We start from the raw sequence: 57,671 nt of genomic DNA, 5'->3' as shown, positions 1-57,671 counted from the left end.
ATCATCGATATAAGGACTTGAACCACCAGTTGCAAATGAGGCCGTCACTACTTCATTGGTGTAGCATTGTGCTTGCAACCTGGTAGAGGTTACAAGCATTGCTAATCCTATGCTCAATATGAAAGAATATGTTTTAAAGCACATAATTATTTAAGGTTTTACAGAGAATACTATGTTCATAAAGGAAGCCATTGTAACATCTGCGTTAGATTTGATTGAATAGGTTAGGATTCCAGCATTGGTCACCGCTACATTTTCAAAAACACTCTCATCAAACCAAGTGACAAAGTAATCCAACTCATTTGCTGGCAGTACTGGTAAACTAGTCGTAGCTCCAGGATTTACCGTAGCTGGAGAACCGAACTGAGCCTGATATTTGGCATATAGATCAATTGTTCCAAAAGTTTCCCCTGACGGCACTTGATCTGCCGCAGTATAAACAACAACAGAAGGCATATAGAAGAACGTAGGCATCGCAGCTTTTAACTGCTTTAAAACGCCAGATGTTCTATCTACAACAACAATGTTATCTGTATAATTGCCGGTTTGCAGTCCAGTAACTGCCAAAGTATTGGTAGCACCAGTATTGATTGTTGTTGGCCTGATTAAGCTCCCTCCTAATTGAATGGCATCTGCTGCAGAATCAACGTTTAAACCGTTATTGGCACGAACATCCAAAGCATTTGTACTTGTGTTCTTCACCAGGCCAAGACCCGCAACATCTGCATTAACTTTTATAGCTGTTACTGCCCCATTCGCTAATTTTGTGGTTGTGATTCCAGCATTCGTAACTCTTATATTGGCATCTACAAGGGTCGCACCCGTACCATTTGTGACTGTAATGGATGTGTCACCCGCTGTCAAATCTTTAGGATCAACAACCCCATGCGGTCCTTGAGGACCTACAGGTCCAGTTGGGCCTGCTACTCCTTGAGCTCCTCTTGGCCCTGCAGGTCCGATTGGTCCCTGGGCTCCATCTGCACCGTCTGCACCATCTGCTCCTGCTGGTCCTTGAGGTCCTGCTGGACCGGCTACTCCTTGAATACCCTGTGGACCAACATCCCCCTGATCTCCTTTCTCTCCTTGTAGACCCCGTGGTCCTATAGGGCCCTGTAAACCTTGTGGTCCCTGGGCACCATCGGCACCATCAGCACCATCAGCACCATCAGCACCATCGGCACCATCGGCTCCTGCTGGTCCTTGAAGTCCTTGAGGTCCTGCTGGACCGGTCTCTCCTTGAATACCTTGTGGACCAACATCTCCCTGATCTCCTTTCTCTCCTTGTAGACCCTGTGGTCCTATTGGGCCCTGCTCACCTTGTGGTCCCTGAGCACCATCGGCACCATCGGCACCATCAGCACCATCGGCTCCTGCTGGTCCTTGAAGTCCTTGAGGTCCTGCCGGACCGGTCTCTCCTTGAATACCTTGTGGACCAACATCTCCCTGATCTCCTTTTTCTCCTTGTAGACCCTGTGGTCCTATTGGGCCCGGTTCACCTTGTGGTCCTTGGACTCCATCGGCACCATCAGCACCATCAGCACCATCGGCTCCTGCTGGTCCTTGAAGTCCTTGAGGTCCTGCTGGACCGGTCTCTCCTTGAATACCTTGTGGACCAACATCACCCTGATCTCCTTTCTCTCCTTGTAGACCCTGTGGTCCTATTGGGCCCTGCTCACCTTGTGGTCCCTGAGCACCATCGGCACCATCAGCACCATCAGCACCATCAGCACCATCAGCACCATCGACTCCTGCTGGTCCTTGAAGTCCTTGAGGTCCTTGAGGTCCTGCCGGACCGGTCTCTCCTTGAATACCTTGTGGACCAACATCTCCCTGATCGCCTTTCTCTCCTTGTAGACCCTGTGGTCCTATTGGGCCCTGCTCACCTTGTGGTCCCTGAGCACCATCGGCACCATCAGCACCATCAGCACCATCAGCACCATCGGCTCCTGCTGGTCCTTGAAGTCCTTGAAGTCCTTGAGGTCCTGCTGGACCGGTCTCTCCTTGAATACCTTGTGGACCAACATCTCCCTGATCTCCTTTCTCTCCTTGTAGACCCTGTGGTCCTATTGGGCCCTGCTCACCTTGTGGTCCCTGAGCACCATCGGCACCATCAGCACCATCAGCACCATCGGCTCCTGCTGGTCCTTGAAGTCCTTGAGGTCCTGCTGGACCGGTCTCTCCTTGAATACCCTGTGGACCAACATCACCCTGATCGCCTTTCTCTCCTTGTAGACCCTGTGGTCCTATTGGGCCCTGTAAACCTTGTGGTCCTTGGGCTCCATCGGCACCATCAGTACCATCGGCTCCTGCTGGTCCTTGAGGTCCTTGAGGTCCTGCCGGACCGGTCTCTCCTTGAATACCTTGTGGACCAACATCACCCTGATCTCCTTTCTCTCCTTGTAGACCCTGTGGTCCTATTGGGCCCGGCTCACCTTGTGGTCCCTGAGCACCATCAGCACCGGCTGGTCCCTGAGGTCCTGCTGGTCCCTGTGCCGCGAGTCCTGTGTCTACCCCTCCAATTTCCCAATTTCCATTGGTTCCGATCGTCGGTGTATCGCCATCCGCACCATCAACACCCTTAGATATAATGACACTATTTGAACCATCACTAATTGTTACAGTATCGTCACCATTATCAGTGACAGTGACAGACGCGCCTGCATCACCGGTATCGCCTTTTGGACCTGTTAAATTAGGAGAAATATAAGTTGTGTTATCTGTATAAGTAATCGTAAAAACTCCATCTCCATTTTCGGTAATCGAAGCAATACCAACACCGTCATCACCTTTATCACCAGCAATTCCTTGTGCCGAGACTCCTGTATCAACTCCATCAATCTCCCAGTTACCGTTCGCGCCAATCAAAGGAGTATTTCCATCTACGCCATCATTACCTGCTGGACCCTGTGCCGCAATTCCGGTATCAACACCGCCGATTTCCCAATTTCCACCGGCTCCGATAACCGGAGTATTTCCGTCGGCTCCATCTGCTCCATCAGCACCTGCTGGACCGGCCTCTCCTTGAACACCTTGTGGACCTATAGGACCTGGTGCTCCCGGTGCTCCATCCTGTCCGTCAACACCGTCATTGCCAGGAATTCCCTGTGGGCCCTGAGGACCTACCGCGCCGTCTTCGCCTTTATCTCCCTTTTCGCCTTGGGGACCTGCTGGGCCAACCTCACCTTGTGGACCAGTTTCTCCCTGGATACCTTGTGGACCCTGCAAACCATCCTGTCCGTCAACGCCATCAGCACCTGCTGGACCTTGTGGACCCTGGGGTCCTTGTGGACCTTGTTCGCCCTGCGGACCTATAGGACCTGCTGCTCCCGGTGCCCCATCCTGTCCGTCAACACCGTCATTGCCAGGAATTCCCTGTGGGCCCTGAGGACCTACCGCTCCGTCATCGCCTTTATCTCCCTTTTCGCCTTGGGGACCTGCTGGACCTTGAGGTCCTGCTGGACCGGCCTCTCCTTGAACACCTTGTGGACCTATAGGACCTGCTGCTCCCGGTGCCCCATCCTGTCCGTCAACACCGTCATTGCCAGGAATTCCCTGTGGGCCTTGAGGACCTACCGCTCCGTCATCGCCTTTATCTCCCTTTTCGCCTTGGGGACCTGCTGGACCAACCTCACCTTGTGGACCAGTTTCTCCCTGGATACCTTGTGGACCTTGTAAACCATCCTGTCCGTCAACGCCATCAGCACCTGCTGGACCTTGTGGGCCTGGGGCACCATCTTGCCCATCTGCACCAGCTGGACCTGTCTCACCTTGAATGCCTTGTTCGCCTTTTAAAGAAGCAATAAAATCCAATTCGGTTCCAGTGTTTCCCTGACCCAACCAAACTTGATATGCAGAATCCCCATCGTCACCTTTTGGGCCATTAGCTAAATTAATTACGGTTTCAATATTGTTTTCATCGGTATAGGTCATTGTACCGTCACCATTATCAACAAGGGTAGTGATGGTTTCAAGGTTTCTTATATTTATAATTGTAGCATTACCAGCTTCATCGGTAAATGTGAACGTACCATCGTTATTTTCGACAATCGTTGTGAGGGTCTCCAAATTCTTGACGATCTGGGTCAGGTCCAATTGAGTGACTACACCCTCTTCATCCGTATAATCAATGTTCACATTGTCAGGATTGAGTGCGATTGTTGTCAAGGTCTCGAGATTGCTTATATCTACAATGGTCGCAACTCCGGCCTCATCCGTAAAGGTGAACGTACCATCGTTATTTTCAACAATTGTTGTAAGTGTCTCCAAATTCTTGACGATCTGGGTCAAGTCCAATTGGGTGACCACGCCGTTTTCATCAGTGTAATCGATATTCACGTTGTCCAGATTGAGTGAGATCGTAGTCAAGGTTTCAAGATTACTCACATTTATTGTAGTTGCAACTCCGGCCTCATCGGTGAAGGTAATCGTACCGTCGTTGTTTTCAACAATCGTTGTGAGGGTCTCCAAATTCTTGACGATCTGGGTCAGGTCCAATTGAGTGACTACACCCTCTTCATCCGTATAATCAATGTTCACATTGTCTGGATTGAGTGCGATTGTTGTCAAGGTCTCGAGATTGCTTATATCTACAATGGTCGCAACTCCGGCCTCATCCGTAAAGGTGAACGTACCATCGTTATTTTCAACAATCGTTGTGAGGGTTTCCAAATTCTTGACGATTTGGGTCAAGTCCAATTGGGTGACCACGCCGTTTTCATCTGTGTAATCGATATTCACGTTGTCCAGATTGAGTGCGATCGTAGTCAAGGTTTCAAGATTACTCACATTTATTGTAGTTGCAACTCCGGCCTCATCGGTGAAGGTAATCGTACCGTCGTTGTTTTCAACAATCGTTGTGAGGGTCTCCAAATTCTTGACGATCTGGGTCAGGTCCAATTGGGTGACTACACCCTCTTCATCCGTATAATCAATGTTCACATTGTCAGGATTGAGTGCGATTGTTGTCAAGGTTTCAAGATTGCTTATATCTACAATGGTCGCAACTCCGGCCTCATCCGTAAAGGTGAACGTACCATCGTTATTTTCAACAATCGTTGTGAGGGTCTCCAAATTCTTGACGATCTGGGTCAAGTCCAATTGGGTGACCACGCCGTTTTCATCTGTATAATCGATATTCACGTTGTCCAGATTGAGTGCGATTGTAGTCAAGGTTTCAAGATTACTCACATTTATTGTAGTTGCAACTCCGGCCTCATCCGTGAAGGTAATCGTACCGTCGTTGTTTTCAACAATCGTTGTGAGGGTCTCCAAATTCTTGACGATCTGGGTCAGGTCCAATTGGGTGACCACCCCGTTTTCAGCCGTATAATCAATATTGACATTATCTGGATTAAGAGCAATTGCAGTCAGCGTTTCAAGATTGCCCATATCTATAATGGTCGCTACTCCAACCTCATCCGTGAAAGTGAAGGTGCCATCGTTGTTCTCAACAATGGATGTCAATGTCTCCAAGTTCTTAACGATCTGTGTGAGATCCAATTGAGTGATGATGCCGTCTTCATCTGTATAATCAATGTTGACGTTATCTGGATTAAGAGCGATAGATGTTAGCGTTTCAAGATCTCCAATATCAACAATAGTAGTAACTCCAGCTTCATCCGTAAAGGTGAATGAGCCATCACTGTTTGCCACTATGCTAGTCAGTGTTTCAAAATTTTTGATAACCGTTTGAAGATCAATACTAGTATTATCTCCATTTTCGTCCACATAGTCCAAGGTATGCCCATCTGGATTGAGTCTAAGGGAAGTTAATGTTTGAAAATCTGTCGGATCAATGGCTTGGATGTCTCCATTTTGATCTATAAAAGTAAACTGATTGTTTACAAGATCCCACAACACAATATGTTCTGGCAGATCACTCTCCGTTGTCAGTCTATTCCAAACACCTTGGTGCCAATAGTAATATCCAGGACTCAAGGTAGCATTGGTATTGGTGTTGTAGACCAATAAACTTTCTATGTTTCCTGCGTTAATGGTATTTTGATCAGTAGTACCATTAAGAGGCACCTGAGGTATTAAAATACCTCTATTTGAGGATTTTATTTCCAATTGTGTAGAAGGGCTTGGCATATCCGTGCCAATCCCTACTTGTGCAAAAATGGAATTACCTACTATTAAGATAAGTAACAGTAATAATTTTTTCATAGTGATTGATTGTTGTTATGAAATTTTGAAATTGCATTTTTAGATTTTATATACTTGCCAGGTTTATATTTCATCCCTTAAAACCTAGTTAAGCCGTATTACCAATAATTAGTCAACTTGTCAATTTGTTAAATATTTTCACAATCTAAGGATGAAAAACACCATTCGATAAAAGGTCAATATTATCGACAAGATGCACAAATATAAAAATTATTTTTAAATATCATCGATAAAAAGCATATTTCTTCGACAATTAGTCTAAAATTGATATTTTTTTAAATGTGACTGCGGAAAAATAGATCTGAAAATCAAAAAATGTTGACCTTATTTTACATAATATTAACAAATTGCAAGGTCGTTTGAGAGATGTATGTATTAAGGTTTCTGAAACCCAGGATCACCATACATATTGATGTGATTAAGTAATAAGAATGGTAATGCCTTTGCACATCCATTGTACAAATGGCGACAAACCTTTAATGGTTCTTAAAAATGAAAGCCAATTTCAATTAGAGATTCCGGAACAATACGGAGGGTCAACTTCAACAGGTTCAGTTGTCTGCATGTGATTCGAAGAAATATTTGAAGTCATCTGGAAAAACAATTGGAAAGCAAGCCGATCCTAGTCCATTTTATTTCCATACACCACTAAAGAATGTTCATTTCGAAAATAAAATACTTTTGTTTTAACCTTTGGATGTATGAATTGTCATCAATTCCGAAATATAAATCAAGTGATCTCTCTTTCCACACGTTCATGGAATTTAAGATTCTCACGAGGAATTATTCCTTTAAAAAAATCCTATCCTAAAAACTCAATGCATATTGATTTTAATTTCGGGACTAACAAAAAACAACGTGATGCCATGGATTTAAGTGAATTTAAGTAACTTTATTACTGTTTAACAATCTTTTTTGTGAACGAACCATGCGATGTATCAACTTGCAGTAAATAAACCCCGGGACTCAAATTATCTGTCTCTACTATCTCATTCCTATATTGTACATGCAAATTCTTTCCCAACGCATCAAACATGTTCACATTAATTACTTCTAATCCCGAAGGAGCCTTTAACATAACTCTTGCACTAGTAGGATTCGGATAGATAGCAAATTTTTCAATTTGACTATTACTTAAAGAAAGTGTTTCGTCAACGACTACCAGATTAATCATATGTCGTGCATCAGGATATCCAATAGTAGCTACCGGCAGCGGTTCGCCTTCAATCCCGCAGTGGATGGAGCTTATAAATCCTCCTTTAGTTTCTCCAGGCGTTGCACCTAAAAACAATTGATTTCCAGATGAAGTTGGCTGCACCACACTAACCACAATACTTGAGCTTGCAGAAACTAAAGCTGGGCTATCGAAGTCAACTCTAATTATGGTATCAATATCATCCAAACCAACGGTTACCCTTCCAGATGCAATAGGAGTCGGTGGATTGGCAGCATTAAAACCAGCGGGAAAACCTTCAAAATTATAAGCATAAACTTCCAATACTTCGTCAGATTGAATGCCCTGTAATCCAAATTCGACACCCACAAGTTTGACGTCAGTTGTTATACCTTCATCCGAAAGCATATATTCTCGATACCATGAATTATCACCTCCGTCGCACGATACCCCATTAGCAATAAATATTTCACCGGTAGATTGGGTCAAAACAATCTCCGTGTTTTGAGCCTGAATATTAAAAGTTACCATTGCCATAAAAGCAATAGCCGATAAAGTAGTTTTAGTCATGGTTGGTTTTATATAAATGATTTACAAATTTAAAATAATCATTAACATAAGCAACTTCTATTGAAATTCATTACTCGTCGAAGCATTTAAAATTTCAAGTATATGATGATAACAGCGGGATGATTAACATAGATTAAGATCTCAACCACTAAACCAAAAACATGGCTCTTTACAAGGCCACAATCAGATCCAAAACCTTGATTTTCAAAGTATATAATAGAAAAAAAATAAAGAGGAAACCCACCATTGGTAAATTTCCTCTTTTCTAGGGAATATGATGCATTTTTCATCCCTCTTCACAAATTCGGAATTTATGACTCCTCATTTTCCTCTGCATTCGTCTGCACTATAGTTTGTTTCTCACTACTTCAAGCCATGCCATTCCATTTTTCAGAAATGTCTGTTTTTCTATAAACGTGCTCTTCATATGCGACGTTTATGTCAACATAATTTAGTTGTTAATGTAAATAGATACCAAGGTTCGAAATCATATCATTGACCAGAAAATGGCCACCACGACCATTTCACGAAAGTCAATATCCTATACAACGGGACCTCGTTCGAGCCAATGAATAGATATGTTACCATTAGAGAATTTAACAAATTGAGAGGTAATTAATTTGGGTCAAAGTCCTCACTTTACTTGTTCATCGCTTTTAGCACATCCCTACTCTTTTGTAAAAACTGAGTAATGTTATCCTGTTGTTTATCCATACTAATATAGCCATCCATCTCTGAAGTCACTTGTTTTAAATCTGCAATTTGCGACTGCAATTCAGGGTAACTCTTAATTTGGATATCTTCCAATACCTTTGCCACCTTATCACTGGCTGTTTTAAAGTTCTTAGCCGATTCCGCGCTACTCAGTGGACTGGAAACCTTAGTGATCAACATTGAAAAGTTTCTTAAATCAATTAAAGCCTGTGATTCTTCCACGTTGTGTTCATCAGCCTTTTTCGCTACCGCTTTGCTCAAATTGTAGTAGGCTTTTTTGGTGTAGGATGAATCTATTGCAATACGCGTAGAATCACGAATTGACCCCTCAAAAGCAGTGTATTGGTCATAAGCTGTTCCGGCCCTATAGGCGCCTGTTGTACCTGATTGTCCACCATCAGAATCTATCACATGTTCATTGGTAACATCATCATCAATGTCATCAATATGGTCATCACGTTCTGGACTGTCATAAACTAAATACGCAATGATTCCCAATACGACCAGAATTAAGAGAATCCAAGGCCAAACTGGTTTTTTCCTGTCAATTTTAATCTCTGCCATAATTATACTTTTTAGTTAATTGGAATTTGAATTAAAGCACACCGTAGTGCTCTCTAAAGTTAATATTAGTAATTCCTAAATTTAGGCTCTTTCAATCAAAATTTTAACCCGAAAAAGCTGTTTAAGAACGGTTTAATATTTATGAATTCCATTAAATTTAAGCATTTTTTGTTTAATTCCTTGAGATTTCAATCGATATACCAGAGGATGGCCTCTTATTTAATTTCCAAATTCTCATTTGGGTAAAGATTAATTCAAATATAGAATCTTTATGAATGGTCAGTCATTAACTACTTTTAGTTGGATAAAATGCCTCTGAGCTGTTCATAGTTTATAAAAAACAGAGAAATTTCGATTGAAGCACATGAAATTAAACAAGCTTCGGTATTGGCAAAAATTAGGATCTATAAAGATGTTCTATTTTCCCAAATGATAGTTCATAGACCATTCTTTGTAAAGCCTGTACTGCGAGTCATCCAGGATTGCTTTCAAAATGCGTTCTTCTTCTTTTATTTTAGCATTGGCAGAAAGCAAAATAAAAGCGTCGTCATTTTCAGATTCTTTCCATGCTTGTAAGGCATTTTCATAACTCTGAATCTGATCTTCCGTCATGTCAAAAGCTACAAACAAATTCTCCTTTCTTTTTGGATGGTCTAAATTCCAATGTTCACTCATTCCATCATCAACCCAATCAGTACGAACGGTAGTTCCAATTTCCCCATCAAGATTATTATTTTCTTCATAAACAGTTGCTTTGGATAGTTCTATTTTTTCAGGAATCAAAATCTCGGAATCATTATGAGCCGGAGAATTATTTTTGTCAAGATCACATGACAACATTGCAATGATTATAAAAATGGTCAAAAATTTATTAAAAGCTCCCATACCCATAGCAGTTCAATTTTACATTCATAAACTTACAGATAACCAATGCGATATCTTTTCTCATATAAGTAAAAGATTATCTGTAAAGAAATTTATCGATTTTCAATTTTGGACACCATTCGCAAGTTCTAATAAATTAAAAGCAAATGATTTATGGGTTAAATCGCCGATATGGCCAAAACGGATTGTCAACCTCCATTCAGCTCACTTTTTTGAACAGCCAAGCTTTATTCACATTATAATGATCTCATTCGAAAAGTAAATTGAAAATAACGTAATTAAATTATTTGATTTTTTATATTTGCACCGCTAAAGTTCATTTGGATTTAGTTTTGCATACCAAACAAAACACCGAAAGCAGAGCAGTTGCTCAACATTCAAATCCATTGATTATTATTTTTGCGCACGTGGCGGAATTGGTAGACGCGCCAGCTTGAGGGGCTGGTGATCGCTTAGATCGTGGAAGTTCGAGTCTTCTCGTGCGCACAATTTACCATCCATTCTAATAAAATCTTCCTTTAAAACACATTCCTTTTCCGTCATGTCATAATTTAGTTTAATTTTGTTCTATATTTTTCATAAAAGAATGAACAACATTAAAACAATCTTTAGCATTAAGGACTTAGAAAACCTTACAGGAATAAAGGCACATACCATCCGTATTTGGGAAAAACGTTATGAGCTACTCGAACCTGAACGCACGGATACCAATATTAGATTTTATAATTTAGGACATCTTCAAAAGCTACTAAATATTAGTTTTCTAAATAATAATGGACTGAAAATTTCAAAAATTGCATCTCTTAAAACGTCGGAAATACACGATCAAGTTAGAGAATTGGCGAGCGAAGGCCATGTGAAAAATCACGCTATCAATACGTTAAAGTTAGCAATGCTGGATTTTGATCAGGAACTTTTTTATGAAACCTATAATGGACTCATTAAAACCAAATCGTTTCGTCAACTCTTTTATGAAGTCTTTATTCCTTTCCTTTCAGAAATAGGCATGTTGTGGCAAACGGACACCATCACCCCAGCGCATGAGCATTTCATTTCATCACTTATTAAACAAAAGCTTTTGGTTAACACCGAGCTTTTACAATCCAAAATCAAAATAGAACACAACAATGCCTTCGTTCTTTTTCTCCCAGATCATGAGATCCATGAGATTGGCCTCATGTTTGTAAATTATGAACTTGTAGCGAAGGGACAACGATCCATCTTTTTAGGCTCTAGTGTTCCCATAGTGAGTTTAACAGATGTTCTGGCCTATTATGAAAACGTCACCTTTATTTCCTATTTTACGGTCAACCCACCAAAAGCGGAGCTCTCCAATTATCTCAACGAATTTTATACGCAACTTTTAAAAGATAACAACCATGAATTATGGATTCTTGGTCAGATGGCACAACATATTGATACTAAGGGTTTACCAAATCAGATCAAAACATTTAAAACAATTGACAGTTTAATTGCAAGAATTTAACGTTTTAGAATTGTTTTTTGTTTAACTTTTATTTACTTTTGTTAAACAATGAAATTAAATATTGCTATTATCGGTTCTGGGTTTTCTGCATTATCTGCAGCGTGCTATCTTGCAAAAGAAGGCCATAAAGTCACCATTTTTGAAAAAAACAAGACTATTGGGGGCAGAGCCAGACAGCTCCAGAAAAATGGTTTTACCTTTGATATTGGTCCAACCTGGTATTGGATGCCTGATGTGTTTGAACGATTTTTTGCCGATTTTGGAAAACACCCTTCTGATTTCTATCAACTGGAAAAACTAAATCCTGCCTACAGCGTTTATTTTGCGAAGGACGATTTCATTACTATTGAAGACAGCTTGGATAAAATTTGTGAGACTTTTGAAAAAGAAGAACCTGGGAGTTCCCAAAAATTGAAAAAATTCATTGCCAACGCCCAACACAATTATGAGGTTGCCATTAAGGACTTAGTATATCGACCAGGTATCACACCGTTTGAGCTCATGACCCCAGTGACCATCAAGAAATTAGATCAATTTTTTAGCACCATAAAAAAAGATGTTCGTAAAGAATTTAAAAACGATCGTCTGGCTAAAATTCTCGAATTTCCAGTGTTGTTTCTTGGTGCAAAACCTGATAATACACCATCCTTCTATAGTTTTATGAATTATGCCGATTTTGGAATCGGTACTTTTCATCCGAAAAAGGGCATGTATGAAGTCATTTTGGCCATGGAGCAGCTCGCTAAAAGTTTAGGGGTGACTATTGAAACAGAAAGTTCGGTCGATAAGATTATGGTTTCCGATGGTGAAGCAACCAACATTATATCCAATGGCGAAATCTATAATTGCGATGTTGTTTTGAGCGGAGCAGATTACCATCATGCGGAGACCTTACTGGAGAAAAAATACCGCCAATACTCCGAAGCCTATTGGGAGAAGAAGGTATTCGCGCCATCGTCTCTCCTATTTTACGTGGCATTTGATAAAAAAATTAAAAACGTTAATCATCATACTTTATTCTTTGATGTGGATTTTGAGGCACATGCCAAAGAGATCTATGACACCCCAAAATGGCCAGAAAACCCCCTGTTTTACGCAAGTTTCCCATCTTTAACGGATAGAAGCGTGGCTCCCGCAGGTCAGGAAGCGGGTATATTTTTAATTCCGTTGGCACCTGGTTTAGAGGACACAGCCGAATTAAGGTCGCTTTATTTCAGCAAAATCATGGAGCGTTTTGAAAATTTAACCTCGCAAAACGTCGTAAATAATATTATATTTAAGGAATCCTTTTGCGTTAAGGACTTTATAAACGATTATAACTCGTACAAAGGCAATGCCTATGGCATGGCAAACACGCTCATGCAAACGGCTTTTTTAAGACCAAAATTAAAGAGTAAAAAAGTGAACAACTTATACTTTACGGGGCAACTTACAGTTCCTGGTCCTGGAGTACCACCATCTTTGATTTCTGGAAAACTCGTATCAGAACTTATAAAAAAACATCATACTCTCAAAGCCCATGAAAGCGTTATTTGATACTGTCTCACATCAATGCAGTAAGGCCGTTACAAACTCGTACAGCACGTCATTTTCTTTGGCCACCAAAATGTTGGCCAAAAGTATCAGACAGGATATTTACAATATTTACGGCTTTGTACGCTTTGCTGATGAGATTGTAGATTCTTTTCACAATTATAATAAAGAAGCCCTTTTCAATCGTTTTGAAGAAGATCTGGAACTGGCACTCGAGCAAAGAATCAGTTTAAACCCCATTTTGAACGCCTTCCAAGAAACCTATTACAAATATAGTATTGACAAGCATTTGGTGATGTCTTTTATGAATAGCATGCGATTGGATCTACATAAAAACGATTATTTGACGGACGCGGAGTATAAAATGTACATTTATGGTTCTGCCGATGTGGTGGGATTGATGTGCCTGAAAGTCTTTGTGAAGGGTGACAGAGAAAAGTACAATCATCTAAAGGACAGTGCCATGAGTTTAGGTTCTGCATTTCAGAAAGTCAATTTCTTAAGGGATTTAAAAGCGGATTACGAGGACTTGAGTCGGACCTATTTTCCGAACACCAACTTGAATCACTTGGATGAAACCTCCAAACGACGTATTATCGAGGAAATTGAAAATGATTTTGCGATGGGTTTTGAAGGTATAAAAGAACTTCCAATCGAAGCGAAATTTGGAGTATTCATGGCCTATCGTTACTATAATCAACTCCTCAAAAAACTAAAAAGCACACCAGCACTTGATATTAAGTCAACTCGCATTCGGGTACCAAATTACAAGAAATTTGAACTTTTGACCCGAAGTTATGTCAAATATCAACTCAATTTAATGTAAGTTTGATCATGCAAATTTTTCTTTGGATACTTATATTTTTCGGCACTTTTGCCATTATGGAATTCAATGCCTGGTTTACCCATAAGTACATTATGCATGGTTTTTTATGGAGTCTTCATAAGGACCACCATAAAAAAGACCATAAAAGTTGGTTTGAACGGAATGATGCCTTCTTTCTCTTTTATGCCGTGGTCAGTATGACTTTGTTCTATCTCTGGAGCTATGAAGATCTATGGTACTGCCTTCCTATTGCCCTTGGAATTTTAGCCTACGGAATTGCCTATTTCACCGTCCATGATATTTTCATCCACCAACGTTTTAAAATCTTTAGAAATGCCAATAACAGGTATGCCAAAGGCCTGAGACGCGCCCATAAGATGCACCACAAGCATTTGGGAAAAGATGATGGAGAATGTTTTGGTATGCTCATCGTTCCTTTTAAATATTTCAAAAAATAATCGATAGGTCAGATATGCAGAGCGACACCCATTTTGATTATATCATCATTGGAAATGGACTTGCCGGTTTGCAATTAGCATTAGAAATATCCAAAGACTCCTATTTTGACACTTACCGCATTGGTCTGATTGATCCCTCCGATAAATCTGAAAATGATAAAACTTGGAGCTTTTGGGAACAGGGCCAAGGAAAATTTGACTCCATTGTTGAAAAAGTTTGGCATACTGCAAAATTTGAATCTTCCGAGGTGTCTCTTATACTTCCACTGAAGGAATATAACTACAAAACCATCAGATCCCTTGAGTTTTACAATTGGGCCAAAAAGAAGCTTTTATCAAAAGATAATTTCAAGTTCATTTTGGATACCGTTCAAGAAATTGAAGATTCGGTCGATTTAAAAGTCATTGGCAATACCCAAACCTATTCGGCAAAACATGTGTTCGACAGTAGAGTTCCTAGAGAGTTTTATCTAAAACAATCTCATTACACTTTAATCCATCAACATTTTCAAGGCTGGGTCATTGAAACCGAATCGCCTTGCTTTCAGCCTGGGGCCTTTACCATGATGGACTATAGGTTTCAATATAAAGATTCGACAAGTTTCATCTATGTCCTGCCTATCTCTGAAACCAAGGCATTGGTGGAATACACCTTTTTCACACCATTTCTGGTTGAAGCCGAGGTTTATGAAGAGGCACTGAAAAAGTATCTCGAAACCGAATACCATTTAACCAATTTTAAAATTCTGGAAACTGAAGTTGGCAATATTCCGATGACCGATTTCCCTTTTTGGAACGATCACACAGAAAACATCACTAAAATTGGTACCGGAGGTGGATGGGTCAAGGGCTCAACCGGCTATTCTTTTAAACATACAGAAAAGAATGTGTCCAAAGTGATCGAAAATATCAAAGCAGGAAAAAGACCCTCACACCAATTATTCAAAAAGAAATTTAAATTTTACGACAAGATTTTCCTAAAAGTACTTCACGATGAAAACGAAAAAGGCGTGTGGATTTTTGAAAGCTTTTATTCAAAAAATGACATAAAGACCATGTTTCGGTTTTTGGACGAAGAGACTACTTTCCCTGAAGACCTCGCTATTATGAAGTCTCTTTTTTCAATGGCTTTCATAAAGGCTTTTTTCAAAGTGTTATTCAAGTTGTAACAGATCATCCAATAATCTCCTAACCGTTTTACTGTTCCAATCTGCCGCACCCGTTTTGTCAATAACAATATTCCCATCTCTATCTAAAACGAAGGTCCGCGGAATGGAGGAAGTTTCCAATTGCACCGGATTTGGGGTTACAGAAGCATGTACCCTAAACTCATAGTCATGCTTCTTCTTGAACTTGGAAATGACCTCTTGGGTTTCATTAGAAACAAAAAGAAAATCGACATCCTCCTTATAGTCTTGATACAGTTTTTCCATACTTGGCATTTCGGCAATGCATGGTGGACACCAGGTTGCCCAGAAATTGATAAAGACTACTCTTCCTTTGGCGTCGTTAAAGTTATAGGTAAAGCCGTTCTCATCTACAAGTTGCCAGTCATAATCTGTTAAAACAACACGGTCCTCTTCGTCAATCACCGATGGACTGAACATGGCCAACCCTTTTTGTAAAAAAACTTGAATCGGCTGTCGCGTTTGCGGGATAATGATCAGCAAAATGATCACAAGAAAGATAATATTATTACGTTGGTTTTTTGAGATTTTCATGGTTATAAAAATAGATATTTTTGTGACAATCCCTTGCTGTAATGATAGATTAAAACTTAAATCGGCGAATCCTGATTCATTGAGAGAGGGTATCGCGACAGCAATCGAAACAGCAAAACCCAATGCGCTTCGCTTTTGAGTTTTGCCTGCCTGTCGGCAGATAGGGGTTTAGATCCCGCCCAAAAGCGGGATTAGTTCAACCATCAAAACCCAATGTACTTCGCTTTTGAGTTTTGGGTTTAGATCCCGCCCAAAAGCGGGATTAGTTCAGCCATCAAAACCCAATGCGCTTCGCTTTTGAGTTTTGGGTTTCACTAAAAAATAAAACTCCCAAGATTATTGGGAGTTTTATTAATATAAAAAGGCTAAATGCTTAAGAAAGGTTTTGCTTCTTAATCAAGTTTAAAGCCGAACCTTCATTATACCAATCAATTTGTTGTTGATTATAAGTATGGTTTACTTTGATAACATCTTTACTGCCATCGGCATGAACAAACTCTAAGTGAAGCGGTTTATCTGGTGCAAATTGATCTAAATCCAAGAAATTGATGGTATCATCTTCCTGAATCAAATCGTAATCATTTTCATTGGCGAAAGTCAAGCCTAACATGCCTTGTTTTTTAAGGTTTGTTTCGTGGATTCGTGCAAAAGATTTCACTAATACTGCAGCCACACCCAAGTGTCTTGGTTCCATGGCAGCATGTTCACGAGAAGAACCTTCACCGTAGTTGTGGTCGCCCACAACAATAGAGTGAACGTCTTTTGCTTTATAGTATCTTGCAACATCAGGAACGCCTCCATACTCACCAGTCAATTGATTTTTGACAAAATTTGTTTTCTTACCAAAAGCATTTACCGCACCAATAAGCATATTGTTGGAGATATTGTCCAGATGTCCTCTGTAACGCAGCCATGGTCCAGCCATTGAAATATGGTCTGTTGTACATTTTCCAAAAGCTTTAATCAATAGTTTTGCACCAACTATCTTATTTCCTATAGGTTTAAATGGTTCCAATAATTGTAAACGCTCAGAAGTTGGACTAACCGACACATCTACCTTGCTACCATCTTTAACTGGCTCAACGTATCCTGCATCTTCTACATCAAAACCTCTTGGTGGCAATTCAATACCTTGTGGCGGGTCCAATCTCACTTCTTCCCCATCTTCATTGATCAAGACGTCATTCATCGGATCGAAATCCAAACGTCCCGAAATAGCAATAGCAGCCACCATTTCTGGAGACCCTACAAAGGCATGTGTGTTTGGATTGCCATCTGCCCGTTTTGAGAAGTTACGATTAAACGAATGTACAATCGTATTTTTCTCATCACCTTTTAAATCACTTCTATCCCATTGACCAATACAAGGACCACAAGCATTAGTGAAAATGGTGGCATCCAAATCTTCAAATATTTTCAAAATACCGTCACGTTCTGCAGTGTAACGGATCTGCTCAGAACCTGGATTGATTCCGAAGTCTGATTTTGCTTTGATATTTTTATCCACGGCCTGTTTCGCAATGGAAGCCGCACGTGTTAAATCTTCATAAGATGAGTTGGTACATGATCCGATCAAGCCCCATTCTACTTTAATTGGCCATCCTTTTTCTTTGGCAAGTTTACCAAGTTGTCCAACTGGTGTTGCCAAGTCAGGTGTAAACGGACCATTAAGGTGTGGACGTAAGGTATCCAAATCAATTTCGATCACTTGATCAAAATATTTTTCAGGATCTTCGTAAACTTCCGGATCACCAGTCAAATACTCACGGATTTTATTAGCTTCATCAGCCACTTCATTTCGGTCGGTCGCTCTTAAAAAACGCTCCATTGAGTCGTCATAACCAAATGTAGAGGTTGTAGCTCCAATTTCAGCACCCATATTGCAAATAGTGCCTTTTCCTGTACAGGACAAGTTCTTTGCACCAGGTCCGAAATATTCAACAATGGCACCGGTACCACCTTTTACGGTCAATATACCGGCCACTTTTAGGATCACGTCTTTAGAGGCCGTCCAGCCGTTCAAGTTTCCTGTCAATTTTACTCCAATCAGCTTAGGAAATCTCAATTCCCACGCCATCCCGGCCATCACGTCAACAGCATCTGCACCACCAACACCAATAGCCACCATTCCCAATCCACCCGCGTTAACCGTATGCGAATCGGTACCTATCATCATTCCTCCTGGAAATGCATAATTCTCTAAAACGACTTGGTGAATAATACCTGCACCAGGTTTCCAAAAACCTATTCCATATTTATTAGATACTGACGCCAAAAATTCAAAAACCTCACTACTGGTTTCATTGGCACGTTTCAAGTCGGGAGCTGCGCCCTGTTTTGCTTGAATCAAGTGATCGCAATGGGTTGTAGTAGGTACTGCAACTTTCGGCTTTCCTGCTTGCATAAACTGTAACAGTGCCATTTGTGCTGTAGCATCCTGCAACGCAATGCGGTCAGGTGCAAAGTCTACATAATCTTTACCTCTTTTAAAAGCGGTTGTTGGATTGCCATCCCACAGGTGGGCGTATAAAATCTTCTCAGATAAAGTTAAAGGCTTACCAACAATCTGACGCGCTTTGTCCACACGTTCAGGCATAGTTTTGTAAACTTTTTTAATCATGTCAATATCAAATGCCATAGAGTATATTTTAAGGGTTGATGTTTATTTTTTTCCGAGGACTCGGAGTGCAAATTTACAAAATTAAAGAGACTTTTAAAAATCTCTAATGATATCTAAGATGTATTGAATTATATTTGACAAATAACACTTTTAAGTGTTTTATATCGCGATATTCATAATTTTTGAAGCGTTAAAATATCATATCCGAAATTTCTATTGTATGACATTTTTGTGAACGGGAAGTTTACTTCCATTGCCCATGATTGGTTTCTCATAAAAAGTATAGGATTGGTAAAATTAAATCAGTGGCAACAGAAACTAAACACTTTCCTGAAAAGTACTTCAAGCAGTCAGCAATCACAATTTAATCAGAGCTTATAAAGATAGTTAGCCATCGGAATAGGCTGAAGTATATTCAACAATAGATTTTTTATTTTGGGTGAAGATGAAAATATATTAATGTTAAACTGGTGCGCTGAAAAACTCAACTACTTTTTCAATCTATAAATCTTGATAAGCTTTAGTATGATCATAACCAAAGAAATAACTTCAAGAGCCATTCCGGCAATTAACAATTCTACCGCAAGCTGCCAGTGCATTATTTTGAACAGACTCCCCAAAAGGATCAACACAAAACCAGATAGCAGGAAAATAAGTGGTAAGATAAAAATTTTTAAATTCATTAAAACAAACTTTTTATAATTTGTTCATCTGTAATTCCCTCAGCTTCTGCCTTATAGTTTTTAATGATTCTATGTCTGAGAATCCCGTTGGCCACCGCTTGGACATTTTCGATATCTGGAGAAAACTTACCGTTAATAGCGGCATGTGTTTTGGCTGCCAAAATTAGATTCTGAGAAGCTCTTGGTCCCGCGCCCCAATCGACAAACTCTTTTACCAATCCTGTAGCTGAAGAATCCTTTGGACGAGTTTTAGCAACCATGGATACGGCATATTCAATAACATTGTCTGCTACTGGAATACGACGGATCAAATTTTGGAAATCACTGATTTCCTGGGCCGAATATAACGAATTGACCGTCGATTTTATATCAGTAGTTGTTGATTTGACGACTTGAACCTCTTCATCAAAAGAAGGATATTCTAAGTAGATAGCAAACATAAAACGATCCAACTGTGCCTCTGGCAAAGGATAGGTTCCCTCTTGTTCAATTGGATTTTGAGTTGCCAATACAAAATAAGGCAAACTTAGCTGGTAATGGTGACCCGCCACAGTAACCGAGCGTTCCTGCATAGCTTCCAGCAAGGCAGCTTGCGTTTTGGGTGGAGTTCTATTGATCTCATCCGCTAAAATAATATTGGCAAAGATGGGACCTTTGATAAACTTAAACTGTCTGTTCTCGTCTAAAATTTCACTACCAAGAATATCACTTGGCATTAAGTCTGGTGTAAATTGGATACGCTTGAAATCAAGCCCTAAAGCTTGGGCAATAGTATTGACCATTAATGTTTTTGCCAACCCCGGAACGCCAATCAGCAGGGCATGGCCGCCAGAAAATATTGAAATCAGGATTTGGTTGACCACCTCATCCTGCCCTACAATTACTTTGGCAATTTCAATCTTTAAAGCTTTATATTTTTTTACAAACTGTTCTACCGCAGCAACGTCAGACATACTATTCCTTTTTTAACCAATTACTTTCAAACTCACAATTTCTGTATTCGCCATTAATATTGATATAGGTGTCCATCACTTTCTCATTGACCCATTTTTCAATGGCCTTGAATTGTTTATCTTGCTCTGTCAAGTTTTTAATTTTCAGATAATCTTTGGCAAAATCGGCTTCATGGCCATCTACTCTGTCCGTAACGGTCAAAAGTTTAAATTTAATCGGATTGATTCGGTCTTCATCCTGAAGCACCAAACTGACTTCATTATCCTTCAGACTTTCAATTTGTGTATAAAGTTCTGGATCCATCTTGGTCAATTCAAAACTGTAATCCTGTGTACGAGGATTTATCAACTGTCCGCCGTCATTTCGAGTTTCTTCTTCGTCACTAAACTCTCTTGCCGCCTGTGCAAACGAAATTTCGCCATCCACTATACGCTTACGGATCAGATCGATCTTTTCCTTAGCTTCCTTTATGGCTGTCGGAGTGACCTCTGGACGCATTAAGATGTGCCGAACATCATACTCCTGTCCCCTTATTTTTTCCAAATAAATAATATGAAATCCAAAGTCTGTTTCAAATGGGTCAGAGACTTCACCTTCCTGCAGAGAAAATGCAACATCTCTAAATTCCTTCACCATTTGCGGGCGCTTTCTGTTCAGAGTATATAAACCTCCCGTTCTACGTGAGGCCACATCATCAGAATACAAAACAACTTTAGAGGTAAAACTCGCGCCTCTTTCAACCACATCTTCCTTAAACTCCTTCAGTTTATCAATAACCTTCTGCTTTTCAGCATCAGAAATTTTAGGAATGACTACAATTTGAGCGACTTTTAATTCCGTTCCAAAAAACGGACGCTCATCTTTAGGAATGTCGTTAAAGTACTGTCGTACTTCTTCTGGAGTTACCTCAATATCAGCAACGATTTTCTCTTTCATCCGACCTGCAAGTTGCTGGCTTTTGTTGATTTCAAACATCTCTTCACGCAAACTTTCTTCGGTATCTTTGTTATAGAATTTGAGCATTCTTGGCAAACTGCCATCCATTTGCTCCAATATATAATCAAACTGTTGATCAACCTGAGAACGAATCTCCAAATCATTGACCACAATACTATCTTGAACAGCATGGTGTGCATATAATTTGTCTTCGAGTAATTTTCCAAACAATTGGCAACGGGTAGGCATATCAGATTTAGATACTCCTGAAGCCTCCAACTGTGCAAATTGCTTATCAAGATCTGAATCCAAAACAATATAATCACCTACGACAGCGACTACACCATCTACTTTGATCCGCTTTTGTGCCGTCGTGTCTTTAACTATTTCCTTTTCTACAACACCTTCTTCAATGACTTCCTGTGCGGAAGCAAAGGCATAGGAGAATAGAACAATTAAGCTTAGTGAAAGCTTAAGATTAGTTGTAAATTTCAAATTGATTGTTTTTAATAGCATCTTTTGTAATATCTTTTTCAAATTGCTTGATGAGTTCCAGTTTTCTACGATTGAGTATGATCTGATTGACCGTAGGTCTTACATATTCTAACGGCGCGTAATCATTTTGCTGTAGGACGTCATTAATTTGGATCAAATATAGTCCTAATGAATCTTTGAGTTGTATATAATTAGATTTTTTTAACAGTTCTTTTTTGTTATCAGCATTCACAACTGGAATTTTCTGAGCGACTTGGGCAGCCCTGATCCAGATGGAGTCATTTAAAAAATATGACCTGAATTGAATCCCTAATGAGTCAAGGTATTGTTGATCGTCTTGCTCAAATCTCTTAAATCGTTTTTCAACCTCCTCCTTATTGAGCGCGTTTTGAGAGATGTTGATATATCTTAACTTCACCAGCTCTTCATTAAGTTTAAAGGACTCCTTGTTATTTTCGTAAACCTTTAGTGCCTCAGATAAGGAAACGGCAGTATCTATATTTCTTTTGACCAAGGTTTCCACGTAGGCTTTAGTGTACAAATCATTCCGATATTGATTGACCAATTTATTGTATTCGTTCTGTATGTTTTCAGGCAAGTTTCTTTTGGCACCATCAACCAACAATAACTGTGTCGCCCATCGGGTTATATAACCATTGACCAATAGCGTGCTGTCTTCCACTGAAGTTCCTTCAGCCACCAAATTTTCAATATCTTCTTTATAGAGATAAGATTCGCCAACTCTTGCAATAGGTGTCCGATCATCAGTCTGCTTGAAAAATTGGCAAGAGACCAAAAAACTACAATTGACCAGTATAAGGACTATTTTTTTAATCAATTTTGGGTTGGATTTGAGATTTTACTTTTTGTAAAATGTCAGCATTTACCTCAACTTCATAACGCTCATTGAGCGCCTCCAACCAATTGGCTTCCAGCGTGTTTTGATAATCACTAATAATTTTACCTTTCGCCTCGTCAAAGGTCTTATTTGTTTTTGGGAGCAAGGCATTGACTTTTACTACATGATACGCCCCGTTATGACGATAAACTCTAGAAACTCCTGTCCTTAAAATCCCATCTTGAGGCAAGCTTGGATCATTTGAAAGCCTGATTCCTGTGGTAAACATAACTTTTTGCTCCTTATCTGTGTTCATTTCTTTGCTGATATCTTCTGGCGATTGGCCTCTCCTCAAAAGTCTGGCCACGGTTTTGATATCATTTTCCTTAGCTCCGGAAGCGATGACCACATCGACCCGATCTTCCCAAAAATAATTGTCTTTATGCTTCGTATAATATTTCTGCAAACCGATAGTATCGGACGCCGCGGCATTCCACACTTCCTTTTCCATAAGATCGAACAAGAGCAGGCCGTCTCTGTATTCCTTTAATATTTGTGCAAAGTCTTCGTTAACAAATTCTAAATTATCTTTATGGTACTTTAAAATCTCATCCTCTTCAAAGTTTTTATATTCTTTATCAATAACTGTTCTAAAAGGCATCTTTTGGCCTGCATATACTTTTTGAATGTTCATTAAGCGCTTCCCAAAATCTTCGTATCTTAAAGTGTCCTCTTCAATGGTCAATATCACCTGATCTTTTTCAAAGTTTTTTGGCAAGGTCCAGGCAGATGAGAAAAAATCAGAATTCAAAATAGATTCAAAATAACCCCTAGCGTTAGGATTTACAACAATTCTATAATCTTCCTTTAAATCATTTGCCAGAGTGGCATTGATCAGACTGGAACGCGAATCGCGCAAAATTTTATTTTCAATATCGTACTTTACGTCTTCGAAAGGTGGCACACCTTTTTTATCCAATAGTTTGACAATATGCCAACCGTAGTTGGTTTTAAACGGTTCTGAAACATCACCAATAGCATTCATAGTAAAGGCCACCTTCTCAAATTCAGGAGCGCTTAATTGCCCGCCTGTAAACGGCGCTAATATCCCTCCATTGTTTGCCGAACTCTTATCGTCAGAGAATTGTTTGGCCAAGGACTCAAAGTCCTCTCCCTGTTTTAATTTCTTATAGATTTCATGAATTCGTTTTTCGGGATCAGATAAACTGTCCTTATCGTTGGCCGTAACCATAATGTGGGCTACAGTCACCTCACCTAGTGACCGTCTTTTATCTTCCACGTTGACAATATGGTAACCGAAACGTGTTCTAAATGGCATTGAAACATCGCCAGGCTTTGTCTTATATGCTGCATTCTCAAACTCATAGACCATTTTAAAAGCGGTAAAATAACCTAACTCTTCAGCAAAAACAGTTTTCCCATCGTGCACCTCAGTTTTGACCTTTTCAAAACCTTCCTTGATGATTCGATCACGTAATTTTAATAATTTTTCGTAAACCTTTAAGGTATCTATTTCGTTTTCATCAAGACGGACTAAAACATGAGAAGCCTTTACATCATAGCCCATGCGGTCATAAGCTTCCTTCACCAAGCCCTCTGTAACCTTTGAATCCGAGAGATAGTTTTTCACCAACTGATCCTTATAGGATGAAAACTCCCTGATATATTTAATGTCCTGATCCAATCCCATTCGCTTGGCTTCTTTGACCTTTAATTGATAATTCACAAAAAGATTGAGATAACCATCAATATCCTTCTGGCTTTCATCTTTTACCAAATCGAGGTTTTTATTATAAACCCTTATAAACTCCTCTGCCTTAATGGGTTCGTCATCAATGGTAAACAATACGTCTTCAGGAGACACTTGTGCATTTGCAAAGGCAGTTAGCCAAAGCAATAGTAAACTGATATTTAACTTCATTATGCTAATTTGATATCTTCATTTTAAAATACGGCTGTTCCATCGACTTTTGAAAGGGCAGCCACATCTTTTTGTTAAAAAACGGAATGACAATGTTGCAAAAATAATACAATTAGTGCATTAAACAAGTTGCTTTTTTCAAACGAAACACAACCTAGTTTAGTATAACCATAGGCATATAATAAAAATCAATTCAAGAATTGACAATACAGATTTATCATAAAAAAAAACTTTTAGAGCAAATAAATAACATCTCAGCAGTTTTTTTAACCGTTAAACATAAGGACACATATTTTTTTTAGAAACCAATGTATCTTTATTATAACTTTTTCATCCCTTTAATCAATGAAATATACGCTAAACATCCTAATTGAAGCTCCTTTAGAGGTTTGTGCCAAAAAGTTTAGCATAACAGAAAACATGATCCATTGGCATCGCGGTCTGGTTTCAGTAGAGCACTTATCTGGCACCCCAAGTCATCTTGGTGCAAAAATGAAATTGCATTACGAGATTGGAGAATTCAAGCTAGAACAGGTTGAAACCATCACTCATGTCAACTTCCCCAATGAGATCCATTGCTCCTACGCCACACAAGACATGGAGCATCTCCAAGACAACTTTTTTACGGCCACTTCACAAAACCAAACGCAATGGGTAAGTGTAAATGAGTGTATGCCACTAAATTTTAACATGCGCATGAAACTATGGTTAACACCCAAAATATTTAAGAAACAATCATTGCTGGCCATGAAAGATTTTAAGAACTTTGTGGAAAAGGGAATTTCCGTTGCAGATGCGTAAACTAAAATTAATATGGGACTTTAAAGGTCCAGAAGGTATTAAGATTGCAGAACACCATGCTATCCATTTAAATGAGTATATCGAAGCCGAAAACTACAAGAACCTTACTACCGGTTTTGAAGCGCTCAATGAGTTTCATGCGATAGCATTTATAATCACTCCAGAGGAACAGATGAGGCCACTAAGAGATGCCTTAAAACCGCATCGTGGACAGGTTGCAGAGTAAGGTTTTAGACTCCATAACCCTTAAATTAATGTTTATGGACAATTGAGTTTTAAAATTCCGTAACCTTAAATCAATTGATCAAAAACCAACATCGCAAACATCTATTCTTTTAGCTATGAGCTTATCTTATTGGGATTCAAATTAAGAGACTTTTAGCAAAAAGCATAAATTTTCAACCTAATCCTCAAGTCGATTGAGTGAAGACAAAACAAAAAAGTCCCATTAAAAAACGAGACTTTTTTATCTTAAACTTTGACTTAAGCGTTATTAATTATCGGCCATGTGATGTCTTAACTGTATTTTTTAGTTCCAAAATTAAATTCAAAACAAAAACATCTGTCGCTATTCAGTAATGAGCAGTATAAACGATTCACAGAAATTTTTGAGAAAAAAGCTGGTTCTTTGAGACACTTCGATCATAACTCAGTATAAGCGATTCACACAACTTTTAAAAAAAAGTTGGTTCTCTGAGATACTTCGACCAAAGCTCAGTATAAGCGATTCACACAACTTTTAAAAAAAAGTTGGTTCACTGCTTACTTTACATCCATTAACTCCACATCAAAAACCAAGATAGCATTTGGAGGAATCACGCCACCCGCACCTTGTGCTCCATAACCTAAATCACTTGGAATGACCAATCGTGCCTTATCACCTACCTGCAACAAGCAAATACCTTCATCCCATCCAGAAATCACCTGACCAACGCCCACTTGAAAATCTAAAGGTTGGTTCCGTTTGTATGAAGAGTCAAAAACGGTTCCATCGGCCAACTGCCCTTTGTAGTGAACAGAAACCATTTTGCCTTTTTTAGCTGCTTTTCCGTTGCCTTTGTTAATTATTTTATATCGCAATCCACTATTTGTCTGCTCAAACCCAGCGGCTAATTTATCAAGCTCAGCTGCTTTTGCTTTGCGTTCTTCTGCAATGCGTTTTTCTCTCGATCCTTCAAATGTTCTAAACGCTTCAACAGCGTTAAAATCTTGGGCATCTTTACCTTGTCTGACGATCTCCAATTTCTCAATGACATCACCTTGCACAATGGCATCAACCACATCCTGACCCTCAACAACGTTTCCAAAAACCGTATGCTTGTCATCCAACCAAGGGGTGGCAATATGCGTAATAAAGAATTGGCTTCCGTTAGACCCTGGTCCAGAATTGGCCATAGACAAAACACCTGGCGCATCATGTCTTAAATCCTGATGAAACTCATCGTCAAACTTGTAACCTGGATTTCCTGTTCCAGTACCTTGTGGACAACCGCCCTGAATCATAAAATCAGGAATCACACGATGAAATTTCAATCCATCATAAAAAGGTTGCCCTTGTGCCTTTACAGAATTTTCTAAATCTCCCTCTGCCAAGGCTACAAAATTACCTACCGTCCCTGGTGTTTTTTTGTATTCTAAATTCACTAAAATATCACCTTTGTTAGTGATGAACTTCGCATATAAACCGTCTTGCATTATTTCTTGTTTTTATTTAAGGCTGCAAAGATACAAATTGATTTGGAAATTTTGAGAAATGAGTTCGGAGTTCTAAGTTCTAAGTTCGGAGTTCGGAGTTCGGAGTTCTAAGTTTCGAAACAATAACCGAAGACATTCCAATTCACCCGTTTTTGACAATGCTTTTAAAAAAATGACTCGAATGATTTTGCTATCCTATAAATAGCAGTTAATTTTGCAATAAATAAATTTAAATTCTAAATAACAATGAAAAAGTTAATCTTAGTATTTTTAGTAGCCCTTGCATTTAGCTGTGGCGACAAGAAAAAAGAAACACCTGTTACAACAACTGATACAAAAGTTGAGAAGAAAGCACCAGCTGAAGATCCGAATGTTGCTGTTTTAACCATTGAGGGTAATGATCAAATGCAATTTAACAAAAAAGAACTTAAAGTTAAAGCAGGTCAAAAAGTGAAACTTACTTTAAAGCACGTTGGTAAAATGGATATACAAGTCATGGGGCATAACTGGGCATTACTTACCCAAGATGCTGATGTTGCTACTGTAGGAAACGCTGCTGCATTGGCAAAAGACAACGATTATATCCCAGCTGATATGACAGACAAATTTATTGTACACACAAAAATGATAGGTGGTGGTGAAAGCACTACTATAGAGTTTGACGCTCCAGCCCCAGGAACATACACTTATATGTGTACTTTCCCAGGCCACTACGCCTTGATGCAAGGAAAACTTATCGTGGAATAATAAAACACGAGCCAACCTAAGTGAGTATTTTATTATGAAGACTTAGGAATCATTTAAATTTAAAGTGCGCATATTGCACTTCTATGGAAAAGGCCGCAGACAATTGCGGCTTTTTTTATTCCTCTTCAATCCTCATAATTTTTGTAGAGCCTAATTGTGTCGGAAGCCACTCTTGGAAGAATCCCGTATTTACATGGTACGACTCATTTTTAAAATATTTGATATTTGATTATTTTAATAATACATTTACCACTCTTAAAAACTCATCCATAAAAATGTCTCAAACTGTTTTAGAATTAAAAGATGTCTCCATATTTCAGGGAGATAGCATGGTGTTGTCTGAAGTTAACGTTGAAATGAAAAAAGGCGATTTCGTATATCTCATTGGTAAAACAGGTAGTGGTAAAAGTAGTTTTATGAAAACGCTTTATGGAGACCTTGAACTGAGCAAAGGTGAAGGCCATGTTGTAGATTTCGATTTGCGCACTTTAAAAGAGAAAGACATTCCGTTTTTAAGACGAAAGTTGGGAATTGTTTTCCAGGATTTTAAATTGTTGCCGGACAGAACCGTGAATGGCAATTTGGAATTTGTATTGAAAGCTACCGGTTGGAAAGACAAAAACAAAATCAAGGAACGTGTTGAAAAAGTTCTCGATAAGGTAGCCATGAAAACCAAAGGCTTTAAATTTCCACATGAGCTTTCGGGCGGCGAACAACAGCGTATTGCCATTGCAAGAGCATTATTGAATGACCCCGAACTTATTTTGGCCGATGAACCTACCGGAAATCTAGATCCGCAAACCAGTATTGAAGTCATGGAGGTCCTACGTGAAATCAACAAAAATGGCAATACCATTTTAATGGCCACCCATGATTATGCACTTCTGTTACGTTACCCGAGCAAAACCCTGAAATGTGACGAAAATAAGGTTTTTGAAGTGGTCCAACGTAAAGGCAATTAAGATGTATCATGGTTTAAAAAAAATCGCAAAAGCCTTCATTCCTCAAAAATTTCTCTTTAAGTACGAATTTCTTTTCAGATGGTTTATTGCCATCAAATACTTGGGAAATAACCACCACTGCAACATCTGCAAAACAAAGCTCAACCGATTCATAAAACTGGAGTCCGATGATTTACTTTGTCCAGCCTGTGGAAGTAGAAGCAGGACGCGAAGATTATATAATTTACTTTTAAAGGACAACGCTTTTAAAGGCAATGTGCTACACTTTTCGCCATCGAGAAGCTTATACAGAGTTTTAAAAAAAATAAAATCCATGAACTATTTCAGCACGGATTTTGAAAATGAATTTTTGGCTGATTATTCCATCGACATTAGAAAAATCGACTTTGAGGATTCATATTTTAACACCATTATTTCCTATCATATCCTTGAACATATAGAAGAAGATATTGTAGCAATGGAAGAATTGATTCGAGTTTTGAAACCAAATGGAATCTGTTATATACAAACTCCATTTAAGGATGGCGCTATATACGAAGATGCATCAAAAACTTCAGAGTCACAGCGTATAGAAGCTTTTGGCCAGAAAGATCATGTTCGTATTTATTCCGTCAAAGGATTAAAAGAACGCTTGGAGCAGGTTGGTTTTGAAGTGTCGGTGACAACGTTTACACCACAAAAAGAGGACGTATTTGTAGGCTACCAATCTCCAGAAACAATTTTAATTGCCTCAAAACCCTAACCAACCAATCAAGCGTTTGAAAAAAGTCCGTGTGCCAGTAGAAGCTTCTCCACTTTGAAATTCAATAATAAACACCCCAAAATTCGTAGGAGTTTTTTGTGCAACGTCATTGTGCAAAGGATATTCCAACTCTGTCAATCCAAGTGGAAAGTTAATTTGACCAGACTCATTTAACGATCCTGAAAGTATAACTTTATTCGGATTTTCCGCATCATAAATTTTATAAGCCATTCCCTTTTTAAGTAAGTATCTCGAAAAATCAACAGCTACTTCAATCGTATTTTTATTCATCAAGACAACTTTATAGGTCCCTTGTCGATTGTCGTACGCAACAATATTTTCATAGGGCTTAAAGTCGGCATTTTTGATAAGGCTCCACGTACTGTTAGCATCCAACTGAAAGTTCTTTTGCCAATCGGCCATTCTGTAATCTTTATGCTTGAGGACTCTAAAACCATCCGAGCGTCGAGTGTAGTAAGTGTTGTAATCAAAGTTCCAGTTTTTATGGTTTTCCAAGGCGTAAGGATACAAATGCACATTCCCTGTGTATATGATATTATTTTTAAAAGTCAGAGATTCAGCAAACAAGATGTTCAACCCATTATTTTTGCCAACAATCAGATTATTTTCAATAACAACATTCTTTACTGGTGCATTTCTATTCCAACCCAAATTCAGAGACGTGCCATCTCCAAAATTATTTTTATCTTCAAAATCAATATTATGATAGAGCACATTATTTTTTAAGGTGATATTTTTTGCAACATTGATTCCCTCATTATCATCGGATGCAATGATCACATTCCCTTTAAACGTCTTAGACGGCGAGCCATTGTTAAAAACGGCATTATCTGCCATTTGCACGTTTTTTACAAATTCAAATTTGGATCCTGAGGTTGCCGACCAAATTTCGACCCCCTTGTAGTAGTTGTTAAAAATAATATTATTGGTGATCTCTCTAATCTTTTCAGTTTGATTTTGAACATACAAACCTACCCCACTACCCCTAGATTTAGACATATAACCATTGTTATAAATCATGCACCCTTCTATTTTTGATCCTCCGGTCAATTTCCACGAACCCATGCCGGAACCAGGCATGTTATGGATTTTAAGATTAATAAACTGGCAGTCTTCACCAGAAATATGGTTGATACCGGTAATTCCCTTAAAATTTCCATCAGTGCTATCCCTTGAAAAATCACCCAAGCAGGTCACCTCAAAATCCTTGAAAATCACTTGTTTCCCTCTAACCTCCAACACATAACCTTTATTATTTGGGATATTTCCATTTAAAACCACCTTATCTGAATTAAAAGCGGATACAGTCACAAAAGACTTGGTCACGGTGCTTTCCAATGTACTCACAAATTGCCCCGTATAAACACCTTCATGCAACCAAATTGTGTCGCCACCATTAACCTGATCGGCTTTTTGACTCAACGCAGTTTGCAAATCCCACGGATTGGAGACACTCCCATCGCCTGATGGTTTTCCATTTGGAAATACGTGAAATTCCCTTTGGGCATTGACAATTGAAACACAGAGAAGCCCGAAAAGTAAGAGGTAAATATTTTTCATAAAACAAAAAAATACAATTATTATACCATTTAAGAAGATTAGTATTTAATTTACCAATTACTTCGTTTTCTACTTATATATATTGAAGATTCTTACCTATGCCTTTCTTAAAATATTCTGAGCAACATTCGGAAATGCGCATCAAGGACTAAAATGACGTTTGCAACAGCATCTTCTGGCTGCGCCCTGAATTTGTTCGCATAAAACTTATAGCTATGTTTTAACGGCGAGTCACTAAAATAATAGGTATCCACAAAAAAACATGCAATTTTAGATCAGGCATTTTTATAAACGATTGTTTGTGCTTTTTACCCTTTTTTTATTTTTCTCATAGATATGTTATAAACTCCCATTTAACCCGAGAATTTTCATAGATTTACTCCAGCTAGGAATTGATACAATATTAAGTTTTGGTGCTAAAGACCTTCTCAAAGCCTTCAAAAAAATGTATTTTTAAATCTCTTATTCATTTTAAATGATTTCGGTATTAATTCCTGTATACAATTATAACATCATCCCTTTGGTTAAAGATCTCCATCGGCAACTTACAGAAGCTGGAATTGTCTTTGAGATTTTAGCTCATGATGATGGCTCTACCAACCAAGCCATTATTGAGTCCAACCAATCTATTAATAATTTAGAATACACCTCTTACCATATTTTAAATCAGAACATAGGCCGAAGTGCGGTTCGAAATCTATTGGCGAAGGATGCAAGTTTTGAGTGGTTGTTATTTCTAGATGCTGATGTCTTACCAAAAAACAGAAATTTCATCCCCAAATACCTACGATCAATTAAGGTAAACTCAGAAGTTATTTATGGTGGCATTTTATATTCTGAAGAAAAACCAGACCAAACTAATTTACTGCGCTGGATATATGGCAACAAACGTGAGGTGCTTTCTTCAGAAGAGCGAAATAAGAATACGTATATAGCGTTTTTAACCTTAAATTTTCTAATTCATAAAAGTGTGTTTTCCAAAGTATCTTTTAATGAGAACATACCCAATTTAAGACATGAGGACACCCTCTTTTCTTATAACTTGAAGTTAAAAAACATAAACGTAGAACATATTGAAAACCCAACATACCATTTAGGCCTGGAAGACAGCAAGCAATTTCTCAAGAAATCCATGGAGTCGGTTGATGCCTTGTTCTTGCTTTTAAAACAAGGGCTTATTCCAGAGGATTACACCAAAATATCACGAATCTTTTTCAAGCTCAAAAGACTCGGACTTCATTATGTATTAGCTATAATTTATAAGTTATTCAGAAACAATTTTAAGAGGAATTTACTTTCTAGCAAACCCTCATTATTCATTTTTGATTTCTGCAGATTAGGTTACCTTTGCACTCTTTACATACAATAAATGTCGTTTTTCTCCATAATCATTTCGCTTTACAATAAAGAAAAGCATATCAAGGCCACAATAGAAAGTGTGTTGGCACAAACTTTCGAGGACTTTGAAGTTATTGTAGTCAATGACGGTTCAACTGATGGAAGTGAGGCTGTGGTAAATTCAATTTCAGACCCTAGAATCAAGTATTTTAAACAAGACAATAGAGGCGCCTCCTCAGCTAGAAACGCGGCCATCTCAAAAGCAAGTGGACCGTATCTAGCACTTTTGGATGCCGACGACATTTGGCAAGAAAACTATCTTGAAACCATAAAGCAGCTTATTAAATCCCATCCTGACCATCATGTATTTGCCACCGCAGTAAATATAGAAACATCAAATGGTGTTATCCGTTCAGTTTACTCTATCAAAGATATCAGAGACAAAGACATCTATATCGTTGATTATTTTGAATCAAGTTATATCAATACAGTGTTGACTAGCTCTAGCACTGTTGTCCACCAGAGTGTTTTCGACAGAGTTGGCACTTACGATACTTCCCTAAAAAGTGGACAGGACACAGATTTGTGGATACGTATTGGATTAGACTACAAAATTGTTTTTATTAATAAAGTGCTTGTCACCTATCGCTATGCTAAAAGGAGTCTTTCCAATAGAACCAAGCGTGCGGATAAGCCTAGGTTTGATAATTATGTACAATTTGAATCCGTCAATCCAGGTTTGAAAAAATTTATAGACTTGAATCGATTTTCGATGGCCATTTTATCGAAATTGGAAAATGATCCCACTAGTTTTAAAAGATTTGAAAAAGAGATCGATTATAACAATTTGAATAAAAAACAGCAGTTTTTATTAAAACAACCAACCAGTGTGATTCGGTGTTTACATTTTTTCAAAAAACGAATGCAGCATTTAGGGATTCATTTAAGTGCTTTTAAATAGTTTGAATTCCTTATAATCCCTTATATAATCTGCTTCATCAAACGTATCAGAGGCCAATACCAAACAAACGGCCCCGGAGGAAAAGTTATCGAGTTCACGCCACATCATCGTAGGAACGAGCAAGCCCTTATTGGGCTGGTTCAACATGATTCTTCGAGTTTCAAAACCATCGTCCAAAACCACTTCAAAACTACCGCTCAAGGCAATCAATAACTCGCTCTGTTCTTTGTGGGCATGTGCTCCCCGATAGGCCCCGGTTGGCACATCGTATAAATAATACACTCTTTTTATTTCGAACGGAATACACTCTTTTTCTATAACGGCGAGATTCCCTCTTGTATCTTCAATTTTGGGGATGGTTATAAGTTCTACTCTTTTCATGACTTTAAGATATTTGACCATTGCTCTCCAATGATTTTTTGATTAAGATGGGCTACGCTTTGTTTGCTGTTTGACTTACATGTGTTGTAGATATCCGTATCCAACAAAAACCGGTCAAAAGCTTGGGCTAATGCTTTAGGGTTATGATTTTCCACTAATAGTCCGTTTTTTTCGTGATCAACGATTTCTGATGGTCCACTTTTACACTTTACTGAAATGACGGGGGTTCCCACAGAAAGCGCTTCTATCAAAACCATCGGAAATCCTTCATATCGACTGGTCAATACCAAAAATAAGCTGTCTTTTAACATGAAATAAATGTTGGCCGTAAAAGGAAGTATTTTGATCTGATTTTGGAGCTTATACGAATTGATTTTTTGCTGCACTAAATCCTTGTCATCCCCATCTCCTACTATATAAAGTCGAACCCCGTTATTAGGCAATTGTGATTGATTATACGCCGCAATCAACAACGACAAATTCTTCACCTTTTCATCTATTCGGCCCAAGAAAAGGATATAAGGCTGCTGAATTTCATTTCCATTTTGTTGTTTCTTGAAACTCTCAACTGAATTATAAATGGTCAGTGCATTTTGTGTCTTGAATTCTGAATTGATCCTTTCAGAAATGGCCTTAGATACTCCAATAATTTTATGGGATCTCTTAATCATTGATTTTGCCATCCAATTGTTCTTGGTTAGGTAATTTTCAAGTTTCCAACTGTGAACGATATAAATGAACTTTAGGTTTAGATATACATAATTCAAATAAATCCATTCTATCACTACTGAACGTCTCGCTCGGGTATCGATGATATAATCGAAATTTTCCTTTATTAGATATTTTCTTAATTTTTGGGTGCGACGAAGCCGTTTCCATGGCGTATCAGAACCTGTTTTATCCACTCCTAAATTAAAAAGTTTTCCTTTGAATTCATAGTCGATGACATCATTGAGCAACACAATATGCACGTCAAAACCCTCGTCATGGAGCATCTTGGTTAAAATAGCAGTCGAACGCTCAGCTCCTCCTTTAGCCAAAGAAATAGACACCAAACATATTTTTAATTTAGGTTCTGCCAAAGAATCCATTGCTATCAACTACTTTTATTTTGATTAAGTTTACAAAATCAAATATACAATTAATGAACATTCTTTTAATTGGTGAATACAGCCGTTTGCACAATTCCTTAAAAGAAGGATTGATCAAACTAGGACATAACGTTATACTAGTTGGTACAGAGGATGGATTCAAACAGTTTCCTGTGGATTACAATTACGGCGCATCAATTTTCTCTCGACCTAAATTAAAATTATTCTCAATACTGATCAACCGACTGACAGGTTTAAATTTACAACAAATTGAGTCCGCTATTAGGTTTTACAGACTCTTACCAAAACTAAAGGAATTTGACACCGTACAACTGATTAACGAAAACAGCATTAAAACAAATGCGACGCTCGAAATTTGGCTACTTAAAAAGATAATTAAAAACAATAAAAAAATGTTCTTGCTTTCGTGCGGAATAGATCATTTAAGTGTCAAATATGCCTATGATAAGAAGTTCAAATATTCAATCTTAACACCATATCATGAAAACCCAAATTTAAAAGAATACTATAAATTCATTTTTTTGAAACTTCAGAGACCTGCTATCAAACTACATGATTTTATTTTTAAACATGTAAACGGCGTTCTTGCTTCAGATATTGATTACCATTTACCCTTACTCAACCATCCAAAATACCTGGGACTCGTTCCAAATCCAATAAATTACAACAAAATAGAATTCATCCCTTTGTCTATGACCAATAAAATCATCATTTTTCATGGGGTCAATTCACAAAACTACATTAAAAAAGGAAATGTGTTCTTTGACGAGGCCATTGAGATAATTAAGAATAAATTCCCAGATAAAGTCAAAGTGATAAGAACCGAGGATATCCCATATAATGATTATATAAAGGTTTATGATGCTTGTCATATTCTCTTAGATCAGGTTTATGCTTACGACCAAGGTTATAATGCATTAGAGGCAATGGCAAAGGGCAAAGTGGTATTTACTGGTGCTGAACAAGAATGGTTAGACTATTACAATATAGAAGCTGATACTGTTGCAATCAATGCATTGCCAGACGCAAATAAAATTTCAGCAAAATTGGAGTGGCTGATTTTAAATCCTGAAAACATATTGAAAATATCAAAAAATGCTCGCGCATTTATCGAAAAGGAACATGATTATATTACTATTGCCCAAAAGTATCTTGAAGTTTGGAAACCTAATTAAAAATCAAAATGAAACATTTTTTAATAACACGTTTCAATCTTAAAAATGAACATTGGAAACACACCAAAAGTGGTCAACAGGTCATTACAGAAGAATGGCTCCATGAGCGGTTCAGATTATTTGAAACCTACTGCTTTCCCTCTGTAGAAAACCAAACCAATCAAAAATTTTATTGGTGCATTCTTTTCGATACTCAAACACCTTCCGTCTATAAAGAAAAAATTGAGCACATTGCGACTAAAGGCACTAATATATATCCTTTATTTATTGATGGATTTAAGTCTTTACAAAGCGCATTGATTGAATTTATAACCTCACAGCTAAACAAAAACGATAAGTACATCATTACCACACGATTGGACAATGACGACATCATCCTTAAGGATTTTATTGATACGATCCAATCCTTGTCAGTGGAAAAGGATAAAACTATTATCGATTTAATTGAAGGGTATCAAGTCAGTATTAACAATAAAGAGACAGATTTGAGAGCTTACAGGTCACAATATAATCCGTTTATAAGCTTAGTGGAATCCGTTCGAGATTTTAAAACTGTGATTTCAAAAGATCATAATGATTGGAAATCACTTGATAACATCATAACGTATGATTCTAAGCCTATGTGGATTCAATTAATCCATAAGGGGAATCTCACCAATGATAAAATAAAAGCTCTAAAAAAAGTTTCCAACCTACACATAGAAGAATTTGGATTAGATAAATTGACGTTTGACAACCCTAACAGCTCCATAGTACTTTACAATACCTTGATGATCCCTTATCGATTTTATTATCGAACTAAAATCTATTTAAAAGAGAGGTTGCTCGGTAAATAATTTTATACCATAAGTTATTTATCTCTTAGAGTCATATCTTCTTGTACAGAAAAAAATTACAATAATCACTTAACATAAGAGTTGACTACTAACCTGATCCAATAAGTGTTCATCATGGACATCAGACATAACAGCACTATAAACCAATTCCAACTTCACCCACCAACATCGCCATTGCATCTGAAAAACTATTTTTGTTGATTGAACATCCTGAAAAGATTTTATGATTTCCAAAAATACAAGAACGCTTTTTGGTCGGAATCATGAATATAAAAATATTGCAAAACAGTATCTTGACTCCTGGAGCAAAAACTAAGTGAGGTCTTTTAGTATTTTTGCAGGAGAACCACCAATGACCACATTGGCTGGAAAGCTTTGTAAGACCATTGCTCCTGCGGCTACCACACTATTTTCACCAATGGTGACTCCTTTTAAAATGGTCACGTTGTTACCAATAAAAACATTTCTCTCAATGATCACCTTTTCGGGATTTGGATCAGTGTTCTTCCGATTTGTTTGATCCAAGTCATGAAAATTACTGTCGTATATGGCACAGTTTAAGCCTATAAGAACGTCATCATGAATAGCAACTCCCAATTCAGAAACGACTGTAAATTGATTGTTGATACTCACATTATGACCAAAACTAATACTTGAATTTTCTGTACGAGCCTCAATATAAGCATAGGTGTTATAAAACATAGGTGAATTTACAACCCCAAATTGAACATTCTGACCGAAAACCACCTGTCCTTTACCTTTAATAACTACAGGTTGAACTGCCCTATATTTTCCGTTGATTTGCCCATTAGTAGAAGCCATTCTGTAATATATTCTTTTCAAATACATCACCAATTCAACATATTTTGATTTTAGACTCTGGCTCATATTTCAAAATTTTGTTTGCTAAACAACAGCTTCTTAAAAACAGTGGCAATAACAATCAGATGAAGAGCGAAGTTAACAAAATGCGCAATAACGGCTCCCTTTGCCCCATAAATATCAATAAAATAAATGCTGGCAAGATATAAAGTAATGAGAGAAAACAACTCAATTCCAATATAGTATGAGACCATTTTTTTAGCGATCAATTGATACGCAATAACAGAGGCAATCACTCTTAAGAAATCGCCCAATAACTGCCACATAAAAAGATCTTCAACCGGTTGGAATTCGTTGGTAAATAAGATGGTAACTATATATGATCTCAAAAAATAGATGACCACCAAAGCCGTTCCGAAAACGGGAAGCACGGTTTTATAAAAATGACCGATCTCTTTTCTGAAATCGAAGGCGTTTGTTATTTCTGAAAATCGGGGTAAAATATATAAGGCCAGTAAGGAGTTCACAAACATCAGATAATAATTGGAAATTCGTCGTATAGCTTCCCAAAATCCAGCATCTTTCATACTGACATGGTCAATCAAATAATTTCTGATAAATACAAAAACCAAAGGCATGACCGCTGCAGAAAACAGGGCCATTACAGAATAATGACTGAAGTTTTTAAGAACGTTCTGTTTGATTCCCGACAATTTGACGGGCTTTAAAAATTGTCTAATATCAAAAAAACTGAACAAAGTGACAAAAAACAACAATCCTGGAATCGCTACAGCTGCTATCAATGCACCATTCAATTGATGCTTCCAGATCAATAGCAAGGTCACTAAGAGCCCAAAAACCTGGCTGTAAATATTGATTTTAACGAAAGCTTTGTATCTAGAAAGTCCGTTGATTATTGCCAGCAATACTAAATTCATCCCATAAAAAGGGAGCATAAGGGCTAAAAGCTTTATTATAAAAACATACGATTCCTGGGAACCAAAAATCCAAACGTCTATAGTTTCAGCATTAAAATAGATGATCAAGGAAATGACGAGTACAGTTATCAGAAGTGTAGTCAAGACCGTACCCACAGCTTCATTAAGTTTGGCTTTATCTTCTTTGTACTCGGCAACATATTTAACGATGCCGTTTGTAAAGCCCAATGTGGAGAACGACTCGACTGTGGTGAGAAAATTTCTTAAATTTCCGATTAAAGCCAATCCCTCCGCTCCAATAAAAACAGCAATTGCCTTTGACGTAAGGAACCCAGCCACCACTTTTGTTAAAACAGCAACAGAGTTAAATGATGCTATTTTGAGAAGCAGGTTACTGTTGATATATTGGAATATTCTTTTCAATATCAATATATGTTTTGGTATGCGTTAGTCGTCGTTGGTATTGGCAATCACTCCAAAAAGCGAACTTCCAAATATCAATAAAATAATGCCATAATGCATCAAATAGCTCACAAAATGGCCCATGACTGCACCTTTGACACCAAAAATATCAATCAAATAAACACTGGACAAATACATGATGATCACCAAAAAGACTTCAATAATAATAAAATGCGTAAACATTTTTTTAGCGATAAACTGATAGGCAATCACTATGGATAATACTTTTACAAAATCGCCCAGCAGCTGCCATAAAAACAAATCCTCGGTCGGTTTAAAGGCTTCTGAAAACATGAGCGGCACCAAAAAAGAGCGCAACAAATAGATGATGACCAGCCCCATTCCAAATATAGGCATAGCGGTTTTATAGAAATTGAAGACTTCCATCCTAAATTCTTTTTTGCTCTCGATCTCACTAAATCTCGGTAAAAAATATAGGGTCATTAACGAATTGATAAACATGAGATAGTAATCCGAAATGCGCTGCATGGCTTCCCAATGCCCAGCTTCCTTTATCCCAACCTCATCAATTATATAGTTCCTGATGACAATGGATACCATCGGAATGGCAATGGCAGTCACCAAGGCCATCGTAGCAAATGGTGCAAATTTTTTCAACACCCCAAGCGTAACGTTCGATATTCTCACCGACGACACCAGGCTGCGCTGGTTGACAAAGCCGATAAAAGTAATCAGAAAAATAAGTGAAGGTGCAATGACCGCCGCAATCATGGCCCCATCAATATTATATTGATAGATTAAAATCAGGGTAATTGAAAGGCCTAAAATCTGACCAATTATATTGATGATCAGTAAAATTTTATACTTTGAGAAACCGTTCATTATAGCAAAGCTAAACATGTTCAGGGCGTAGAACGGTAGTGCCAGAGCCATGATCTTAATGATGTAGGCATAATTATAATGAGTCGCAAATAAGAAATCATTAATGGATTCTGCATTATAATAACTCAAAAAAGCAATCAGTAAGGTAGAGAAAAAACCTAAATAATATGCCGTTGATAAGGTCTGACTTAGTTTTAAAACATCATTTTTAACCTCTGATATCGATTTGACCAATCCATTATAAACTCCTAAAATGGAGAAGGAATGGATAGCCCCTAAGAAATTCCTGAGATTACCTATAAGCGCCATACCTTCCACCCCTATAAAAATAGCAATAGCCTTAGAGGTCAGAATACCGGCAACAATTTTTGTGATTATGGTTGCCGTATTGAGATTGGCCACCTTAAACAACACGTGTTCATTGATATAATTATTGAATTTACCCACTTAATAAGCGTTTAAAACGTTAACAACTGTGGATATTTCAGCATCCGTCATGACTGGACTCATAGGAATACTGACGATGGTTTTATGGATCTCTTCCGTAATAGGATATAAGTTTTTGCTAAACATTGACAAAGCATTTTGTTGGTGGGGCGGAATTGGATAATGGATCAAAAACCCAATATTACGGGATTGCAAATAGGTTTCAAAATCAACACGATCATCAACTCGTATAACAAACAGGTGAAACACATGATCCAACCCACCACTATAAAACGGCAGGGTCAACTTTCTATTTTCAATCTCTTGAAGATAGCGTTTTGCAATTGCTCGGCGTTTAGCATTGTCCTCATCAAGGTGTTTTAATTTGACATTCAAGAATGTTGCCTGGAGTTCATCCAACCGACTGTTAACGCCTATCATCTCATTCACGTACTTCTCTGAGCTGCCATAATTACGCATCGCTTTGATGGTTTCTGCCAAATCCCTGTCATTGGTGGTGACCGCTCCTGCATCTCCCAGAGCGCCTAGATTCTTCGTTGGATAAAAACTAAATGCAGCTGCGTCACCCAAGTTTCCAGCTTTCCTAAACTTTGAACTTTGAGCTTCAAACCTTGAACCATCTATCGCACCATGCGCCTGTGCCGCATCTTCTATGACCAGCAACCTCTTAGACTTTGCAATGGCATTTATCGCATCCATATCTGCCAACTGACCATAGAGATGTACCACCAGTATGGCTTTTGTGCTTGGGTTAAGTCGTTCAATTAATTCTTCAGCAGAAATATTATAAGTATCAAGTTTAGGTTCAACCAAAATTGGTCTTAAACCAGCATTGATAATAGAAAGAATGGAAGCGATATAAGTATTGGCCGGGACGATGACTTCATCATCAACTTGCAGCCTTCCCAAGTGGATATAACTTTTAAAAACCAAGGTCAAGGCATCCAATCCGTTGGCTGTACCTATACAGAATTCAGTGCCACAATACGCTGCAAAATCGGCTTCAAACCGCTCCACCTCGCTTCCTAGAATATAATAACCTGAATCGAGAAAATTCTTAAACCGCTCTTGAAATTCCTTATCAAAACGTGCATTAATTTTATGGAGATCTAAAAATTTTATCATTTGAGAACCGTTTTCAATGCATTATAGTTTTTAGTTTCAATTTTAAAAAAATCTTGAGTCCTCGTTCTGGCACCAAAACCTTCTTTCCAGAATTGAAGTCCTGTGTTAATGTTTCTCCCTCCATTCTCATTGGACGCGCCAAAATCAAAATAACGCTTGTTGGCATAAACAGTAGTGATCAAATAGTTGTGTAAAGCATCCAAACTTCCTAAAGTATTTTTATCTTTATTTCCAGAAATATATTGACAATGAGCCACGTGTTTAGTCTCAAATATTGTGGCGCCAGCGACCACACTCTTTTCATGATACACGTTGAATTGCTTAATGTTTTTAGGAAATCTCTGCTTTAAATATAAGATCTCTTCTAATGAATGAACAGGATTTACCTTATGTTTTTCGTTCAAATTAGGTTTTAGAATCCGTTCCCAAAACGCTTCAAAATCATCATCATTTTCAATCCTTAACCCATGTTTTTCTGCGCGTTTGATACCCTCTACTCTACTGCCTGAGAATTTTAGCTTGTTTAGATTATCAATTACTGAAAGCGTGTCCCTTCGTATCAATTCGGCATTTAGGATAAAATTTAAATAATGAATTTCATCGGAGGGAATTTGATGATAAATGGACGGCATTTCCTTTATATATAGGGTACTGATGTTCTGTTCATGCAAAAATTTCAACAGCATTTCAAAACTGTGCAATACGTTTTTAAACCTGATATTTTTTGGCAATACCAATCCGCCATAAGTCAATCCTTGGTGCGAATGAAGTTCATTTCCTTTTCGGTTGGCAGGCAATAAAGCCACCAATTTCTCTTTCTGATACACCATCAAGGAAAAATCTTCAAACCGATCCTGATGATATTCCATAAAATCACGGTGGAATAAAAACGTTGCATTTTTAGAATTGGATACAAAAGCATTCCATGCCTTATTTTTTAATGGGCAATACCGAATGACTTTAAAATTGGAGTTGATATGTTGCTCTTTTTCTTTCAAGAAAAGTAATACTTTATGAACAAGGTAAAACTAAAATTATTTTTACTTTTAACTCCATTATTAAAGACAAAATATCAAATGACTGAAAAACGGTTTAAATATGTTCTTATTGCGATTTTATGTATCGTTTTTATTGCAGTCATCAACAAACCTATTGAAATATATCCAGATTCAGAAGGTTACTTGAATATGGAAATTTATAGATCTGCCGGATATCCCATTTTTCTCTGGATTTTAAAGCAAATTTCTGGCAGTTATTTGAACCTCGTTACCATAGTTGTTCAGGCCGCCATTGGATTAATTGCTATTTACCTTTTCATTTCACGATTGAAGAGGCTTTTAAATCTGCATTCCTTTTGGTATTTACTTTTAAGCATGGTTATGGCCGTCCCATATGTTTATAATCATCAAATTGCCAACAATTATCTTTCAGAAGCACTAACCTATCCTTTATATTTATTGGTAGTTATCTCTTTTTTGGAAAGCTTGATTACCGGAGAAGTCAAAAAACTTTGGATAGCTTGGCCAATTTTAATGGTTTTAATGATCACAAGAAGTCAGTTTCTGTTTATGGTTCCTGCGGCACTGCTCATTATACTATGGTTGGCCTATAATCAGAAAAAGACCAAGAACTACCTGTGGATAGGCTTGGCATTTTTCATCTTACCGGTGCTTACTTCGCTAATGGACAAGACTTATCACCAACTAAAACACGGACACTTTGTCAACACGCCCTGGACAGGAATCCATCTTATAGCTCCAGCATTCTATGTTGCTGACGAAGAGGACTATCAATTGTATGATTCGGAAGAAGAACGAGACTTCTTTAAATCGATTTTCACAAAGTTATATTCCAACCACTTAAATGTGAATCATCTAAATGAAGATGGCCAACGCGATGCGACAGAGTTTTATATCCGCCATTATTCAGCGATTGCGAACGCTACTATTTACGATTCAGGAAAGGAACTTGTTGGCATACAGTTGAGCGAAGACCAAAAGTTCATCGCACTCGACCAATTGACAAAGAAAATGGCCTTGCCACTTGTGCTCAATAATTTTAAATCTTGGTTTAAATTATATATCAAAAATTCGGTCAGTGCTTTTGGCAGTGCAAAACACGCTGCAATCTATATTATCTTATTATTGGTTGGTTTAGTCGGACTCTTTAAAAAAGGACAAAACGACTACAAAGTCATGAGCCTGTTGGTACTTTTAACGCTTGGCAATGTTGCTTTGGTGGCCATTGGCATGCATGCCATCAAACGCTTCACATTTTATAATGACTGGGTGCTGTTTTTAATTCTTTTTATTTTAATAGATGCCTATTCCAAACCTATAAAATCAAACTTATGACCATTGAACTTACCATCGTAATGCCTTGTCTCAATGAAGCGGAAACATTGGCAGACTGTATTCAAAAAGCACAGCGTTTTTTAAAATCCAATGATGTCACTGGCGAAATTATCATTGCGGATAATGGAAGTACGGATGGCTCCCAACAGATTGCAGAGCTTCATGGCGCTCGACTTGTCAATATTCCGAAAAAAGGATATGGCAATGCGTTGAAAGGCGGAATTGAAGTGGCTTCCGGAACCTATATCATTATGGGAGATGCGGATGACAGCTATGATTTTGAAGATTTAATGCCCTATGTCATAAAATTAAGAGAAGGTCATGACCTGGTCATGGGAAATCGCTTTAAGGGCGGCATCAAACCTGGTGCCATGCCTTTTCTGCACAAATATCTCGGCAATCCTGTGCTATCTTTTTTAGGACGTTTGTTTTATAGTATCAAAATCGGCGATTTTCATTGTGGATTGAGAGGTTTTTCAAAAGAGGCGTACCACAAAATGGATTTAAGGACCACCGGAATGGAGTTTGCATCCGAAATGATCGTCAAATCAAAATTGAATGGCTTGAAAATTGTCGAAGTTCCAACCGTTTTACATCCAGATGGCAGGTCTCGCAGGCCACACTTAAAAACTTGGAGCGATGGATGGCGCCATTTACGTTTTCTGGTGCTTTACAGTCCCCACTGGCTGTTCCTCATTCCTTCAATTGTCATTATGTGTATCGGATTGGTGATTTCAATCTTATTGATTTCACAACCGGTTATGGTGGAAGGTATTATTTTTGACATACACACCTTGATGTATTCCTCAGGTATGGTATTGATCGGATTTCAACTTTTGGTATTTTACGCCTTGACAAAAATCTTCGCCGTCGAAAACGGCTTACTTCCAAAAAGCGATCGCTATAACAGATTGTTCAAATATATCAATTTGGAAAAAGGGTTGATTATTGGGGTGATTTTTTTGATTGTTGGATTTATTCTGAGTTACAAAGGCTTATCCATTTGGAAATCCACTGATTATGGAATGTTGCAACCTACAGACACTTTTAGAGTCATTATTCCTGCCGTTTTCACTATTTTGCTTGGGGTTCAGGTGATTCTATTTAGTCTGTTTTTCAGTATCCTTGGGTTGAAAAATACCGCATAAAAAAAGGAACTCCGATTTGGAATTCCTTTTTCAATTATGTGTTTCATATCCTTTCCAACTGGTGCGGTTGGGCAAGTCAGCGAGGTAGGAATAATATAACTCAATGCTCTTAGATCGACTTATTTCTTTTACGTTCGACTTCCGTCAATAAAATTTTACGCAAACGGATATGATGTGGTGTCACCTCTACGTATTCATCCTTTTGAATGTATTCCAAGGCTTCTTCCAATGAAAATTTAATCGCTGGAACAATTCGCGCCTTATCATCAGCACCTGATGAACGAACGTTACTCATTTTCTTGGTCTTAGTAACGTTAACCGTCATATCGTCACCACGGGAATTTTCACCAATCACCTGACCTTCGTAAATATCTTCTCCCGGATCGATAAAAAACTTACCTCTATCCTGTAATTTGTCAATAGAATACGGAATGGCCTGACCTTTTTCCATAGAAACCAATGAACCGTTCTGACGTTCAGGAATACCGCCTTTAAGTGGCTGGTATTCTTTAAAACGGTGCGACATGATCGCTTCCCCCGCTGTAGCAGTCAACAATTGGTTACGCAAACCAATAATCCCACGTGAAGGAATTAAAAATTCACACACCATACGATCGCCTTTTGCTTCCATACTTAACATTTCACCTTTACGCATGGTCACCATTTCAATGGCCTTTCCAGAAACTGATTCCGGTAAGTCAATCGTCATCTCCTCAATAGGCTCACATTTAACGCCATCAATTTCTTTAATAATTACCTGAGGTTGGCCAATTTGAAGCTCATAGCCCTCACGACGCATCGTTTCAATCAACACCGATAAGTGCAAAACGCCACGTCCAAACACCATAAATTTATCAGCACTATCTGTCGCACTGACACGTAGTGCCAAGTTTTTTTCGAGTTCTCTTGTCAAACGGTCTTTGATGTGTCGAGAGGTCACATACTTTCCATCCTTACCAAAAAATGGCGAATCATTAATTGTGAACAACATGCTCATGGTTGGCTCATCAATTGAAATGGATTCCAATCCTTCTGGGTTTTCATAATCGGCAATAGTATCGCCAATGTCAAAACCTTCCAGCCCAACCAGGGCACAAATATCCCCAACCTGTACTTCTTCTACTTTTCTCCGACCTACACCTTCGAAAACATGAAGTTCTTTAATTTTGGATTTCACGATTTTTCCATCGCGCTTAACCAAAGAAATGTTCATTCCTGTTTTTAAAACGCCACGTTGTAAACGTCCGATAGCAATTCTACCCGTAAAGGATGAATAGTCCAAAGATGTGATCAACATTTGAGTCGTACCTTCTTCAACTTTCATCGAAGGAATGTGTTCGATCACCATGTCCAATAATGGTTCTAAAGAATCGGTTGGTTTTTTCCAATCGGTACTCATCCAGTTGTTTTTGGCAGATCCGTAAACTACCGGAAAGTCCAATTGCCACTCTTCAGCGCCCAGTTCAAACATCAAATCAAAAACAGCCTCATGTACCTCATCTGGGGTACAGTTCTCCTTATCCACTTTATTGACCACTACGCAAGGCTTTAAGCCCAGATCAAGAGCCTTCTGAAGCACAAAACGAGTTTGTGGCATTGGTCCCTCAAATGCATCGACTAAAAGCAAAACGCCGTCAGCCATGTTCAATACGCGCTCCACTTCACCACCAAAATCGGCGTGACCAGGAGTGTCAATAACATTAATTTTTGTGTCCTTGTAGATTACGGAAATATTCTTAGAGGTGATAGTGATCCCTCTTTCACGTTCCAAGTCGTTATTGTCAAGGATTAAATCACCCGTATTTTCCGATTCACGAAACGTGTGACAGTAGTACATAATTTTATCAACCAAGGTGGTTTTACCGTGGTCAACGTGTGCAATAATTGCAATATTTTTTATCTTCGCCATATATATGGTGCCATTTTTCGGCGTGCAAATGTACGCTATTTATTTTTTACAAGCTTTCTTGCCGCTTCTATATTTTTCAGATTTATTCATAAAACATTTATAATAATGATAATTACTCACATATACAAACGATTGAAGCCCATAAACATAGTGGTCCAAGCATAGAATGTTCTTCAATGGCAGAGAGTTAATAAAATGTTATTGCCTAAAGTATTTATACTATCAATTCGTATCTTTCGTTTAAGAATTGATTAATAGTAAAGCGCCATTCCCACTAATCCACATAACTCATTGGCAATTTACATCTGACCGTTTAGTATTTGAAATACCTGTTTATTGATAACAAGACCCTTCTTGATTTTTGATATTCACAATGATTAAATCACTTGAAATAACAGATGAAAACACTTAAAACATATTCAAAATTCATCCCTTACCTCTATTTTATTGCCGTAATTATCTATTGGTTTACTGATGTCAACAAAAGTGAAGGTCTTACAGCCTATCCTATATTGCTGTTTGGAATTCCTTTTTTATGGCAATTGATAAAACCAAATGAGAAACTTAACTTTTCTTTAGGGATCACATTTGTTTGTCTCTCTTCTTACATGATACTGGCCTACTTATCAGATCTCTTAAACATCATCAATATTTCATATGAAACCAAACCATTTTTGATCATGGGAGGCTTTTTCGTTGTCGGCAATTTTGTGATGGCACTTTGGATGGTCCGCAATAGCATCAAAAAGGTATTTTAGCCAAAATCAATGTTCTTTGTTCTGTCAGAAATTAAATTCTGCCGGCTGATCTAAAATTCATCCTTTAAAAGCTTGGACCTTTAAAGCTTGGCTTAAGCATTTGACTATCCTTTTGTTTCGCGGCCATAGGATTGACCTATAGCTGGCTAAACACTTCAGGAATGATGTTCAAATTGCTTTGATCAACACCCATCCAGAACCTTGGAAATTCAACTCAATTTTAGGAATTAAAAGCTTCTCCAGACATTAGAAATACAGCGGCAACCTTGTCAATAAAATTCCATGATCAACAAAAACAACTACACACATTATTTTCCGTAACTTTGCATTTTTAAATAAATATATAAATGACTCTTAACGACGTTCCAAGATTAAAATATACAACTGCCGATAATTTCTTTTTATTATGTGGGCCATGCGCCATTGAAGGAGAAGAAATGGCGTTACGTATTGCTGAAAAAGTATTGGCAATTACCGATAAATTACAAATCCCTTATGTTTTTAAGGGGAGTTTCAAAAAGGCCAACCGCAGTAGAATTGATAGTTTTACAGGAATTGGCGATGAAAAAGCTCTTAAAATTCTAGGTAAGGTTTCTGAAACTTTTGACATCCCAACGGTAACCGATATCCATGAAGTCTCTGATGCGGCGATGGCTGCCGAATATGTGGATGTATTGCAGATTCCGGCCTTTTTGGTTAGGCAAACAGACTTGGTTGTAGCTGCCGCGGAAACGGGAAAAGTGGTCAACCTCAAAAAGGGACAGTTTATGAGCCCGGAAGCCATGAAGCATGCCGTCCAAAAAGTAAAGGATGCGGGCAATGAAAAAGCGTGGATTACGGATAGAGGGACGATGTTTGGCTACCAGGATATGATTGTTGATTTTAGAGGTATTCCTACCATGCGCCAATATGCACCAACGATCCTAGATGTCACCCACTCTTTACAGCAACCCAACCAAAGCATAGGCATTACCGGCGGTAGGCCAGATATGATCGAAACTATTGCTAGAGCTGGTGTTGTCAATAATGTTGATGGCCTATTTATTGAGACCCATTTTGATCCTGCAAATGCCAAAAGTGATGGCGCCAATATGCTCCACTTGGATAACTTAGAAAAGCTTCTCACCAATCTGGTGGCCATCAGAAAAACAATTCTTACTTTATAATTCTATTTTAATGTTTATAATTCCTCGCGCACCATTTATTGGTGCCTTACTCTTTTTGTTTACATTCAACAGTTATTCACAAAACAGTACAGAACCGACAAAATACACTGCAAACAACAAAGGCAAATTCTTTGTGAGCTGGGGCGGCAACAGAGCAAGTTATTCAAAATCTGATATCACATTTAAAGGAGAAGATTATGAGTTTACCATCAAAGACGCCACCGCAAAGGACAAACCAAAAGGTTGGCATATCGATTACGTAAATCCAGCGCGTATTACCATTCCACAGACCAATTTTAAGATTGGTTATTTTATTTCAGATAAATATTCATTGGCTCTTGGCATGGACCATATGAAGTATGTGATGACAAGGAATAAAAACAGAGTGGTTAACGGCTATATTAATTTGCCTTCTAATGATGTAGGATCTGTTTTTAATGGCGTTTATGACCAACAAAACGTTATGGTTTCTGAAGAGTTCTTACAGTTTGAGCATACCGATGGATTAAACTATGTGTATCTGGAGTTTGCCCGACGTGATGATATATCCTCAATATTCAATATTCAAAATACCGATAAATTTCAGGTAAATGTAACGGAAGGCATAGGTGCAGGAATTCTTTATCCTAAAACCAACACGACGCTTTTTGATAGAGACCGATACGACGAATTTCATATTTCAGGTTATGGACTTTCAATTGGTGCAGGCTTGAACTTTACCTTCTTCAAACATTTCTTTATACAGGGTGATCTGAGAGGTGGTTATATCAATATGGGCAATATTAGAACAACCCGCAACCCAAGCGAAGGTGCCTCACAACATTTTTACTTTTCCGAGAGGATAATTAGCTTAGGCGGCATATTTAAAGTTTAATTATGATTCAAATTAGAAAAGCAAACTTAAAAGACATTCCTTTTATTACTACAATTTTCAGGGATACTATCATGCATGTCAATGCAAAGGATTATTCCGAAAAGCAAATTCGTGTTTGGGCATCAGGTGCATTAGACATTGACAAATGGGAAGACCGTATTGAGAATTCCTATTTTATTGTTGCCGAATTAAATGATTCCATTGTCGGTTTCGCTTACCTCAGCAACGGCAATTATTTTGACGGCCTCTTTATACATAAAGATCATTTACGAAAAGGATTTGGCATTAAATTGATGCGTATTATAGAATCTCAAGCTTTGGCAAAGGGCCATGAAGTTATCAAAGCCGATGTAAGTATTACGGCACTGCCGTTTTTTGAAGACCAATATTATATCGTCGAAAAGAAACAGAAGAAAAATTACAAAGGTCTGGCGTTTGAAATCTTTAAGGTATATAAGGAATTGTAAAAAACGCTCGTTTCTTGTTTCCCGCCTTCGCTTCGCTTCGGACGGGCAGGATTGTTTCTTGTTGCTTGTTTCTCGTTTCTCGTTTCTCGTTTCTAAGATAAAAATAATTAATTCGCATTAGCCTATTTCAACGCAAATAGCAATGGTTTTTCGATAAGGTCGCAAGGTGATTTTTAATCTCATAGCTACTTTTGATTAGGCTTGAGGTTTCTTGTTTTTTGTTTCAAATTATTCGTCTTAGCTCTGCTGCTCGGCTCTACAACAGTTTCGGCAAGCGGAAGAACAGGCCATTATGGCATTATTTATTTTTATTCGTTATTACAATTCTTTATCCCATCTGCGTAATATCTAATAAGTTACGTACACCTTCAATCAAAAATCATGAATCATCAATCGCTAATCGTTAATCCCTATTCCTCTCACTCCCCTTTTCCAAAAGAATAAATTATTTACTTGCACAGGTCAATAAAATCATTTTACTTTGTATTTCAAAGTACTTTACTATGGAGTCAAAAGACTATTTGAAAGATATCAGTGAGATTAAGAATATGATGCATAAGTCCTCTCGATTTATCTCATTGAGTGGATTGTCCGGCATACTTGCAGGAATATATGCGCTAGTGGGAGCAATTATAGCCCATAGAATTATTTTAGATATTAATGCCATAGAACATCCCATAAAAGGTTTTTTTGCAGCATTTGATGCTATAAGCACTCTTTTTGGTATTGCCGTATTGGTGGTATTACTTTCTATTGTCACAGGAATATTTCTTACGGTCAGAAAGGCCAAAAAGAATAATGCCCGTGTTTGGGATGGCTCTTCAAAACGTCTTGTGATCAATTTTTTAATACCCATTATTACCGGTGGTTTGTTTTGTTTGGTATTGATCGATCAACAATTGTTCGGATTGATTGCTCCCGCCACCCTCATTTTCTATGGATTGGGTTGTATCAACGCCAGTAAATATACTTTGGGCGATATTAGATATTTAGGACTCATTAATGTGGTTTTAGGGCTCATCTCGACCCAATTTGTGGGTTATGGTTTGTACTTTTGGGCTTTCGGTTTTGGGATTATGCATATTATATACGGCACGGTAATGTATTTTAAATATGACACGGATAGGAAATAGGCGTGGGTTTTCTCTCGCAGAGTCGCGGAGGCTCAGAGAAAGTTCTGTGGTGGAACCTGAAAAAGAGCCTGCCGGTCCGCTTGCCCGAAACTTTTGTAGAGGCGGGCAGTCATAGCGAAGGTTGGAAACCATAGAAACTTGTTTACCTGTCCATAAATTTTGTGGAGATTGAAAACATTATTAATCACATTTTAAATTGGAGATTCCTGCTTTCCTGTCTGCGGACAGGCAGGCGCAGGAATGGTTATGAGCATCATCGACAACATAAATAAAGTATTTGATCACAGAATCCGTTTAGGAATTATGTCTGTGTTGATGGTCAATGAATACGCGGATTTCAAGACCTTAAAAGAACTTTTGGATGTGACGGATGGCAATTTGGCAAGCCATACCAAAGCGCTTGAAACTGCGGAATATATTAAAGTAGAAAAACAGTTTATTGGAAGAAAACCAAACACACGTTACAGTACCACAAAATTAGGTGAAACTGAGTTTAAAAAACATATTGAAGCCCTTGAAAAACTTATAAACAAAACATAATCACCTTTTAATCAACATACAATTTTTTTTATCAACTAACTTTGTATTTCAAAGTACTTTTAAATTCTAAAAAATGAAAACAATTATTAGCATCATTGCAGCACTTCTATTTAGCACCTTATTTTATGGTCAGAACATTGGACTTAACCTTTCAGTTTTCAGTGTGATTACCATTGGCCTTCTCATCTTTCAACATCCAAAAATAGCCAGGTTAAAATCGGCGATAGTTTTTATAGTGGTTTATTTCACAACCGCCATTGTTGTCTATTTTAACCATTCGGCATTGGCAATATTTGCGAACTGCGTAGCCTTTTTTACTCTAATTGGGACGTTTTCAGAATCAAGATCTTCGATTTACATCCGATGGTTGAACGGTATCTACACAACCATTGCGGCCTATTTCCAAAGAAGGAGTGATTCCACTATCGATCAGGAACAGCAGAATTGGAAAAAAAACAGGGACTACCTTCAGCTCGCTAAACTGATCGGCATTCCGTTGATGGTCTCCATCGTATTCATCCTAATGTACAAAAACGGAAATCCGATATTTAATGGGTTTATTGAAAAGATAAATTTTGAATTCATCAATTTTCAATGGTTTCTCTTCAGTCTTTTGGGATTTTTCCTCTTTAATAATATTATCAATCCAGTACAAATACATCCAGCGACAACCAAAGATCTCCAAACGGACAATCAACTGCATCCAACTGGACCACTGCTCCTTGATCAACTCAAAAAAGAGCAGCAATTGGGCATCCTTCTGATGGCATTACTCAACATCCTTTTGATTTTTTATAGCATAACGGATATTTACTATCTTCTGAACAATGATATCACTTCAGCATCAGCTTTATCAAGCCAAGTCCATAGTGGCATCAACACTCTGATTGCCTCGATAATTGTCGCAATTTTGATTATTCTTTACTTTTTCAGAGGAAATCTCAACTTTTATCAAGACAATGTCCTACTTAAAAACCTCTCCTATACTTGGATATTTTTAAATATCGGATTAGTAGTCCTAATCGCAATAAAAAACACTGAATACGTTGTGGTATATGGGTTTACTTACAAACGGATCGGGGTTTTTACATATCTTTTTTTAACCTTAGCCGGACTCATCACCACCTTTTTAAAAGTGCGAAATGTCAGAAATCTGTGGTTTTTATTCCGAATCAACACCCAGGTGGCCTTTGCTATCCTGATGGTATCGAGCTGTATCGATTGGGATCACGCCATTACCAATTACAACTTAAAACATGCCGAGAATTTAGATCTTAATTATTTGATTGATTTAACAGACAACAATGCGATTTTATTACAAGACTATACAGCAGAACATCGGGTATCGTCCAATCAACAACAACGGATCCATGATAAGTACATCGGCTTTATTGACAAGGTATCAGAAAGAAATTGGCAGGAATGGACCTACGACAATATCCTAATCAACAAAAAATTTGACCGATGAATGTATTTCTAAATTTTTGTAAATCGACTGTTCTGGCCACACTCATTTTTTGGATGATCATCAGTCCTAAAAGTTTTGAGGTAGACACGTTCCTTTTTGTTCTCCTTTCAATGATCCCTGTATTTGTATGCTGTGTCGTTACCATCGCTTTAACCATATATCCATTTTTTAGCTTGTTTGAAACAGAAACTTTCGACAAAAAAGCGGTCTTTAATACCTTTTTCCCGTTTTACGCTATAGTTGCATTCAGTCTATGCGTTTACGGCATTTTTTTAAGCGATTTGGAATTTTATATGATCGCATTCTTTACGTCTGCCTTCATGACCACCTCATATTCATGGGTCTGGTTCTCAAAAGAACCCATGTGATGAAAACATGTCAACAATCTCCAATTTATAAACTATTTCATATTTTTCAATAATTTTTGTTAAAAGTGGCCGTTGATCATTTTCTAGAAGCTATCTTTTCATCAAAACAATTAAGGGGCATCGTTATGCCCGATATTTGAACTTACACTATGAAATATTTCAAAACACTTCTTGTTCATTCCAGCCTATGAAATTTCTAAAATTCATATTGCTTATGGTAGTCCTTGGAGTCGTTGCATTGGTATCAACCAACTATTGGGTGATTTATAAGGCAAAAGAGGATGTATATTCAAAAATCAATGATCTTCCAAAAAACAAAGTGGGTTTGCTTCTTGGCACTAGTAAATATATGGCCAAAGGAGGCATCAACCTCTATTACGCCTATCGTATTGATGCTGCAGTAGCCCTGTTTAAAGCAGGTAAAATTGACTATATTCTTGTGAGCGGTGATAACGGGAGTGAATACTATGACGAACCCACAACATTTAAGGACGACCTCATCAAAAGAGGGATTCCAGAAGACAGAATTGTTTTAGATTTTGCGGGATTTAGAACTTTGGATTCTGTGGTGAGAGCCAAGGAAGTTTTTGGACAAGATGCATTTACCATAATCTCCCAGAAATTCCATAATGAACGAGCCATCTATTTAGCGAAAAACTTTAAGATTGACGCCATTGCCTTTAATGCCAAAGATGTCGGTAATCTTTACGGACTAAGGACAAGAGGAAGAGAATATTTGGCAAGAGTAAAAGCTTCCATTGATGTGCTATTTAATGTCCAACCAAAGTTTTTAGGTGAAAAAATACAGATAGAATAACTATGAATATCATATTTAACAGCATTTACTTTCTATGGTTTTTGCTGCTATTGGCAACGGAAATCGCCATCGCCCTATTTTTGAAAACCGGTTTTATTCGACATACGTTCGGCGATTTTTTAGTGGTCATTCTTATATATTGCTTTATTAAAAGTTTTTGGAACACTAAGCCTCTCAATGCAGGTATCTTCGTACTGCTCATTGCTTATGCCATCGAGTTCTTACAGCTTTCTAATTTTCTGGAACATCTTAATCTGAGCAACAGTACCGCAGCAACGCTCATTTTTGGCAACACTTTTCAATTTGGTGATTTACTCGCATATACTCTCGGAATTTCAACGACCCTCTTTATCGAACACAAATTCAAATCCGATGGACTCTATAAAAACCACTCTCTTTAATCAGTTTAAGTTAGTGGGCTTTTGACAGTCATTATGCGTTTATGCGTTTTTAGCATATGTAATTTTCTTACACCTTCCCAATGTGAAACAACTTTCCGGTCAGATGATAAAAGACATGGGTTAATAGTAATACTCAGCGTTTTCATGTTCGGGATATCATTCCTTCGAAAGTCCAAAAACAGTCAACAACAAGATCTAATCGTTCTACAAGCAAAAACCAAATTTAACTTGATGGGAATTATTTGGCATCCGTTTGCATATCATGCCTCATTATTTTAACATCCAATGAAATTTCTCTATTTTTATTGTCTTATAAACTCAACAACATCACATGAAAAAAATCACACTGTATTCATTGCTAATGCTTTTGGCATTATTCTCCTGTAAGAAGGAATCAGAAAAAATAGCCCAACCACTGACCATGGGTCAATTGACTTTCTCCAATGGACAGCCTATGCCAGGAGACGATTTAGACATTATTTATGATAGCGATAAAGAAGTCGAAGCATTTTACATATACTTGGTAAACGATAAAAATTATCCGGTTGACATCGACTTTTCAGAATCGAATGGCGAACATCATGCGTCCATAAAAATTCCAGATTCTGCTGTCGCTTTGGCATTTCTTATTAAGGCAGATGACCAATTTGACCATAATGATAAAAAAGGGTATTTTCTGCCGCTTTATAATGAGAATAGCGAGAAAATGAAAGGAAGTAATTCTGCTATTGCTTTTTATGCTGTAAGACAAGGAAGTGATTACGGTATTAAAATGGATAAAAAAGCTGCTTTTGAGACTATCCATGCTGAAATGAGCGCCCATCCTGAACTTCAATCGGACTGGAGCAATTCATACTTGCAAATGGCTTATAGAAATGATAAAGTAAAAGGCAAGAAACTTATTGATGCCTACGCCGAGACCTTTAATTCACGGTCCGATATACCTGAAAAAGAATATTCAGCCTTAATGGAAGCTTATTCTTTAACTGGCGATAGATCAAAATACGATTCGATAAATAAAGTGGTGCTCGATAAATTTCCAAAAGGCAATACCGCCAATTATAAACTGGTAGATCAATTCCAACAGGCAAATGATTTGGATAAGAAAGCCGAGATTTTTAAAACCTTTGCCGATGCCAATCCCCAATTAGGATCTCTTGGAAACTATATGGCCGGCGCCTTATCAGGGGCCTATTACCAACAAGAGGACATGGCCAATTTTGAAAAATATAGTTCCCTGATTGATGATAAAAGTCGTAGAGCATCAACCATGAACAATTTGGCTTGGCCATTGGCCGAAAGTGGAGAAAATTTGGATCAGGCTGAGAAAATGTCAAAAACATCACTCGATTTGATCGCGTCCTTGCAAAAAAATCAAGAAGACAAACCTGATTACTTCAGTAAAAAACAATATCAGAGATATTTGGAATCACAATATCGCATGTATGCGGATACCTATGCATTGATATTATTCAAACAAGGCAACACGAAAGATGCTATTACTTATCAAGAAAAAGCCATAGATGCAAAGGCGAGCGACGTTGCTGTCAACCAACGCTATATCGATTACTTGGTGGCAGACAATCAATATGAAAAGATTAAAGAGAAGGCAGAACACTTTATAAAGTTGGGCCATGCCAATAACGACATAAAAGAGGCCTATAAAATGGCCTATCTAAAAGAGAATCCATCCGCTACCGATGTGGATGCCAAAATAGCTGCTTTTGATGAAGAAGCTTACAGAACACAGGTTGCTGAAATCAAAAAAACGATGCTTGATGAAGAAGCACCAAGTTTTAACTTAAAGGACATGGAGGGAAAAGAGGTCTCATTGGAAGCCTTGAAAGGAAAGACAGTGATCTTAGACTTCTGGGCAACTTGGTGTGGACCATGTATCGCCTCATTTCCCGGTATGCAGGAGGTCGTGACAAAGTACAAAGACGATGACAAGGTCGTGCTCCTTTTTGTAGACACGTTTGAAAGAGGTGCAAACCGGGAAAAAATGGTGGAAGATTTTATCAAAGAAAACACGTACACGTTTCATGTGGTTTATGACCCCATAATTGAAGGCAGTAATGATTTTGAGGTCGCTTCAAAATATGATATTACCGGTATCCCAACCAAAGTGATCATTGGACCTGATGGCCGAATGAAATTCAAATCGGTGGGCTATAGTGGTTCCAACGAAAGACTGATTAAGGAAATAGATATTATGATTGACATCTTGAAATCATAGTTGGTGGGAAGTGGGTAGATCTTAGAGGATAGAGGATAGAGGATAGAATATAGAACATAGACAAATAGACTCTGTCGTATACAATTTAGGAGAATGAACTAAGAAAGCAACTCTGGGAGAAACTATCGCTATAGGATGATTCCACTACTATATGATTTAATCGGATAACACCTTGAAATCCAAAAAAGCCTGAAATTTAATTTTTCAGGCTTTTTTATTTTGTTTAATACGGTTTTTAAAAAAAGACGTATGATAATAGGTATTAAATGTTCTAAAAATTATAGCGCTACTAATTCCTAATTCTGCTACCAAGTTAGATTAACGATTAACGATTGAAGAATGTTGATTTTTTGACAATGAAAATTAATTAATTAATTAATTACACTAGTGTCCCATTAAAATCGGGACGTTTTAAAAATTAAATAAATTTGGCCCATTAAGGCTATCTCGTTCTTTGTCATTTTGAAATTTAGTTTTGCTGAAAAGTTCTCTGAGATTCG

Annotated in this window: 49 protein-coding genes and 1 tRNA gene (1 of these 50 running past the window's edge); 28 read left to right on the top strand and 22 right to left on the bottom strand. The window is 37.9% G+C overall.

The window, feature by feature from the left end; translation table 11 throughout:
* Both G6N06_RS10565 and G6N06_RS10560 read right to left on the bottom strand, forming a co-directional pair.
* Window positions 1-117 carry the beginning of a CshA/CshB family fibrillar adhesin-related protein gene (locus tag G6N06_RS10565; protein ID WP_163516649.1) on the bottom strand. Its footprint begins 1,344 nt before the window's first position, so only the first 117 of its 1,461 coding nucleotides appear in the window; it begins with the start codon at window positions 115-117; its stop codon lies beyond the left edge, outside the window.
* Between the two features lie 33 nt (window positions 118-150).
* A complete protein-coding gene (locus G6N06_RS10560; protein WP_163516647.1) occupies window positions 151-6,165 on the bottom strand; it encodes a phage tail-like protein in 6,015 nt (2,004 codons plus the stop codon).
* Between the two features lie 701 nt (window positions 6,166-6,866).
* Here G6N06_RS10560 and G6N06_RS19725 point away from each other — a divergent pair.
* On the top strand, window positions 6,867-7,055 hold the full coding sequence (locus G6N06_RS19725; RefSeq protein WP_205334758.1) for a hypothetical protein: 189 nt from the start codon (window positions 6,867-6,869) through the stop codon (window positions 7,053-7,055).
* Between the two features lie 5 nt (window positions 7,056-7,060).
* On the opposite strand, the gene G6N06_RS10555 is transcribed toward G6N06_RS19725, so the two are convergent.
* The 3 genes from G6N06_RS10555 to G6N06_RS10545 all read right to left on the bottom strand — a co-directional run bounded on the left by G6N06_RS10555 (window position 7,061) and on the right by G6N06_RS10545 (window position 10,078).
* Window positions 7,061-7,909 carry a T9SS type A sorting domain-containing protein gene (locus G6N06_RS10555; RefSeq protein WP_163516646.1) on the bottom strand — a complete coding sequence of 283 codons (849 nt, stop codon included), beginning with the start codon at window positions 7,907-7,909 and terminating at the stop codon, window positions 7,061-7,063.
* A gap of 639 nt (window positions 7,910-8,548) precedes the next feature.
* Window positions 8,549-9,187, bottom strand: a complete 639-nt coding sequence (locus G6N06_RS10550; RefSeq protein WP_163516560.1) for a hypothetical protein — start codon at window positions 9,185-9,187, stop codon at window positions 8,549-8,551.
* Window positions 9,188-9,604: 417 nt separating this feature from the next.
* Window positions 9,605-10,078 carry a hypothetical protein gene (locus G6N06_RS10545; protein ID WP_163516644.1) on the bottom strand — a complete coding sequence of 158 codons (474 nt, stop codon included), beginning with the start codon at window positions 10,076-10,078 and terminating at the stop codon, window positions 9,605-9,607.
* A 395-nt stretch (window positions 10,079-10,473) separates the two neighbouring features.
* On the opposite strand from G6N06_RS10545, the gene G6N06_RS10540 reads away from it, so the two are divergent.
* The 6 genes from G6N06_RS10540 to G6N06_RS10515 all read left to right on the top strand — a co-directional run bounded on the left by G6N06_RS10540 (window position 10,474) and on the right by G6N06_RS10515 (window position 15,544).
* Window positions 10,474-10,558, top strand: a tRNA-Leu gene (locus G6N06_RS10540).
* A gap of 100 nt (window positions 10,559-10,658) precedes the next feature.
* Window positions 10,659-11,558, top strand: coding sequence for a MerR family transcriptional regulator (locus G6N06_RS10535; protein ID WP_163516642.1), 900 nt, complete (start codon window positions 10,659-10,661; stop codon window positions 11,556-11,558).
* Window positions 11,559-11,606: 48 nt separating this feature from the next.
* Complete coding sequence (gene crtID / locus G6N06_RS10530; protein WP_163516639.1) at window positions 11,607-13,094, top strand: bifunctional phytoene desaturase/3,4-desaturase; 1,488 nt, start codon at window positions 11,607-11,609, stop codon at window positions 13,092-13,094.
* A complete protein-coding gene (locus tag G6N06_RS10525; protein ID WP_163516637.1) occupies window positions 13,078-13,917 on the top strand; it encodes a phytoene/squalene synthase family protein in 840 nt (279 codons plus the stop codon). The genes crtID and G6N06_RS10525 overlap by 17 nt, the downstream gene beginning before the upstream one ends.
* An 8-nt stretch (window positions 13,918-13,925) precedes the next feature.
* Window positions 13,926-14,375 carry a sterol desaturase family protein gene (locus G6N06_RS10520; RefSeq protein WP_163516635.1) on the top strand — a complete coding sequence of 150 codons (450 nt, stop codon included), beginning with the start codon at window positions 13,926-13,928 and terminating at the stop codon, window positions 14,373-14,375.
* A 14-nt stretch (window positions 14,376-14,389) separates the two neighbouring features.
* A complete protein-coding gene (locus G6N06_RS10515) occupies window positions 14,390-15,544 on the top strand; it encodes a lycopene cyclase family protein (protein WP_163516633.1) in 1,155 nt (384 codons plus the stop codon).
* Here the strand turns inward: G6N06_RS10515 and G6N06_RS10510 are convergent.
* From G6N06_RS10510 to G6N06_RS10485, 7 genes are all read right to left on the bottom strand, one after another.
* Complete coding sequence (locus G6N06_RS10510) at window positions 15,530-16,096, bottom strand: TlpA family protein disulfide reductase (RefSeq protein WP_163516631.1); 567 nt, start codon at window positions 16,094-16,096, stop codon at window positions 15,530-15,532. The genes G6N06_RS10515 and G6N06_RS10510 overlap by 15 nt on opposite strands.
* Before the next feature lie 373 nt (window positions 16,097-16,469).
* Complete coding sequence (locus tag G6N06_RS10505) at window positions 16,470-18,734, bottom strand: aconitate hydratase (protein ID WP_163516630.1); 2,265 nt, start codon at window positions 18,732-18,734, stop codon at window positions 16,470-16,472.
* A 470-nt stretch (window positions 18,735-19,204) separates the two neighbouring features.
* Window positions 19,205-19,399 carry a GldL-related protein gene (locus G6N06_RS20135; protein ID WP_250069633.1) on the bottom strand — a complete coding sequence of 65 codons (195 nt, stop codon included), beginning with the start codon at window positions 19,397-19,399 and terminating at the stop codon, window positions 19,205-19,207.
* Window positions 19,399-20,352 (bottom strand): AAA family ATPase, encoded by a 954-nt coding sequence (locus G6N06_RS10500; protein ID WP_163516628.1) that lies wholly within the window; start codon window positions 20,350-20,352, stop codon window positions 19,399-19,401. The genes G6N06_RS20135 and G6N06_RS10500 overlap by 1 nt, the downstream gene beginning before the upstream one ends.
* 1 nt (window position 20,353) lies before the next feature.
* Entirely contained in the window at window positions 20,354-21,784 is a 1,431-nt protein-coding gene (locus G6N06_RS10495; RefSeq protein WP_308469753.1) for a peptidylprolyl isomerase, read from the bottom strand.
* The gene (locus G6N06_RS10490) at window positions 21,768-22,622 is read right to left on the bottom strand and encodes a peptidyl-prolyl cis-trans isomerase (protein WP_240338037.1); all 855 of its coding nucleotides are present in this window, start codon (window positions 22,620-22,622) and stop codon (window positions 21,768-21,770) included. Before G6N06_RS10490 ends, G6N06_RS10495 begins: the two co-directional genes overlap by 17 nt.
* A complete protein-coding gene (locus G6N06_RS10485) occupies window positions 22,615-24,564 on the bottom strand; it encodes a peptidylprolyl isomerase (protein WP_163516624.1) in 1,950 nt (649 codons plus the stop codon). Before G6N06_RS10485 ends, G6N06_RS10490 begins: the two co-directional genes overlap by 8 nt.
* 345 nt (window positions 24,565-24,909) lie before the next feature.
* Here G6N06_RS10485 and G6N06_RS10480 point away from each other — a divergent pair, with 345 nt between their 5' ends.
* Window positions 24,910-25,365: an SRPBCC family protein gene (locus G6N06_RS10480; RefSeq protein ID WP_163516622.1), complete on the top strand. Its 456-nt coding sequence runs from the start codon at window positions 24,910-24,912 to the stop codon at window positions 25,363-25,365.
* Window positions 25,358-25,591, top strand: a complete 234-nt coding sequence (locus tag G6N06_RS10475; RefSeq protein ID WP_163516620.1) for a hypothetical protein — start codon at window positions 25,358-25,360, stop codon at window positions 25,589-25,591. The genes G6N06_RS10480 and G6N06_RS10475 overlap by 8 nt, the downstream gene beginning before the upstream one ends.
* 536 nt (window positions 25,592-26,127) lie before the next feature.
* On the opposite strand, the gene G6N06_RS10470 is transcribed toward G6N06_RS10475, so the two are convergent.
* Window positions 26,128-27,060 (bottom strand): peptidylprolyl isomerase, encoded by a 933-nt coding sequence (locus G6N06_RS10470; protein WP_163516618.1) that lies wholly within the window; start codon window positions 27,058-27,060, stop codon window positions 26,128-26,130.
* Window positions 27,061-27,306: 246 nt separating this feature from the next.
* Between G6N06_RS10470 and azu the strand changes: the two genes are divergently transcribed.
* The 3 genes from azu to G6N06_RS20130 all read left to right on the top strand — a co-directional run bounded on the left by azu (window position 27,307) and on the right by G6N06_RS20130 (window position 29,511).
* A complete protein-coding gene (gene azu / locus G6N06_RS10465; RefSeq protein ID WP_163516616.1) occupies window positions 27,307-27,807 on the top strand; it encodes an azurin in 501 nt (166 codons plus the stop codon).
* 275 nt (window positions 27,808-28,082) lie between these two features.
* Window positions 28,083-28,769: a cell division ATP-binding protein FtsE gene (locus tag G6N06_RS10460; protein ID WP_163516614.1), complete on the top strand. Its 687-nt coding sequence runs from the start codon at window positions 28,083-28,085 to the stop codon at window positions 28,767-28,769.
* 313 nt (window positions 28,770-29,082) lie between these two features.
* Window positions 29,083-29,511: a methyltransferase domain-containing protein gene (locus G6N06_RS20130; RefSeq protein WP_323028214.1), complete on the top strand. Its 429-nt coding sequence runs from the start codon at window positions 29,083-29,085 to the stop codon at window positions 29,509-29,511.
* Here the strand turns inward: G6N06_RS20130 and G6N06_RS10450 are convergent.
* The gene (locus G6N06_RS10450; protein ID WP_163516612.1) at window positions 29,500-31,092 is read right to left on the bottom strand and encodes a right-handed parallel beta-helix repeat-containing protein; all 1,593 of its coding nucleotides are present in this window, start codon (window positions 31,090-31,092) and stop codon (window positions 29,500-29,502) included. The two genes, G6N06_RS20130 and G6N06_RS10450, sit on opposite strands and share 12 nt — an antisense overlap.
* A gap of 475 nt (window positions 31,093-31,567) precedes the next feature.
* Between G6N06_RS10450 and G6N06_RS10445 the strand changes: the two genes are divergently transcribed.
* Together G6N06_RS10445 and G6N06_RS10440 are read left to right on the top strand one after the other, a co-directional pair.
* Window positions 31,568-32,461 carry a glycosyltransferase family 2 protein gene (locus G6N06_RS10445; RefSeq protein ID WP_163516610.1) on the top strand — a complete coding sequence of 298 codons (894 nt, stop codon included), beginning with the start codon at window positions 31,568-31,570 and terminating at the stop codon, window positions 32,459-32,461.
* The gene (locus tag G6N06_RS10440; RefSeq protein WP_163516608.1) at window positions 32,462-33,391 is read left to right on the top strand and encodes a glycosyltransferase family 2 protein; all 930 of its coding nucleotides are present in this window, start codon (window positions 32,462-32,464) and stop codon (window positions 33,389-33,391) included. It begins immediately after the preceding gene.
* Here G6N06_RS10440 and G6N06_RS10435 read toward each other — a convergent pair.
* Window positions 33,374-33,772, bottom strand: coding sequence for a sugar 3,4-ketoisomerase (locus tag G6N06_RS10435; protein WP_163516606.1), 399 nt, complete (start codon window positions 33,770-33,772; stop codon window positions 33,374-33,376). The two genes, G6N06_RS10440 and G6N06_RS10435, sit on opposite strands and share 18 nt — an antisense overlap.
* On the bottom strand, window positions 33,769-34,863 hold the full coding sequence (locus tag G6N06_RS10430; RefSeq protein ID WP_163516604.1) for a glycosyltransferase: 1,095 nt from the start codon (window positions 34,861-34,863) through the stop codon (window positions 33,769-33,771). The genes G6N06_RS10435 and G6N06_RS10430 overlap by 4 nt, the downstream gene beginning before the upstream one ends.
* Window positions 34,864-34,916: 53 nt before the next feature.
* Here G6N06_RS10430 and G6N06_RS10425 point away from each other — a divergent pair, with 53 nt between their 5' ends.
* Both G6N06_RS10425 and G6N06_RS10420 read left to right on the top strand, forming a co-directional pair.
* Window positions 34,917-36,059, top strand: a complete 1,143-nt coding sequence (locus tag G6N06_RS10425) for a glycosyltransferase (RefSeq protein WP_163516602.1) — start codon at window positions 34,917-34,919, stop codon at window positions 36,057-36,059.
* An 8-nt stretch (window positions 36,060-36,067) separates the two neighbouring features.
* A complete protein-coding gene (locus tag G6N06_RS10420) occupies window positions 36,068-36,895 on the top strand; it encodes a glycosyltransferase (protein WP_163516600.1) in 828 nt (275 codons plus the stop codon).
* 312 nt (window positions 36,896-37,207) lie between these two features.
* Here G6N06_RS10420 and G6N06_RS10415 read toward each other — a convergent pair whose 3' ends face one another.
* From G6N06_RS10415 to G6N06_RS10395, 5 genes are read right to left on the bottom strand one after another with little or no spacing between them, the layout of a single operon-like run.
* Complete coding sequence (locus G6N06_RS10415; protein ID WP_163516598.1) at window positions 37,208-37,783, bottom strand: acyltransferase; 576 nt, start codon at window positions 37,781-37,783, stop codon at window positions 37,208-37,210.
* A complete protein-coding gene (locus G6N06_RS10410) occupies window positions 37,780-39,078 on the bottom strand; it encodes an O-antigen translocase (RefSeq protein ID WP_163516596.1) in 1,299 nt (432 codons plus the stop codon). Before G6N06_RS10410 ends, G6N06_RS10415 begins: the two co-directional genes overlap by 4 nt.
* A gap of 24 nt (window positions 39,079-39,102) precedes the next feature.
* Window positions 39,103-40,407 (bottom strand): O-antigen translocase, encoded by a 1,305-nt coding sequence (locus G6N06_RS10405; RefSeq protein WP_163516594.1) that lies wholly within the window; start codon window positions 40,405-40,407, stop codon window positions 39,103-39,105.
* Entirely contained in the window at window positions 40,408-41,532 is a 1,125-nt protein-coding gene (locus G6N06_RS10400; protein ID WP_163516592.1) for a DegT/DnrJ/EryC1/StrS family aminotransferase, read from the bottom strand.
* Entirely contained in the window at window positions 41,529-42,530 is a 1,002-nt protein-coding gene (locus tag G6N06_RS10395) for a GNAT family N-acetyltransferase (protein WP_240338036.1), read from the bottom strand. Before G6N06_RS10395 ends, G6N06_RS10400 begins: the two co-directional genes overlap by 4 nt.
* A gap of 15 nt (window positions 42,531-42,545) precedes the next feature.
* Between G6N06_RS10395 and G6N06_RS10390 the strand changes: the two genes are divergently transcribed.
* Together G6N06_RS10390 and G6N06_RS10385 are read left to right on the top strand one after the other, a co-directional pair.
* Window positions 42,546-43,886 carry a hypothetical protein gene (locus G6N06_RS10390; protein WP_163516590.1) on the top strand — a complete coding sequence of 447 codons (1,341 nt, stop codon included), beginning with the start codon at window positions 42,546-42,548 and terminating at the stop codon, window positions 43,884-43,886.
* On the top strand, window positions 43,883-45,034 hold the full coding sequence (locus G6N06_RS10385) for a glycosyltransferase family 2 protein (RefSeq protein ID WP_163516588.1): 1,152 nt from the start codon (window positions 43,883-43,885) through the stop codon (window positions 45,032-45,034). Before G6N06_RS10390 ends, G6N06_RS10385 begins: the two co-directional genes overlap by 4 nt.
* A 109-nt stretch (window positions 45,035-45,143) precedes the next feature.
* Here G6N06_RS10385 and typA read toward each other — a convergent pair whose 3' ends face one another.
* Window positions 45,144-46,943 carry a translational GTPase TypA gene (gene typA / locus G6N06_RS10380; protein WP_163516586.1) on the bottom strand — a complete coding sequence of 600 codons (1,800 nt, stop codon included), beginning with the start codon at window positions 46,941-46,943 and terminating at the stop codon, window positions 45,144-45,146.
* 398 nt (window positions 46,944-47,341) lie between these two features.
* Here typA and G6N06_RS10375 point away from each other — a divergent pair, with 398 nt between their 5' ends.
* From G6N06_RS10375 to G6N06_RS10330, 10 genes are all read left to right on the top strand, one after another.
* Window positions 47,342-47,701: a hypothetical protein gene (locus G6N06_RS10375; RefSeq protein ID WP_163516584.1), complete on the top strand. Its 360-nt coding sequence runs from the start codon at window positions 47,342-47,344 to the stop codon at window positions 47,699-47,701.
* A gap of 347 nt (window positions 47,702-48,048) precedes the next feature.
* A complete protein-coding gene (gene kdsA, locus G6N06_RS10370) occupies window positions 48,049-48,867 on the top strand; it encodes a 3-deoxy-8-phosphooctulonate synthase (protein WP_163516581.1) in 819 nt (272 codons plus the stop codon).
* 10 nt (window positions 48,868-48,877) lie between these two features.
* Window positions 48,878-49,741, top strand: coding sequence for a hypothetical protein (locus G6N06_RS10365; RefSeq protein WP_163516580.1), 864 nt, complete (start codon window positions 48,878-48,880; stop codon window positions 49,739-49,741).
* A 2-nt stretch (window positions 49,742-49,743) separates the two neighbouring features.
* A complete protein-coding gene (locus G6N06_RS10360; protein WP_163516578.1) occupies window positions 49,744-50,208 on the top strand; it encodes a GNAT family N-acetyltransferase in 465 nt (154 codons plus the stop codon).
* A 503-nt stretch (window positions 50,209-50,711) separates the two neighbouring features.
* Window positions 50,712-51,341, top strand: a complete 630-nt coding sequence (locus G6N06_RS10355) for a hypothetical protein (RefSeq protein WP_163516576.1) — start codon at window positions 50,712-50,714, stop codon at window positions 51,339-51,341.
* A 246-nt stretch (window positions 51,342-51,587) separates the two neighbouring features.
* Window positions 51,588-51,881, top strand: coding sequence for a winged helix-turn-helix domain-containing protein (locus G6N06_RS10350; RefSeq protein WP_163516573.1), 294 nt, complete (start codon window positions 51,588-51,590; stop codon window positions 51,879-51,881).
* Window positions 51,882-51,954: 73 nt separating this feature from the next.
* On the top strand, window positions 51,955-53,349 hold the full coding sequence (locus tag G6N06_RS10345; protein ID WP_163516571.1) for a DUF4153 domain-containing protein: 1,395 nt from the start codon (window positions 51,955-51,957) through the stop codon (window positions 53,347-53,349).
* Between the two features lie 582 nt (window positions 53,350-53,931).
* A complete protein-coding gene (locus tag G6N06_RS10340) occupies window positions 53,932-54,534 on the top strand; it encodes a SanA/YdcF family protein (RefSeq protein WP_163516568.1) in 603 nt (200 codons plus the stop codon).
* Between the two features lie 2 nt (window positions 54,535-54,536).
* Complete coding sequence (locus G6N06_RS10335; protein WP_163516566.1) at window positions 54,537-54,935, top strand: ribosomal maturation YjgA family protein; 399 nt, start codon at window positions 54,537-54,539, stop codon at window positions 54,933-54,935.
* Window positions 54,936-55,266: 331 nt separating this feature from the next.
* Window positions 55,267-57,171, top strand: a complete 1,905-nt coding sequence (locus G6N06_RS10330; protein ID WP_163516564.1) for a TlpA disulfide reductase family protein — start codon at window positions 55,267-55,269, stop codon at window positions 57,169-57,171.
* Window positions 57,172-57,671 lie beyond the last annotated feature (500 nt).

It is taken from the genome of Gelidibacter japonicus (assembly GCF_010725055.1).
Lineage (GTDB): Bacteria > Bacteroidota > Bacteroidia > Flavobacteriales > Flavobacteriaceae > Gelidibacter > Gelidibacter japonicus.
The sequence above is the reverse complement of the archived record's forward strand: the minus strand, read 5'-3'. Positions and strand labels throughout refer to the sequence as shown.

Excerpts from the sequence above, each read along its gene's own strand:
- G6N06_RS10480 (WP_163516622.1), top strand. The coding sequence starts at position 24,910 with ATGAAATATACGCTAAACATCCTAATTGAAGCTCCTTTAGAGGTTTGT.
- G6N06_RS10375 (WP_163516584.1), top strand. The coding sequence starts at position 47,342 with ATGAAAACACTTAAAACATATTCAAAATTCATCCCTTACCTCTATTTT.
- typA (WP_163516586.1), bottom strand. The coding sequence starts at position 46,943 with ATGGCGAAGATAAAAAATATTGCAATTATTGCACACGTTGACCACGGT.
- G6N06_RS10425 (WP_163516602.1), top strand. The coding sequence starts at position 34,917 with ATGAACATTCTTTTAATTGGTGAATACAGCCGTTTGCACAATTCCTTA.
- G6N06_RS10545 (WP_163516644.1), bottom strand. The coding sequence starts at position 10,078 with ATGGGTATGGGAGCTTTTAATAAATTTTTGACCATTTTTATAATCATT.
- G6N06_RS10500 (WP_163516628.1), bottom strand. The coding sequence starts at position 20,352 with ATGTCTGACGTTGCTGCGGTAGAACAGTTTGTAAAAAAATATAAAGCT.
- G6N06_RS10535 (WP_163516642.1), top strand. The coding sequence starts at position 10,659 with ATGAACAACATTAAAACAATCTTTAGCATTAAGGACTTAGAAAACCTT.
- G6N06_RS10470 (WP_163516618.1), bottom strand. The coding sequence starts at position 27,060 with ATGCAAGACGGTTTATATGCGAAGTTCATCACTAACAAAGGTGATATT.
- G6N06_RS10525 (WP_163516637.1), top strand. The coding sequence starts at position 13,078 with ATGAAAGCGTTATTTGATACTGTCTCACATCAATGCAGTAAGGCCGTT.
- G6N06_RS10520 (WP_163516635.1), top strand. The coding sequence starts at position 13,926 with ATGCAAATTTTTCTTTGGATACTTATATTTTTCGGCACTTTTGCCATT.
- G6N06_RS10330 (WP_163516564.1), top strand. The coding sequence starts at position 55,267 with ATGAAAAAAATCACACTGTATTCATTGCTAATGCTTTTGGCATTATTC.
- G6N06_RS10440 (WP_163516608.1), top strand. The coding sequence starts at position 32,462 with ATGTCGTTTTTCTCCATAATCATTTCGCTTTACAATAAAGAAAAGCAT.
- G6N06_RS10400 (WP_163516592.1), bottom strand. The coding sequence starts at position 41,532 with ATGATAAAATTTTTAGATCTCCATAAAATTAATGCACGTTTTGATAAG.
- G6N06_RS10340 (WP_163516568.1), top strand. The coding sequence starts at position 53,932 with ATGGTAGTCCTTGGAGTCGTTGCATTGGTATCAACCAACTATTGGGTG.
- G6N06_RS10475 (WP_163516620.1), top strand. The coding sequence starts at position 25,358 with ATGCGTAAACTAAAATTAATATGGGACTTTAAAGGTCCAGAAGGTATT.
- G6N06_RS10430 (WP_163516604.1), bottom strand. The coding sequence starts at position 34,863 with ATGGATTCTTTGGCAGAACCTAAATTAAAAATATGTTTGGTGTCTATT.
- G6N06_RS10510 (WP_163516631.1), bottom strand. The coding sequence starts at position 16,096 with ATGAAAATCTCAAAAAACCAACGTAATAATATTATCTTTCTTGTGATC.
- G6N06_RS10415 (WP_163516598.1), bottom strand. The coding sequence starts at position 37,783 with ATGAGCCAGAGTCTAAAATCAAAATATGTTGAATTGGTGATGTATTTG.
- G6N06_RS10550 (WP_163516560.1), bottom strand. The coding sequence starts at position 9,187 with ATGGCAGAGATTAAAATTGACAGGAAAAAACCAGTTTGGCCTTGGATT.
- G6N06_RS10560 (WP_163516647.1), bottom strand. The coding sequence starts at position 6,165 with ATGAAAAAATTATTACTGTTACTTATCTTAATAGTAGGTAATTCCATT.
- G6N06_RS20135 (WP_250069633.1), bottom strand. The coding sequence starts at position 19,399 with ATGAATTTAAAAATTTTTATCTTACCACTTATTTTCCTGCTATCTGGT.
- G6N06_RS10335 (WP_163516566.1), top strand. The coding sequence starts at position 54,537 with ATGAATATCATATTTAACAGCATTTACTTTCTATGGTTTTTGCTGCTA.
- azu (WP_163516616.1), top strand. The coding sequence starts at position 27,307 with ATGAAAAAGTTAATCTTAGTATTTTTAGTAGCCCTTGCATTTAGCTGT.
- G6N06_RS10435 (WP_163516606.1), bottom strand. The coding sequence starts at position 33,772 with ATGAAAAGAGTAGAACTTATAACCATCCCCAAAATTGAAGATACAAGA.
- G6N06_RS10505 (WP_163516630.1), bottom strand. The coding sequence starts at position 18,734 with ATGGCATTTGATATTGACATGATTAAAAAAGTTTACAAAACTATGCCT.
- G6N06_RS10460 (WP_163516614.1), top strand. The coding sequence starts at position 28,083 with ATGTCTCAAACTGTTTTAGAATTAAAAGATGTCTCCATATTTCAGGGA.
- G6N06_RS10365 (WP_163516580.1), top strand. The coding sequence starts at position 48,878 with ATGTTTATAATTCCTCGCGCACCATTTATTGGTGCCTTACTCTTTTTG.
- kdsA (WP_163516581.1), top strand. The coding sequence starts at position 48,049 with ATGACTCTTAACGACGTTCCAAGATTAAAATATACAACTGCCGATAAT.
- G6N06_RS10360 (WP_163516578.1), top strand. The coding sequence starts at position 49,744 with ATGATTCAAATTAGAAAAGCAAACTTAAAAGACATTCCTTTTATTACT.
- G6N06_RS19725 (WP_205334758.1), top strand. The coding sequence starts at position 6,867 with ATGAATTGTCATCAATTCCGAAATATAAATCAAGTGATCTCTCTTTCC.
- G6N06_RS10420 (WP_163516600.1), top strand. The coding sequence starts at position 36,068 with ATGAAACATTTTTTAATAACACGTTTCAATCTTAAAAATGAACATTGG.
- G6N06_RS10355 (WP_163516576.1), top strand. The coding sequence starts at position 50,712 with ATGGAGTCAAAAGACTATTTGAAAGATATCAGTGAGATTAAGAATATG.
- G6N06_RS10445 (WP_163516610.1), top strand. The coding sequence starts at position 31,568 with ATGATTTCGGTATTAATTCCTGTATACAATTATAACATCATCCCTTTG.
- G6N06_RS10350 (WP_163516573.1), top strand. The coding sequence starts at position 51,588 with ATGAGCATCATCGACAACATAAATAAAGTATTTGATCACAGAATCCGT.
- crtID (WP_163516639.1), top strand. The coding sequence starts at position 11,607 with ATGAAATTAAATATTGCTATTATCGGTTCTGGGTTTTCTGCATTATCT.
- G6N06_RS10385 (WP_163516588.1), top strand. The coding sequence starts at position 43,883 with ATGACCATTGAACTTACCATCGTAATGCCTTGTCTCAATGAAGCGGAA.
- G6N06_RS10345 (WP_163516571.1), top strand. The coding sequence starts at position 51,955 with ATGAAAACAATTATTAGCATCATTGCAGCACTTCTATTTAGCACCTTA.
- G6N06_RS10390 (WP_163516590.1), top strand. The coding sequence starts at position 42,546 with ATGAACAAGGTAAAACTAAAATTATTTTTACTTTTAACTCCATTATTA.
- G6N06_RS10485 (WP_163516624.1), bottom strand. The coding sequence starts at position 24,564 with ATGAAGTTAAATATCAGTTTACTATTGCTTTGGCTAACTGCCTTTGCA.
- G6N06_RS20130 (WP_323028214.1), top strand. The coding sequence starts at position 29,083 with ATGAACTATTTCAGCACGGATTTTGAAAATGAATTTTTGGCTGATTAT.
- G6N06_RS10450 (WP_163516612.1), bottom strand. The coding sequence starts at position 31,092 with ATGAAAAATATTTACCTCTTACTTTTCGGGCTTCTCTGTGTTTCAATT.
- G6N06_RS10555 (WP_163516646.1), bottom strand. The coding sequence starts at position 7,909 with ATGACTAAAACTACTTTATCGGCTATTGCTTTTATGGCAATGGTAACT.
- G6N06_RS10515 (WP_163516633.1), top strand. The coding sequence starts at position 14,390 with ATGCAGAGCGACACCCATTTTGATTATATCATCATTGGAAATGGACTT.